Below are 50,621 nucleotides of genomic sequence, written 5' to 3'. Positions count from 1 at the left end.
GACGCTGCGGGTGCTGGTGGACCAGCAGGAGTGCGACGCGCCGTCGAGCGACGGGTTGTACATGTAGCGCAGCGGGGTGCCGTCGCCGTTGATGTCGATCTCTTCGCCGACCTGGTAGTCGCCGGGGTCGGCGGGGCTGTTGGCGTAGAACTCGACCATGTTGCCGAAGATGTCGCTGGTGGCCTCGTTGAGGCCGCCGGACTCACCGGAGTAGGTGAGGCCGCCGGGCACGACGTTCTCGGTGACGCCGTGGCTCATCTCGTGGGCGGCCACGTCGATGGAGACCAACGGGTTGGCGTTGCCGGAGCCGTCGCCGTAGGTCATCCGGGAGCCGTCCCAGAAGGCGTTGACGTAGTTGTTGCCGTAGTGGACCCGGCTGGGCACGCCCCGGCCGTCACCGAAGATGCCGTTGCGGGCGTGGGTGTTCTTGAAGTAGTCGAACGTCTTCGCGGCACCGTAGTGCGCGTCGACGGCGGCGGACTGCCGGTTCGACGGGGCACCGGTGCCCCACGTGTTGTCGGCGTCGGTGAACGTGGTGCACGTGGAGGTGCCGTTGTTCATGTCGCAGGTGGAACCGTTGCCGCGCAGCGGGTCGATCAGCTGGTACGTGCTGCCCGACAGCGTCGTGTCCACCGTGACCGCACCCGAGTACACACTGTTGCCCGTGCCGGCGACGGCCTCGATCTCGTCGTACGAACCGACGACCTTGCCCGTGGTGGCGTCGGTGATGACGTGGAACCGCGACGGGGTCTGCCCGTCCGGGTGCCAGCCGGTGACCACCGTCTCCCACGCCAACCGGCCCTTGCCGGAACTCGCGTCCACGAACAGCTCCGGGGCACCCACACCGGTGAGCGTCCCGGAGAACTCGGCCCGGGCGGCCTTCTTCGCCGCCGCCGCCGACACCTTCGCAGCAGTGCCCAGGGTCAGCGGCGCGTCCAGACCGACCGACGAACCGGCGTAACCACCACTCGGCGTCGTGTGGATGACGAAGTCACCGCCGTACACCCGCAGACCCTGGTAGGTCCGGGTGTAACGGGTGTGCGCCGCGCCGTTCGCGTCCACCTTGGTGCTGTGCACCCGGTAGGACTCGGCGCTGGTGCCCTGGACGGCACCGGGGTTGGCCTGCAGGACGCTCGCCGCCGCGGCGGCGGGTCCGCCCGGGGCGGGGGCGGCGGCGGGTGCCGCGAGCGTCGGGGTGCCGACGCCGGTCAGCAGACCGCCGGCTAGCAGGGCCGCACCGACGGCGGCAAGGGGTTTCTTCACGTGCCCTCCTGGACAGGAATGCGTGACGGGGGTAGTCACGCATGTAGATACAACGATGCGCCGGCCAAAAAGAGAAGGGGTGATCGGATTTCTGTCGAGGACAATGGCCGTTCGGTGGAATCGACGCTGGTGGGAACCAGGTCGCCGCGCCGAGCGTCCGACGAACATGAGATCAGCTTCGATGGCCGGCGCCCGGATCGCGCTGGCGGCGACGCTCCTGGCCGGCTGCCTGACGCTCCTGGCCGGCTGCGCCGCGGCCGGGCCGGATGACCGGGCGACCCCGCCCGGCCCCCGCCACCCGTCGGTCACGCCGACGGCTGCCCCGCCGCCCCCCGAGGCGACGAGCGCCTCGCGCTCCCCCGGGCCGGCCACGACGACCCGGGTCGTGCTGACCCGCTCGGGCGGGATCGCCGGGGTCGGTAACACCGTGACGGTGGAGCACGACGGCCGGTGGACGGTCGTCGGCCGGGCCGGCGCCCAACGCGCCGGCCGGCTCTCCGACGCGGATCTCGACCGGCTGCGCCGGCTCGTCGCCGACCCCGGGCTCACCGTCGAGGCCGGCCGCCCGTCGGCCCCCACCGCCTGCCGCGACGCCTTCAGCTACCGGCTGAGCGTCGGGGCCGTGGAGACCGGCTACGTGGACTGCCCGGCCGACGGTGCCGCGCCGGCCGCGACCCGTGCGCTGGTGGAACTCCTGCTCGGAGCCACGGGCTGAGGACCGGCACCCGCCCCTCGGCCGGAGTCAGAACCGGTAGTCCGCCGGCAGGCCGGTGGCGCGCAACTCCGGCGGCAGATGGGCGACGTCGTTGACCGCGAGCAGGGTCGGCGGCCCGCCCGAGCGGTAACGGATCACCGTCAGGCCGCAGTTGTGCGCGCCGAACCCCAGCCAGCGCCGCTCCGGCGCGTCCAGCGCGTGCCGCACGAACCAGGCGATCAGGAACGTGTGCGTGACGACCAGATCCCGCCGGTCGCCGTCGTCCGGAGGGGTGGCGAACTTCCGCACGGCCGCCGCCGCCAGCCGCGGCCCGTCGGCCCGCTCGGCCGGCGAGAAGCCCGCCAGCAGCCGGGCGTACGCGGGCGGCAGCCCGACCGGATCGGTGTCGTGCGGCAGGTGGTCGCCGGCCTCCTCGGCGGCGTACACGCCGATCCCGGGCAGGCCGCCGCGACCAGCCCGGCGGTCTCGGCGGCACGCCGCAGCGGGCCGTGGTGGACCGCGTCGAAGGGCACACCGCGCAGCCGCTCGCCGAGCAGTGTCGCCTGCCGGCGGCCCCGGCCGGACAGGCCGCTCTCCGGCGGGTCGACGTGCGGCGGGGTCCCCGCCGGCCGGTCCTGCTCGCCGTGCCGGGCCAGGTAGAGCAGGCGGGTCCCCACGTCGTCCCCCCTCGCACGCGATCGGGAGGCGGGCCGCCGACGGCACGCCTCCCGATCATGACAGTCCGCCGCCAGGTCAGCTCCTCGGAAACATCTGGCCGATACGGATCTTGTTGCCGAACGGATCGCGGATGCCGAAGTCGATCCCGTACGGGCGCTCCATCGGCTCGTCGGTGATCTCGACGCCCTTGGCGACCAGGTCCTCGTACGTCTTGTGCGCGTCGTCGGTGGTCATGAAGAGGAACCCGCCCAGCGCCCCCTTGGTGAGCAGCTCGCGGACCTGCTCGGCGGTCGCCGGGTCCAGCGCCGGCGGGCCGGGCCGCTCCAGCAGGATCTCGCGCTCCGGGTCGCCGGGCAGGTTGACCGTCAGCCAGCGCATGAAGCCGAGGTCCTGGTCGGTGTGGACCTCCATGCCGAGCTTGCCGACGTAGAAGTCGAGGGCCTCGTCCTGGTCGAGCACATAGATCTGGGAGCGGCTGATCGCGTTCATCGTCATGCCGGGAACGCTACGGGGCCACCTTGACCTGCTGCTTATCCAAAACTGACATCCGCTACCCGAAGCTGCTGGGGCGGGTCCACGCCTTGGTGAAGCACACCGGCACGGCGGCGGACGGCGCCTTGCGCCTGCGGTACTCCGACGGCGGCTCCCCGACGATCTGCCGGAACGTGCGGCTGAACGTGCCCAGGCTGGAGAAGCCGACCGCGTAGCAGACGTCGGTGACGTCCCGGTCGGTGTGCAGCAGCAGGTACATGGCCCGCTCCACCCGCCGCCGCTGGAGGTAGCGGTGCGGCGTCTCGCCGAAGGTGGCCCGGAAGGTGCGGATGAAGTGCGCCTCGGAGACGTACGCGATCCGCGCCAGGGCGGGAATGTCCAGCGGCTGGTCGTACGCGCGGTCCATCGCGTCCCGGGCGCGCAGCATGGCCCGGTTGGACTCCTCCGTCGCCCTGCTCACGCCGCTGAGCATAGGCACCCGCGCACCGCCCTTTCGCCCCCGCCGGCCAAGATCGCACAACTTCCTGGAAGTAGTGGCCTCTGAGCGATGGGAAGCCACTACTTCCAGGATCGAGCGCGATTCTGCCGATCGGGCATGAGCGCGCGATCTTGGCGAACGGGCACGAGCCCGGAAATCGTTGGACGCCGTCGCCATCCACGACGATCGTTGGTGCGATGAGACAGGAGGACATCTGGGACGTCGACGCGGCCCGGCGCTACGACTCGCCGGGCACCGGTATGTTCGCGCCCGAGGTGCTGGGGCCGACCGTGGACCGCCTCGCCGAGCTGGCGGGCGACGGGCCCGCACTGGAATTCGCCATCGGGACCGGCCGGGTGGCCGTCCCGCTCGCCGAACGAGGTACGCCCGTCACGGGCATCGAGCTGTCCCGCCCGATGATCGACCAACTGAGGACCAAGGTCGACGAGGCGACGATCCCGGTGGTCGTCGGCGACATGGCGACGGCGGCCGCCCCGGGCAGCTACACCCTCGTCTACCTCGTCTACAACACGATCGCCAACCTGCTCACCCAGGCCGAGCAGGTCGCGTGCTTCCGCAACGCCGCCCGCCACCTCACCCCCGGCGGACGGTTCGTGATCGAGCTCTGGGTGCCCTGGCTGCGCAAGCTGCCACCGGGCCAGCAGGCCGTCGTCGGTCACGTCGAGCCCGGCTACATCGGCCTGGACACCTACGACGTCCTGCACCAGCAGGTCGTCTCGCACCACTTCGAGTTCGACGCGGGCGGGCAGGCCCGGCTGTTCCGCACCCCGCACCGCTACATCTGGCCGGCCGAACTCGACCTCATGGCCCAGCTCGCCGGCTTCGAGTTGGAGTCCAGGCACGCGGACTGGACGGGCACCGACTTCACCGCCGACTCGCCTTCCCACGTCTCCGTCTACCGCGTCCCGCCGCACACCACCGGAGGCCCGCCGCCAAGGCGCCAACCTCGCACGTGAAAGTCTTTTTTGTTTTCCGAGCCTTAACAGGTCTGACGTCTATCAATGGCCCAAGGATCACTGCCCACCACTTCCACAAATCCATGCGGGCCTTGCCTCGCACACTCCAGCACCCATATCGTGAGGCGCGGGCGCACTTGGCAAACTGCCGGGGTTTTGCCCCACCGCAGCCCGCGCAATCCGATGAAAGGGTGGATAAGATGCCGACCGAAAGCCTTCGGGTACCACCAAGAAACCGCAGGATGCGGATCGCCGCGCTGCCGCTCGCATTGGCCCTTGCCGGCGCCGCGGCGGCAACCGGCGCCGGTCCCGCGCACGCTGCCAGCCACATCCCGTGGGACGGAGCGCTGTGCCAGGCGATGGAGAACATCCAGTTCTACAACCTCCAATATGAGCCGAGCTACACCGTGCAGCGGGGCGAACTGATTCGCGTGGACGACTTCATGGGATATAACGAGGTCTGGGCCCAGGGGCACGGCGAGGGCCACACCAGCAGATACTTCTACTGGCGGCACTCCAACGGGGAATTCCGGCTCGAGCACTGCCGATAGGCCGCAATTCTGATGCAATGAAAGGCCACTCGTTTTATCGAGGCGTGGCCGCCGGATTTCGACAAGTCCGGTGCGCGAGACCAGCCCAACCAGGGCGCTTCAGCTTGTTGACGCCGCACTTCACGACGTGCGGCTGCCGCTCGACGACGGGGTCGAAGGTCGGTCGCCGACCGGCCTTCGACCCTCCTGCCGCGGCTGGCGGCCTGGTTGGTCTTGATCGGGATCGTGGCCGTGACACCAGGCTGACGCATCCGTCGGGCACGAGGAGCCCTCGGGGCGGGTCGCGGTCGCTGCCGGAGGCGCCCCTGAACCCGCCTGCCGGCAGACGGGGCGCATCGAGCACGGCCGGGCGTACCCGGCCGGGCGCGAAATGCCCGGATTGAAATGGAGCCCCCGGCCGGGATCGAACCGGCGACATCTCGCTTACAAGGCGAGTGCTCTGGCCAGCTGAGCTACAGGGGCGTGTGGTGCCGACGTCAGCATAGCGACTGACGTCCGGATTTCGACCTCGGCAGGCCCCCCGACCACCGGAAACGTCGCCATCCGGTCAACAGACTCCTTCGGCGGGGTTCGATTGATGTCCCCCCGTGCCCGAGTGACCGGAATGTCTATGCCATCCGTCCCATCCCGTGCGCCCCACCTTGGCAGGTGGCGAAATCCCGTTTACCGTGCAGTGACGCGGACGACATCTCGATCATCGAGAAGTCGCCCGTGGGCCGGCACACCTGTCGCCGGCCGCTCCTTCCACTCGGATCGTCCGGCACGTTCCTGCCGGTGAAAGGAAGCACCCCACCATGGCTACGGTCACCTACGCCAAGGCGTCCCGGATCTACCCGGGCACCGAGCGTCCCGCCGTCAACCAGCTCGACCTGGAGATCGGCGACGGCGAGTTCCTCGTCCTGGTCGGCCCCTCCGGTTGCGGCAAGTCCACCAGCCTGCGCATGCTCGCCGGCCTGGAGGACGTCGACCAGGGCTCGATCCACATCGACGACCGGGACGTCACCCACCTGCCGCCGAAGGCCCGCGACATCGCGATGGTCTTCCAGAACTACGCCCTCTACCCGCACATGACGGTGTACGAGAACATGGCGTTCGCGCTCAAGCTGCGCAAGACCTCCAAGGCCGAGATCGACCGGCGGGTCAAGGAAGCGGCGGCGCTGCTCCAGCTGGAGGAATACCTGAGCCGCAAGCCGAAGGCCCTCTCCGGCGGCCAGCGCCAGCGGGTGGCCATGGGCCGGGCGATCGTCCGCGAGCCGCAGGTCTTCCTCATGGACGAGCCGCTGTCGAACCTCGACGCGAAGCTGCGTGTGCAGACCCGTACCCAGATCGCCTCGTTGCAGGCGAAGCTGGGCGTCACCACCGTCTACGTCACCCACGACCAGGTCGAGGCCATGACCATGGGCCACCGGGTGGCGGTCATGCTCGACGGCGTGCTCCAGCAGGTGGACACCCCGCGGGCGCTCTACGACACCCCGGCCAACGTCTTCGTCGCCGGCTTCATGGGCTCCCCCGCCATGAACATCAAGACCGTGCCGCTGGGCGAGCGGGGCGCGACCTTCGCCGACCTGCAGATCCCGCTCACCCGTGAGCAGGTCGAGGCGGCTCGCTCCGACGGCGGCGACGGCAAGGTGACCGTCGGCTTCCGCCCCGAGGACTGCGACCTGGTCAGCCCGACCGAGGGCGGCATGCCCGTCGTCGTCGAGCTGGTCGAGGACCTCGGCTCGGACGCCAACATCTACGGCCACGCCGCGCTGGAGGGCAACAACGAGCGCTTCGTGGTCCGCACCGACCGGCGCAACATGCCGAACATGGGCGACACCGTGTTCGTCAAGCCGCGCGAGGGCCGCAGCCACGTGTTCAACGCGAGCACCGGCAACCGCATCTGACGTACGACGAGAAAGGGGCGGCCCGCCATCGGCGGACCGCCCCTTTCCGTGTCTGCGGATCAGCCCTCGGCGGCCCGGCGGCGGGCCACCTCGGCGAGCGTGACGGCGGCGGCCACGCTGGCGTTGAGCGACTCGACGTCGGAGACCATCGGGATGCTGACCGTGAGGTCGCACGTCTCGCCGACCAGCCGGGAGAGCCCTCGCCCCTCGGAGCCCACGACCACGACCAGCGGGCCGACGGCGGCCTCCAGGTCGTAGAGGTCGGTTTCACCGTCGGCGTCCAGGCCCACCACCAGGAAGCCGGCGTCCTGGCAGGCCTTCAGCGAGCGGGTCAGGTTGGTCACCTGGGCGACCGGCACCCGCGCCGCCGCGCCGGCGCTGGTCCGCCAGGCGGTAGCGGTGATCCCGGCGGCCCGCCGCTCCGGTACGAAGACGCCCTGCGCGCCGAAGGCGGCGGCGGACCGGATCACGGCGCCGAGGTTGCGCGGGTCGGTCACCCCGTCCAGCGCCACCAGCAGCGGGGCGGCCTGCTCCAGCGCCGCCGCGACGAGGTCCTCGAAGGGCTCGTACGCGAACGGCGGCACCTGGAGACCGACGCCCTGGTGCAGCACGCCGCCGGTCATCCGGTCCAGCTCGGCCCGGCTGACCTCCAGGATCGCGATGCCCCGGTCGGCGGCCGTGCGGACGATCTCGTTGACCCGGTCGTCGATCTCGATGCCCTGGGCGACGTAGAGCGCGGTCGCCGGCACCTGGGCGCGCAGCGACTCCAGCACCGGGTTGCGCCCGACCAGCAGCTCCGGGGTGTCCTTCGAGGGGTTGGACTTGCGGCCCGGGGCCACCCGGGGACCGCCGCGACCGGCGGCGGGGCGACCGCCCCGGCCGCCCGTACCGCGCCCGCCGCCCGTGCCACGCGCAGCCGTCGGCGTGCCCCGGCCGCCGCCCCGGCCCCACGTGGTGTCCTTGCTGCCCGGCTGGCCGATCTTGGGGGCGCGCCCCTCCTCGGCCGCCGCCCGGCGCTCCTTCTCCTGCTTCCAGGCGGTGCGCTGGGGCAGCTTCTCGGTGCCCGAGTAGGCCTTGTGCCAGGGCCGCTCGTCGGCCGGCAGGGTCTTGCCGCGCCCGGCGAGGGAGTCCTTGTTCTTGCCGCCGGAGCCCTTGGGGGCTCCCGCCTTCGACGTCAGTCGCCGGCCACGGCGCTGCGAGTTGCCGGCCATCAGTCCTGCTCTCCAATAGTCCAACGGGGGCCCTGGGGGGTGTCCTCGACCACCACGCCGGCCTGCTTGAGCTGGTCACGCACGGCGTCGGCGGCGGCCCAGTCCTTGCGACCGCGGGCCTGGGCGCGCTGTTCCAGGGCCAGCGCGACCAGCGAGTCCACCACGCCGCGCAGGTCGTCCGCGCGGCCGCCACCGGTCCACGCCGGGTCAAGGGGGTCGACCCCGAGGATATCCAGCATGGCGCGGGCCGCGGCGAGCGCCGTGCGGACGGTCACATCGTCGCCGCCGGTGAGCGCGGTGTTGCCGTCGCGGACCACCTCGTGCAGGACGGCGAACGCGGCGGAGGTGTTCAGGTCGTCGTCCATCGCCGCCGCGAACGCGCCCGGCAGCTCGCCGAGCTGGCCGGCGCCGACGCGCTCGACGGCCCGCTGCACGAACCCCTCGATCCGGCGGTACGCGACGGCCGCCTCGCGCAGCGCGTCCTCCGAGTAGTCGATCCGGGAGCGGTAGTGCGCGGCGGCGTAGTAGTAGCGCAGCTCCACCGGGCGCACCCCGAGCGAGTCGACGTACGACAGGTCGAGGGCGTTGCCGAGCGACTTGCCCATCTTGGCGCCGCCGATGCTGAGCAGGCCGTGGTGCACCCAGTAGCGGGCGAACGGCAGCCCGGCGGCCTGCGACTGGGCGATCTCGTTCTCGTGGTGCGGGAAGGTGAGGTCCAGCCCGCCGCCGTGGATGTCGAACTCGGCGCCGAGGTAGCGCCAGCACATCGCCGAGCACTCGATGTGCCAGCCCGGGCGGCCCCGCCCCCACGGCGACGGCCAGTAGGCGTCGGCCGGCTCGTCGGGCTTGGCGCCCTTCCAGAGCGCGAAGTCGCGCGGGTCCCGCTTGCCGCGGTCGGGAGCGTCCCCGGCCGACTGCATCGCGTCCGGCGACTGCCCCGACAGGGAGCCGTACGCAGGCCACGAGCAGACGTCGAAGTAGACGTCGCCCGAGCCGTCGGTGGCCGGGTAGGCATGCCCGTCGGCGATCAGCTTGGCGATCAGCTCGTGCATCTCGGGGACGTGCCCGGTGGCCCGCGGCTCGTAGGTGGGCGGCAGCACGTTGAGCGCCCGGTAGGACTCGGCGAGGACCAGCTCGTTGGCGTACGCGATCGACCAGAACGGCCGACCCCGTTCCACCGCCTTCACGAGGATCTTGTCGTCGATGTCGGTCACGTTGCGGATGAAGGTGACCTCGTAGCCGGCGGCGAGCAGCCAGCGGCGCAGCACGTCGTAGTTGACGCCGGAGCGAAGGTGACCGATGTGCGGTGGAGCCTGGAGGGTGAGACCACACAGGTAGACCCCCACCTTGCCGGCTTCCCGCGGGACGAAGTCCCGCACCGATCGGGTGGCGGTGTCATACAGGCGTAGCGTCACCGTACAAGGGTAGCCGTCCACGCTTTCGGGGGTCGCCCGGAGCCGGGTCGTACGCTGCTGGTCGTGGATACGACGGCGCGGGGTGGGGAGACGGCGCAGACGCTGGACCGGGGGCTGCGACTGTTGCACCTGGTCGCCGACGCGCCGGGCGGGCTGACCGTCACCGAGGCGGCGACCCGGTTGGGCGTCGGCCGGGCCGTGGTCTACCGGCTGGTCGGCGCGCTCGCCGCACACGGCATGCTGCGCCGGGACGGCGACGGCCGGCTGCGCCTGGGTGCCGGGGTGCTACACCTGGCCCGGCGGGCCCAGCCGCTGCTCGCCGAGGGGGCACTGCCCGCACTGCGCCGGCTGGCCGAGCAGGCCGGCGCGACCGCGCACCTGACCGTGGTCGAGGGCGGCGAGGGGGTCGCGCTCGCCGTGGTCGAGCCGAGCTGGACGTCGTTCCACGTCGCGTACCGGACGGGGGCGCGGCACCCGCTGGAGCGCGGCGCGGCCGGGCGGGCCATCCTCGCCGGGCGCGCGGGCGCTGCCGGCCCCGTGAGCACCGCCGGGGAACTTCAGTCCGGGGCGTACGGCGTGGCCGCCCCGGTGCTCGGGGTGCCGGGTCTGGAGGCGAGCGTCGGGGTGGTGGCGCTGGCACCGTTGGACGCCGAGTTGGTCGGCGCGCAGGTCCTGGCCGCCGCCACGGCCGTCGCCACCGCCCTCTCCTGAGCCGCCAACCTCTCCTGAGCCACCGCACGCTCCTGACCGGCGCCGTCTCCTACCACATCCGCCGGTCGCGGGGGCGGTTGTCCACAGTAGGTGTCCCGGGCGGCGGCACCGGTTGTCCACAGGGATGTCGGGACCGCCCGACCGGCGGGCACGCTGCTCCCATGCCATCTCCACCGCACCGGCCCAATCTCCTCGCCTGGCAGGTCTTCCGCGGCTCCGACGCGATCCGGCAGGGCCTGGTCACCGAGCACCAGCTGCGCAGCTCGGCCTGGCAGCGGCTGCGCCACGACGTCTACGCCGATGCCCGGCTGGCCCGCGATCACGCCCTGGCCTGTCGGGCCGCCGCCCTGCGCCTGCCACCCGAGGCGGTCGTCGCCGGCCCCTCGGCGGCCTACCTGCACGGCGTCGGGCACGCCGCCTCCTTCACCGACGACGTGCACGTCATCGTCCCCAGGGCGATGCGGCTCGGCCAGCAGCGTGGCCTGCGCGTCCACTCCACGGGTCCGGCCATGTCGCCGCGGGCGCCCGCCCGGGCCGATCGCGCGAGCGGTGGCCTGTGCGTGGCGACCCGTCCACCCGCGACAGGCCTGAGCGTGGCCGATCTCCGGACCGCCGGCCTGCCGGCCAGCACGGATCCGGCCACGGCGGCGTGGGAGACGGCGGTCTGGTTGGAGCCGCTGCGGGCGGTCGGCATCGTGGACACGATGCTCAGGCAGGGGCTGACCAGCCGCGACGCGCTCGCCGACATCGCCGGCCGAAACGCCGATCGGCCCGGTGGCCGCCGGGCCCGCTGGGTGTTCGGGTTGGCGGATCCGGGTGCCCGCTCCCCGGGCGAGTCCGAGCTGCGGGTGCGGCTGGTGCTGGCCGGGCTGCCCCGCCCGGCGGCCCGGCATCCGATCCGCGTCGCTGCCGGCCTGGTCCTGCACGCCGACCTGGCGTGGCCGGCCTTCCGGGTCGCCGTCGCGCACGACGGGCAGCAGGCCGAGGCCGGCGGCGGGGATCTCGACCGGATCGCCCGCCTGGTCGGTGCCGGCTGGCTCGTGCTGCCCGTGACCGGCCGTCGGCTGCGCCACGACTTTCCGGGTGTCCTGCGCGAGGCCCGCGCCGCGCTCGCCGGCCGTGGCTGGCGACCGTGACCGGGTCGCGCCGGTCCCGGTCCGCCAGGCCGTCCGGCCGTTGCCGGATACGCGAAGGGCCCGGCCGAGAGTGTCGGCCGGGCCCCTGCTGTCCGCCGTTACGGGCGGGCGTTGGCCTTGACCGGAGTCTTCACCGCCGCGTACGCGTCGACGATGCCGTATCCGTAGAAGCCGTTGAAGTTCAGGCCACCCGCGCAGTACGCGTCGTACGAGGCGTCACGGCCCTCGTTGGCGTACGACTGGAGGCGCGGCTCCGGGCAGGCGCGCTCGGCGGCCGTCCGGTAGAGGTGCTGCTCCACCAGCTTCGGCGCCATGCCGAAGCCGCCCTGGCGGTCCTTCTTGCCGTGCTTGCTGACGATCAGCGCGGCGACGCCGGAGGCGTGCGGGGCCGCCATCGAGGTGCCCTGCAGGTAGGTGTAGTAGCCGCACTCACCGTTGGCCTTGCACGCCTTGAAGACCGTCTGCTCGAACCCGGCGACGATGTTGCCGTCCGCGTCGACCGACCCCTCCTCCTGGAGCACCTTCTTCGGGTACGTCGAGAGGATCATGTTGGCGTCGGTGCGGTGGGTGGGCGTGCCGAAACCGTCGCGGAACCAGCCGCCCGGCGCGGCGACGGCGGTCTGCTCGGTGCCGTAGTTCGAGAAGTCCGACTTCTTGCCGGACGGCCCGACCGCCGACACGCTGATCACGTTCGGGCCCTCGGTGGGCAGGTCCCAGCAGCTGTCGTTGTCGATCTCACGCGGGTAGGGCGCGGTGTCGCCGTAGTTCGGGCTCGACACGTCGGTACGCGGGTCGCCCAGGTCCTCGTGGTTGTTGCCCAGCGCGCCGACCAGGGTGACGCCCCGGCTGTGGGCGAAGTTCAGCGCCCGCTTCATGGCCTCGATGGTCGCCCGCTGCTCGGCCTGGTGCTCCGGGGAGTCGGCCGGGTTGGCGGTGCAGTTGTAGAGCCACGGGTCGACGTAGAAGGACATGTTCACCACGTCCAGGCCGACCCTGCCGGCGTGCAGCAGGCTGTTGACCACCGGCTCCAGGAAGAAGTAGCCGGCGTCCTGGCCGCCCTTGAGCTCGACCAGGGAGATGTTCGGGGCGACGCCGGACAGGCCGAAGCCGTTGGCGGCGGCGCCGATGGTGCCGGCCACGTGGGTGCCGTGCCCGCCGTCGTCGGTGCCGACCGGGTCGAGGCAGCTCGCCACCTCGCACTCGCCGTCGATCTCCGCGATGTCGGGGGCGAAGTTGCGGGACAGCGCCCAGTTGAAGTTCGGCGCGATGTCCGGGTTGCTGGCGTCGACGCCGGTGTCCAGGACGCCGACGGTGACCCGGCGGTCGCCCGGCTCGACCTTGCGGGCCTGGTCCGCCCGGATCATCTCCAGGCCCCAGAGCTTGTCGTCCAGCGGGTCCAGCTTCTTGCCGCGCTGGGCGCCCGCGCCCTTGGCCGCGGCGGCAGCCAGCAGGTGTTCCTGCTCGACCCGGTCCAGCTTGGGCTTACGCCCGATCACCTTCTGCTCGGTCGCGCCGATCAGCGCCGAGGCGGCGTTCGCCTTCGTGGCGAAGTCCGCCCGGTCGCTGGTCACCCGGAACATGCCGACCTCGTCGGACCGGGAGACCACCGTGCCGCCGGCCGACCGGATCGCGGCGATGGCCGCGTCCGCGGAGACGCCGGCCTCGGCGACGACGGTGAAGGTACGGGCACTGCTCGGCTCGGCACTGGCCGGCACGCTCAGGCCCGTCACCGCGAGTGCCAGCACGGTCGCGGTCGCGACAGCACCGGCGGTGAAGCGCTTGCTCACCACATCGGATCCTCTCGTTGTGGGACGTGGCAGCCATCAGACAGCACCGGAGCGCTTTCCGCCAGAGCAGCGTCGGCAATGACGCGAATCTGATTTTCATCCGCAATGGATCACGCCTCAGTGCGGGCCGTTCGGGTCGTCACGGCAGGGCCGGCTCGGTGGGGCGCGGCTCCGGGCGGTCCTCGGCGCGGGGAGCACGCAGCTCGTCGATGCGTACCAGCGCGACCCCGGAGACGATCAGGGCACCGCCGAGCAGTTGCACCACGGCGGGCAACTCGCCCAGCACCAGCCACGCGATCAGGACGGCGAACATCACCTCGGTCAGCCCGACGAACGACGCCAGCCGGGCGCCGAGGATCCGGGCGCCCGCGATCCCGGCGAGATACGCGACGACGGCGGCGACCAGCGACAGGCCGGCGATCGGCACCAGCCAGCTGGTGTGCTGCCCGGCGAACGTGACCTCACCGAAGGTGGCCCGCAGCGGCAGCACCCCGACCACGCCGAAGAGCAGCAGGACGGCGGCGCCCACGGCCATGCCGCCGCTGGCCATGGCCACCGACGGCAGTCCCTCGTCGACCCGCCCCGCGAGCACGAAGTAGCCGGCGAGGCCGACCGCCGCCCCGAGCCCCCAGAGCACGCCCACCGGATCGAGCCGACCGGCGCCGTTCAGGTCCAGGACGAAGACCAGCCCGGCGAGGGCCGCCACCGAGCCGGCCACGGTCAGCCGGCGGGGACGCTGCCCGTGGACCAGCCACATCCAGACCACCACCAGGATGATGCCGAGATACTCCAGCAGCAGCGCGACGCCGACCGGCAGGTAACGGACCGCGTTGAAGAAGCAGACCTGGGCGGTCGCGACCCCGAGCAGTCCGAAGACGCCGATCGCGGCCAGGTTGCGGCGCAGCACGTGCCACCTGCCCCGCAGGGACAGCGCGGCCGGGATCGCCAGCACCAGCGCGGCGATGCCGACCCGGGCGATCACGGCCGACTCGGCCGACCAGCCCGCGTCGATGAGGGAGCGGGCGAACGTACCCGACGTGGCGAAGGTGACGGCGGAGAGCAGAGCGAGGCCGAGACCGAGCCCGGCGGATGGTTGACGCATCGATCCACTCCCAGTGTCATGAGCTAAATGCCGCTATGCTGATGACGCTAGGCCGGCATGTCGACAGGAGTCAAGTTGCTTTTCACCCATGACACGGAATGCTCCCTGACCGCCGCCGCCGCGCTGGTCAACACCGATGCCCGCGAGGGTGAGGCCCTGCCCGACGTCGCCGCCCTGGACGCGTTCTACATCGCCCACGCCTACACCGGCCGGCACGAGCACACCGCCGACGAACTGCGGGCGGTACGCCGGCTGCGGCCCCGGCTGCGGCGGATCTGGCACGCCGGCACCGACGAGATCGTCGCCATCGTCAACGGCCTGCTCCGCGAGTACGACGCCCTGCCGCAGCTCATCACCCACGGCGACGAGCCGTACCACTTCCACGCGGTGCCGCGCGACGCGCCGCTGGCGGCCCGGATGGCCGTCGAGGCGGCGATGGCGATGGCGGACCTGGTACGCACCGGGGAGCTGGGCAGGCTGCGGATCTGCGACCACCCGGGTTGCGAGAACGTACTGGTGGACCTCTCCAAGAACCGGTCCCGCCGGTTCTGCGACGCGGGCTGCGGCAACCGCGCCGCCGTCTCCGCCTACCGCGCCCGCAGGGCCGCCAGCCGGAGCTGAGCCGACGGCGCGCGCCCGTCCGGGCCGGGACGGCGGCTTCGACACGGAAACGGTGAGGTGCCGCCCGGGCAGACCGACCGCTGCCGCGTCAGGATTCGGTTGCGCGCGGGGTGGTGGCCAGCGCGGACCGGAGCCATTCCCTGTCGAGCTGCCCCATCTGTGCGACCGCAGGCCGGACGCCGGCGGGCACATCGTCGACACGGCAGGCACCGTCAGCACCTGGGAGGTCTCCGAGCGACCCCACCGACCGTCGACGTCTCCGAGTGCTCACCGTCGGCGTCTCCGAGCGGCCCCACCGAACGTCGGCCCAGCGCGAGCTCACCACGAGTCGGGAGTCGTAGCGCTCTGGTCCTGTGCACGGGGCAGCTCGACAGGCGCACCACAGCATCTCGCCCAGCCGGATGGGCGCCCTGACCCGCCCGCCGCAGATCCCGCGGCTCAGGGGTGGGTCATCCGGAGCAGGTCGAGCGCCTCGTCGAGCTGGGTCTCGGTCAGCTTGCCCGAGTCGACATGCCCCCGGGAGATGACCACCTCGCGGATCGAGACCTGCTTGGCCAGTGCCTCCTTGGCGATCGAGGCCGCCTCGTCGTACCCGAGGTAACGGTTGAGCGGGGTGACGATCGACGGTGAGCCCTCCGCGTACGCCAGGCAGACCTCGGCGTCCGCGACCAGGCCGACCACCAGGCGGTCGGCGAAGAGCCGGCTCGACGCGGCGAGCAGGCGCACCGACTCCAGCAGGTTGCGGCCCATCACCGGGAGCATGACGTTCAGCTCGAAGTCGCCCTGGGAGCCGGCGAACCCGACGGCGGCGTCGTTGCCGATCACCTGGGCGCAGACCTGCCGCATCGCCTCGGCGACCACCGGGTTGACCTTGCCGGGCATGATCGACGAGCCGGGCTGGAGGTCGGGGATGCGCAGCTCGCGCAGCCCGGCGCGGGGGCCGGAGCCCATCCACCGGATATCGTTGGCGATCTTGTAAAGGCCGACGGCGATCGTGCGCAACTGGCCCGAGGTCTCCACGAGGGCGTCCCGGGCGCCCTGCGCCTCGAAGTGGTTGCGCGCCTCGGTGAGCGGCAGCCCGGTCGACTCGCGCAGCTTGCCGATCACGGCGGCGGCGAAGCCGAACGGGGTGTTGATCCCGGTGCCCACCGCGGTGCCGCCGAGCGGCAGCTCGGCCAGCCGGGGCAGCGCCCCCTCCAACCGCTCGATGCCGTAGCGGACCTGGGCGGCGTACCCGCCGAACTCCTGCCCGAGGGTCACCGGGGTGGCGTCCATGAGGTGGGTCCGGCCGGCCTTGACCACGGTCTCGAACTCTTCCGCCTTGCCCTCCAGCGCCTCCGCGAGGTGGGCGAGCGCGGGCAGCAGGTCCCGCGCGACGGCCTCGGTGGCCGCCAGGTGGATCGAGGACGGGAAGACGTCGTTACTGGACTGCGAGGCGTTCACGTCGTCGTTCGGGTGCACGTCCCGGCCCAGTTCCCGGCCGGCCAGCGTGGCGATGACCTCGTTCGTGTTCATGTTCGACGAGGTGCCGGAACCGGTCTGGAACACGTCGATCGGGAACTGGTCGTCGTAGCCGCCGTCAGCCACGTGCGCCGCCGCGGCGGCGATGGCCGCGGCCACGTTCGCGTCGATCACGCCCAGCTCGCCGTTGACCTCGGCCGCCGCGCCCTTGATCTGCGCCAGCGCCCGGATCTGGGCCGGCTCGATGCCCCGGCCCGAGATCGGGAAGTTCTGCACCGCGCGCTGGGTCTGCGCCCGCCACAGCGCCTCGGCGGGCACCTCCACCTCGCCCATCGAGTCGCGTTCGATCCGGTAGCCCGTCGCCTCTGGAGTCGTCACGCCCACCATCCTGCCGCGCCGCGCGCCGACGTGCAGATGATCGCACCGAGCACGGGAAAAGGGACCGGGCCGGGCGGCACCCAGAAGTTACGATCATCGAACTCTGACACCAGCGGAAAGGTCCACCTTGCCGAACATCCACGGGGGCTCCACCGGGCGCCGGCGCGCCCGCCGGAACGCCCTCGCCACGACCCTCACCACCCTCGTCACCACCGCGGCCCTCGCCGGAGCCGGCCACCCCGCCGTCGCCGACGCCAACACGCCGCCCGACGTGCCCAGCCAGCTCACCGTTGATTGGAAGCCCTGTGCCGACGGCTTCACCGTGGGCAACACGACGCCGGTACTCACGGCCGAGCTGACCGACTCGGACGCGGTACCGCCATACGTGGCACAGGTCCGCGCGACCTTCGCCTGGTGGCCGGTGAACCAACCGACGCAGCGGACCGAATCGACGACGTTGCACGCGAAGGCTGCCCCGGCCGTGTTCCAGTACCAGGTTCAGGCCGGCGCGTTCGTCGACGGCGGCACGTACGCGTTCCAGGTGCGGGCGACGGACAGCACCGGCGCGATCTCGGCGTGGTCCGCGGAATGCCGATTCACTGTCGACGTGACCGCCCCCGCCCACCCGACGGTGGGCTCGACGGACTACCCGGACGACGGCGGGTGGCACGGCGGGCCCGGCCTCCCCGGGCAATTCACCCTCACGGCGAACGACACCACCGACACGATCGGATTCTGGTACGGCCTGTCGAGTGGGCCCGCGACGTACGTAGCCCTCGACCAGCCCGGCGGCTCGACGACCGTGACCGTCACCCCGACCGAATCCGGGCCGAAAGCTCTCGTCGTCACAGCGGTGGACCGGGCGGGCAACCGCTCGTCCGCCACGACCCACGAATTCCGGGTCACGGACACCAGCCCGACGGTCACCGACGGCAGCCCGACCGCCGGGTACGGCCAGCCGCGCACCCTGACCTTCGCCCCACAGATGGCGGGCGTGGTGGAGTACACGTACCGGCTCAACGACGAGCCGGAGCAGACCGTCGCCGCGACCGCTGACGGCACGTCCACGGTCACCATCACCCCCACCAAGCCGGGCTACAACGACGTCTACGTCCGCAGCCGGACCGCCGACGACGTGCCCTCCGGTGAGCGCCGGTACCGCTTCTACCTGGCCACCAAGCCGACGGTCACCTCCGTCGAGTACCCGCTCGGGCGGACGGGGGCGCCAGCCGGAACGCCCGGCACGTTCGTCTTCCGGCCAGGAATGACCGGGGTCGTGGAGTACGTCTACTCGTTCGACAGCCAGCCCGCCCAGACGATCGCGGCGGGTGCCGACGGGTCGGCGTCGGTGACCTGGACGCCGACGACGGCCGGGCCGCACCGGATCACCGTCCACACGGTCACCGCCGCCGGAATCCAGTCGGAGGCCCTCATCGGCGCCTTCGCCGTCGCCAGGAGGACCTGACCGCCGGCCGATCACGTACGGCTATCCGGCCGGCCGGGGGGTCTCCACCCCGGCCGGCCGGGCGGACCGGTCGGGTCAGCGGCGGCCCACGGTCAACACCGGCTTGGGGGCCGGCTGGTCGTGCAGGCTGGCTGCCGTGCTAGCCCACTCGCGGGCCAGGATGGCGAAGACGAGTTGGTCAGCCCACTCTCCTCTGAACAGATAGCTCTCGACATGGCGAGCTCCACCGTTCCGATGACCTCGGCGTCGGTGGCCACGGCCAGAGTCAAGCAGTCGCCCTCAGCGCGTAGCGCGTCCTCACCCGCCATGGCGAGCACCGACGATCGCGACTCCTGGCGAGTACGCGGCTCGGCGAGCGTCCAGCGGAAGACGTCCGGTCGGCGCTGCCACGAGCACACGTCATCGAGATCATCCAGCGTGATCGGACGCAAGGTGAGTCGCGCGGTACGAATCGGCTACGTCGGTCGGAACATGCAGCGATATCAGGCAGTCTGCGTGGTGGGCTGGCCCGTCAGCGGCGGCCGACCGTCAGCACCGGCTTGGTGACCTCGGCGAAGAAGTCGTTGCCCTTGTCGTCGACCACGATGAAGGCCGGGAAGTCCTCCACCTGGATCTTCCAGACCGCCTCCATGCCCAGCTCCGGGTATTCCAGGACCTCGACGTGCTTGATGCAGTCCTGCGCGAGCCGGGCGGCCGGGCCGCCGATCGAGCCGAGGTAGAAGCCGCCGTGCTGCTGGCAGGAGCGGGTGACCTGGGCGGACCGGTTGCCCTTGGCGAGCATCACCTGGGAGCCGCCCGCGGCCTGGAACTTCTCCACGTACGCGTCCATCCGGCCGGCGGTGGTCGGGCCGAACGAGCCGGACGCGTAGCCCTCCGGCGTCTTGGCCGGGCCGGCGTAGTAGACCGCGTGGTCGCGCAGGTACTGCGGCATCGGCTCACCGGCGTCCAGCCGCTCCGCGATCTTGGCATGCGCGATGTCGCGCGCCACCACGAGCGGGCCGGTCAGCGAGAGCCGGGTCTTCACCGGGTACTTCGACAGCTCGGCGCGGATCTCGTCCATCGGCCGGTTGAGGTCGACCCGGACCACCTCGGACGCGTCGAGCGTCTCGTCGGTGACGTCGGGCAGGTAACGCGCCGGGTCGGTCTCGAGTCGCTCCAGCCACACGCCCGACGGGGTGATCTTGGCGACCGCCTGCCGGTCGGCCGAGCAGGAGACGGCGATCGCCACGGGGCAGGACGCGCCGTGCCGGGGCAGCCGGACCACCCGTACGTCGTGGCAGAAGTAGCGCCCGCCGAACTGCGCGCCGATGCCGAAGTTGCGGGTCAGCTCCAGCACCTCCGCCTCCAGCTCCAGGTCACGGAAGCCGTGCGCGGTCATCGAGCCGGAGGTGGGCAGCGCGTCGAGGTACTTGGCGCTGGCGTACTTGGCGGTCTTCAACGCGTACTCGCCGGAGGTGCCGCCGATGACGATGGCGAGGTGGTAGGGCGGGCAGGCCGACGTGCCGATCAGCCGCAGCTTCTCCTCCAGGAACTGCATCATCCGCGTCGGGTTCAGCAGTGCCTTGGTCTCCTGGTAGAGGTACGACTTGTTGGCCGAACCGCCGCCCTTGGCCATGAAGAGGAACTTGTACGCGTCCGGGTGCCCGTCCGGGTCCTCCGCGTAGATCTCGACCTGGGCCGGCAGGTTGCTGCCGGTGTTGCGCTCCTCCCACATGGTGAGCGGGGCGAGCTGCGAGTAGCGCAGGTTGAGCCGGGTGTACGCCTGGTAGACGCCGCGCGAGACGGCCTCGGCGTCACTGCCGTCGGTGAGCACGTGCCGGCCCCGCTTGCCCATCACGATCGCGGTGCCGGTGTCCTGACACATCGGCAGGACGCCGCCGGCCGCGATGTTGGCGTTACGCAGCAGGTCGAGCGCGACGAACCGGTCGTTGGGCGAGGCCGCCGGGTCGTCGATGATCGACCGCAGCTGGGCCAGGTGCGCGGGGCGCAGGAAGTGCGCGATGTCGTGCATCGCCTCGGCGGTCAGCGCGGTGAGCGCGGCCGGCTCCACGGTGAGGAACCGGCGGCCCCCCGGACCGTTGACGACGTCGACGCCCTCGTCGGTGACCAGGCGGTATTCCGTCTGGTCCGGACCGGTCGGCAGCAGGGGAGCATACGAGAACGCGGCGGCACTGCTCATGAGCGGAAAGCCTAGGGCAGAAGGTTCGATCAGTCCCACCCGCCGGGTGGGTCCTGGGACGACGCTCTCACCCGTCGCAGAGTTCCCGCTTCGGGCCGCAGCTGTCCTCCGGTTCGGGAACCCCTGCCGTGCCACCGGGGCCGGGCACGCCACCGTCGCCCGTCCGGCCGGGGGCGACGGGCGCGCCGCCGAAGCGGACGTACCCGATCTCCCGCCCCTCACCGATGACCATGCCCTGCGGGCCGACGGCGAGGGCGTTCGCGGAGGTACGCAGGCTCGCCAGCTCCCGCCCGGTACGCGGGTCCACCGCCACCAGCCGGGACGGCTTCTCGTCGGCGAGCACGGCCGCGTACGGGGTGAGCGCGGCGCCCGCCTTCGCCCCGGCCGGCCGGGTCCACCGGACCCGGCCGGTGCCCAGCTCACGGCTGGCGACCGCGCTCTTGTCGGCGGTGCGGACCAGGGCGTACCGGTCGTCGACCGCGAGCAGCTTCTCCCCGGGGGCGGCGGTGAGCAGCAGCCGCCCGTCGTAGCCGTCGAGGACCGCCTCGCGGGCGTCCGGGGCCACCCCGATCAGCACGCTCCGCGCGCCGTACGGATCCTCCCGCTGTACGCAGCCGGCGCTGTCGGCGGTCCGCAGGTTGACCCCCGTCCGCTGCCACGCCTCCCGCCCGGTCGCGGGGTCGCGGCCGGAGATGGCGAAGTAGCAGGCGCCGTCCTGGGATCGGGCGGTGATCCGCAGCAGCCGGCCGCCGACCACCGACAGTCGCTCGTCCCGCCCGGGCTCGACGTCCTGGAGCACCCGCCCGGTGGCGGTGTCGAGCACGTGCACCCGGCCGTCGATGGGGAAGCCGAGCAGCGGCGGCACGGGCTCCGGGCCCGCCACCTTCTCGTCGATCCGGACGGCGTCGAGCCGGCGGGTGCCGAGCAGGCCCGGGTTGTCGCCGAGCAGGCCGCTGCGCACCCCGGGCACGAAGGCCGTCCACAGCGGGGCGGTGCCGCGTGCGTCCCAGGCGCTGATCGTGCAGTCGGTGGCGGCGACGCAGCGGGCGTCGAGCAGCATGTTGCGGTACGTCCAGACGGCCACCGCGTCGTCGTCGCGTCGCCGCGTGGCGCCGGTCGCCGGGTCCAGCACCTCGTACCCCTTGACGAGCAGCTTGCCCACGACGACGACGGCGTCCCGGTCGCCGCCGGCCGCAGCGGCCCAGTCGGCCTTGCGTTCCCACAGTTGGGTGCCGGTGGCGAGGCTGCGCGCCTCCACCCGGGTGCGCTGCTCGACCACCACGACGTCGCCGGCGATGGTCACGCTGCGCGGGGTGCCGCCGACGCGCTGCTGCCAGACCACGTCCGGCTCCGAGATCGGCTCACTCCGGTCGACCCAGTCCCACATCCCGGGGAACGGATTCCACACTCCGGTCGCGGCGAGCGCGACGACCACGATCAGCGCGAGCAGGAACCCGCCACGCCATCCCCGGAGGCCGCCCGCCTTCGCCACACGCACACGGTAGCGACGACCGCCGAACTCCCGCGCTCCCCCACCCCGTGTCGCCGCCCTTTTCTCTCCGCCCCAGGTGTAAGGAAGGGCCCCCTGTTATCGCTTTCTGTAGAGGAAGGGTCCCTTCCTTACAGCTCGGCGGCGGAGCGGACCAGGGGGAGGGTGCGGTAGGGGATCTGTTCGGCCAGGGCGATGATCGTCGAGGCGCGGCGGATGCCCTCGTACGAGACGATCTGGTCGATCACCCGCTGGAGGTCGGTGTTCGAGCGGGTCACGATCCGGCAGAGCAGGTCGCTGGAGCCGGTGATGGTGTGCGCCTCCAGCACCTCGGGGATCGCGGCCAGGTGCGCGGCGACCGGGTCGTGCCCGTGCCGCTGACTGATCTCCAGGGTGACGAAGCTGGTCACCCCGAACCCGATCGCCGCCGGGGAGATCTCGGGCCCGAACCCGCCGACGACCCCCCGCTCGACGAGCTTGTCCAGCCGGGCCTGCACGGTGCCCCGGGCGACCCCGAGGCGCCGGGAGCACTCCAGCACCCCGATCCGCGGCTCCTCGGCGAGCAGTTCGATCAGCCGCGCGTCGAGGGCGTCGAGCTGTGCAACCTGACCAGCGTTCATGCCGGTACACCCTACTGAATGCGCAACCTGACCAGGGTTTCATCCGACAGTTGCCCAGTACGGCGCCGCACCGCGATCCTCACGGCAGAGGCAACGAAGCACAGGAGCCGACCAACGGCGGCGGCCGGACCGGCCGACCGGTACTTGAGGGAGACCGCGATGACCCAGGCGATCGACCGACCCCACGCGACCGACGACGTCGACCTCGACGTGCTCGTCGGCGCCGTCGACCACGACATCAGCCGCGACCCGTTCCCGGTCAGGGGCCTCGACCACGTGCACTTCCTGGTGGGCAACGCCAAGCAGGCCGCGCACTACTACTCCACCGCGTTCGGCATGACCTGTGTGGCGTACCGGGGGCCGGAGCAGGGCTACCGCGACCACGCCGAGTACGTGCTGACCAGCGGCTCGGCCCGGTTCGTGCTGACCGGCGCGGTCCGTCCCGGCGCCGACGGCTCCGAACACGTCGCGAAGCACAGCGACGGGGTCAGCGACATCGCGTTGGAGGTGCCCGACGTCGACGCCGCGTACGCGCACGCCACCGCGCAGGGCGCCACCGGCCTGGTCGAGCCGCACGACGTCAGCGACGAGCACGGCACCGTCCGGCTGGCCGCCGTCGCGACGTACGGCGACACCCGGCACACCCTGGTCGACCGGTCCCGTTACACCGGCCCGTTCCTGCCCGGCTTCGTGGCCCGCGGGCCGATCGTGGACCGGCAGCCGATGATCGACGCCGGCATCCAGCCGAAGCGCTTCTTCCAGGCGGTCGACCACGTGGTCGGCAACGTCGAGCTCGGCCGGATGGACGAGTGGGTCGAGTTCTACAAGCGGGTCATGGGCTTCTCCAACATGGCCGAGTTCATCGGCGACGACATCGCCACCGACTACTCGGCGCTGATGAGCAAGGTCGTCGCCAACGGCACCCGCAAGGTGAAGTTCCCGCTCAACGAGCCGGCGATGGCCCGCAAGAAGTCGCAGATCGACGAGTACCTGGAGTTCTACCAGGGCCCGGGCGCCCAGCACATCGCCGTCGCCACCAACGACATCCTGGCCAGCGTCGACGCGATGCGCGCGGCCGGCGTCGACTTCCTGGACACCCCCGACTCGTACTACGACGACCCGGAGCTGCGCGCCCGGATCGGCCAGGTGCGGGTGCCGATCGAGGAGCTGAAGGCCCGCAAGATCCTGGTGGACCGGGACGAGGACGGCTACCTGCTCCAGATCTTCACCAAGCCGGTGCAGGACCGCCCGACGGTCTTCTTCGAGCTGATCGAGCGGCACGGCTCGCTCGGCTTCGGCAAGGGCAACTTCAAGGCGCTCTTCGAGGCCATCGAGCGTGAGCAGGAGAAGCGCGGCAACCTGTAACACTGACGGCGTGACGCAGCCACCGACGTACCCGACGCCGCCGGCTGGTGGGCCCTCGCCCGCCGCCGGCGGCTTCGCGCCGCCTTCCGGTCCCGCCAACCAGGCGTACGCGGTGCCGCCGCAGTACGCCCCACCCGGTCAACTCCCGCCGCCCGGCTGGACTCCGCCCCCGGGTTCGGTTCCGCCGCCCGGCTGGGCCGGGCCGCCCCGCCCGACGGTCGCCCCGAACGGCCAGCCCTTGGCCAGCTTCGGCGACCGGCTGCTCGCCGCGCTGATCGACGGCGCGCTGAGCGCGCTGGTGGCGATGCTCCTCTTCCTGCCACCCTTCCTGATCCTGTGGTGGGACATGATGACCGAGCTCACCCGGACCAACCCGGACGGCACCCTCGCCGAGACCGACCCCTCGTCGTTCCTGACGGACTTCATGCTGCCGATCCTGCTGCTCGAACTGGGCCTGATGGTGGTGATGATCGGGCTCTACTGGCTCTACCACGTGGAGTACATGAAGCGCACCGGGCAGACGTTCGGCAAGCGGGTGATGAAGCTGCGGATCGTGCCGCTCGACCCGGCCGCCACGCTGGACCGCCGGATGGCCGGCAAGCGGTACGCCGTGCAGTACGTCGCCGCCATGCTCCTGCCCGGCCTCAGCTACCTCGACGGGCTCTGGCAACTGTGGGACAAGCCCTGGCAGCAGTGCCTCCACGACAAGTTCGCCGGCACCGTCGTCGTTAAGGTGTCTGCGTGAACGAGCGCAGCGAGGCCAGGCCATGAGCATCGGACCGGGCTGGTACGTCGACCCGGCCGATCCGGACACCCGGCGCTACTGGGACGGTGAGGGCTGGATCGGCGCGCCGATCCCCGTCGACGCCACCCCGCCCGAGGGTCCGCCGCCACCCGAGCCGCCGCCCACACCCGCCCCGGAGTCGCCGGCGGCCCCGGTCTCCGCACCGGGCGCCCCCGCGGGCCAGCCGATACCGGGTCAGCCCACACCGGGCCAGCCCATGCCCGGGCAGCCGTACCCCTGGCAACCGTCGCAGGGGCACGGCCAGCCGCAGGGCCCGCCGCCCGGCTGGCCGGCCGAGGGTTGGCCCGGGCGTCCGCCGGAGCCCCGCCCGCACGGGCTCCCACTCGCCGGCTTCGGCGCCCGGCTGGTCGCCCGGCTGATCGACTTCGCCATCGTCTTCGCGCTGAACGCGGTGGTGAACGGCTGGTTCGTCTGGCGGCTGATCGAGGAGGTCACGCCGTACTGGCGGGAGGTGTTCCGGCGGGCGATGGCCGGGGACACCTCCACCGAGGGGCTCCCCCAGCCCAGCGAGCAGGCCGGCGGCCTCCAGATCGTCATCCTGCTGATCGCCACCGCGCTCTGGCTCGCGTACGAGGTGCCGCCGATGGCCTCGGGCGGGCAGACCTTCGGCAAGCGGCTGGTGGGCGTCAAGGTGGTGCCGATGAGCGCGGACCAGCCGCTCGGTTTCAGCCGGGCGCTGCGTCGGTGGAACACCCTCGGCCTGCCCACCCTGCTGTGGTACTGCTGCGGCCTGGGCCTGCTGCTCCAACTCGTCGACGCCCTGTCCCCGCTCTTCGACCACCCGCTGCGTCAGGCGTTGCACGACAAGCGGGCACAGACCGTGGTGGTCCAGCTTCCCCGCACCGCCCGGCCCGGGAACACCGCCCCGAAAGACCGGAGCACCGGTAACGACCGGGCCACAGGGCACGACCGGACCGCAGGCAACGACCGGAGCAGCCCCGACGACCGCACCGACCCCCCGGGAGGCACCCCATGACCGATCCCGCACGTCAGCAGCCGGAGCTGCGGCTGACCCGCGCCGACCTGGACACGCTGCCCAACTACGTGCCCGGCCGCAGCCCGGCCGACCTCGCCCGCGAGCTGGGGCTCCCCGAGGCGATCAAGCTGGCCAGCAACGAGGTGCCGTACGGGCCGCTGCCCGGCGTGGTGGAGGCCGTGGCCGAGGCCGTCGCGGGGGTGCACCGATACCCGGACATGGGCGTGGTCGCGCTGCGTGAGGCGCTGGCCGAGCGGTACGGCGTGGACGCCGACCGGATCGCCACCGGCTGCGGGTCGGTGGCGCTGGCCGAGCACCTCGTCCGGGCCACCTGCCTGCCCGGTGACGAGTTCCTCTACGCCTGGCGCTCCTTCGAGGCGTACCCGATCATCGCGGCGACCAGCGGCGCGACCAGCGTGCGGGTGCCCAACGACGCCGGGCACGGGCACGACCTGGCGGCGATGGCGGCGGCGGTGACGGACCGGACCCGGCTCGTGGTGGTCTGCAACCCCAACAACCCCACCGGCACCTCGCTGCGCCGGGCGGAGCTGGACCGGTTCCTCGACACGATCGGCGAGGACGTGCTGGTCGTGATCGACGAGGCGTACCGCGAGTTCGTGACCGACCCGGAGGTGCCGGACGGCCTCAGCTACCTCGACCGGCCCAACGTCGTGGTGCTGCGGACGCTCTCCAAGGCCTGGGGCCTGGCCGGCCTGCGGATCGGCTTCCTGGTCGCCCAGCCGGCGGTGGCGGCGGCCGTACGCAAGGTCGTCACGCCGTTCTCCAGCAACATGGCCGCCCAGGCGGGCGCGCTCGCCGCGCTGGCCCAGGAGGACGAGGTGCGGCGGCGGTGCGCGCTCGTGGTGGCCGAACGCGACCGGGTGACCGAGGCGCTGCGCAAGCTCGTCCCGGAGGTGCCGGACAGCCAGGCCAACTTCGTCTGGCTGCCGCTGGGCGACCGGGCGGTGGACTTCGGCAAGGCGTGTGAGGCGCGGGGCGTGATCGTCCGGCCGTTCGCGGGCGACGGGGTGCGGGTGACCATCGGCACGCCGGCCGAGAACGACGCCTTCCTGGCCGCGGCGGAGTCCGCGCTGGCCTGAGCCCGGGCCGTCCGGTCCGGTCCGCCATCCCCTCGCGGACCGGACCGGACGGCTCAGGCGGCCGTCGCCGACTGCCGGAGCCGGGTCCGGCGGCGGTACGCGTAGACCGCGAACAGCACCAGGACCAGCCCCGAGGTGGCCAGCCCTCCGGTGAGCACCTGGTCGGAGCGGTCGACGGCGCTGGCGGCGACCGGGACGGGCCCGAAGGTGACCGGGCCGGCGGCGGAGCGCTTCGTCCAGCCGCTGGCCAGGTCGAGCTTCGCGGCCCACGGCCCGTCCGGCAGCCGACGGTCCAGGGCCACCCGGACGGTCGTGCTGCCGTTCAGCGCGAGGGTGCCCGCCTCCACCTTCACCGGCCCGACCGCGAGCCCGCCCGGGCCCTCGGCGAGCCGCAGCTCGCCGGCCAGGTCGAGGGCCCGCTTGCCGGTGTTGCGCACCTGCGCGGTCAGGACGGGGGTTCCGTCCTTCTCCCGCCCACCGGCGAGCGGGCCGATCTCGAAGCCGGAGGGCGGCTCCCCGCCCGGCCCGACGGAGAGGTAGACCCGGATCCCGGCCCGGCCGACGTTGCGCACGTTCCGTCCGTCCACGCCGGCGACCTCGGCCCAGATCACCGCGTACCGCTCGCCGGCCTCGGCCCTGCGCGGCACGGCGATGGTGACCAGGGCCTCGACCTCCTCGCCGGGGGCCAGCGTCTCCTCCGCCGGCTCGACGTCGATCCAACTGCTCAGCTCGTTCTCGGTGCGGTCCGGGGCGAGGACGAACCCTTTCTCCGTCACGTCGGCGGCGGCGGCGTAGAGGGCGGCTGTCCGGCGGACCTCCGAATCGTTCTGCACCACGATCCGCCGCTTGATCGTCGTGCCGGGCCGGACGTGGTCCACGACGTACTTGTGCGCCCGGGTGTCGTCACGCCGGTCGACCGGGGCGTCGAGCAGCCGTATCCCGACCGTCGTCGCGGGTCCGCTCGGACCGGGCTGCGCCGAGGGACGGGGTGAGCCGTCCCGCCCGATCGGCTCGACGGCCGGCACGTCCGCCTCGGGGACCTCCGGCTCGGCGAGCACCGGCGGCTGGCTGGCGTACGCCGACACGGGCCGCGCGGCCGACGCCGGCACCCCGGCCGTGACCAGGACGGTCACGACCAGGGCAAGGGCGCGGGCGCGGTCATGCCACCGAATGGGTGATCACTCCCGTGTAGGTGCCGCCGACGGCGGTCGCCGGTACGGCGATCCGGACGTCCGGGGCCCAGGCGACGGAGTTGTTGCCGCTGCCCGACGTCTTCGAGAAGGCGGTGCGGGGCGCGCTCAGGCTCACCGCGTCCGTCTGGGTGGGCTGCCCGGGCACGACGGTGCCGGTGCCGGTGACGGCGGTCGCCTGCCCGGACCAGTACTCGACGAGGGCCGGCGAGATGGTCTCCTCGGCCGTCCCGCTGCCGGTGGTGAAGGCGCTGGACGACACGGTGGTCACCCAGGTGGCGGCGAGCGCGGCCCGGCTGTCGGTGACCTTGACGGTGCCGAGTTCGCCGGTGAGGACGCCGCCGGAGAAGACGGAGCCGAGGTTCACCGCCGGGGGAACGCTGATGTTCAGGTCGGCGGTCGCCACGGTGAAGGTGACGACGGTGTCGCCGGTCGGCGCGGCCACGGCGGGCGTCGCCAGGGCCACCACGGCGGCCGCGGCGGCTGCGGCGACAGGCAGGGCAAGAAGTGGCTTCTTCATGCGGTCACGCTATTACCTACAGACGGCACACTAAGGCCCTTTCCAGACAAACCACCCATCAAGCGACAGAGTGGGTGATGGTGCCCCGATAGGTTCCGCCGACGACCTCGACGGGGATGGCGATCCGGACAGTCGGCACCCAGGCCACGGTGTTGTTGCCGTTTCCGCCGGTCTTGCGGAACGCCTCGCGAGCGGCACCCAGGGTCACCGCCTGTACGGCGGTGAGCTGCCCGGGCACCAGCACCCCGCCACCGGTGCTGCGCACTGCCGGGCCGGACCAGTACGAGACCTGACCGTTGGCGATGGTCCGCTGCGGGCCACCCGCGCCGGTGACGAAGACGGTGGCGGAGACCGTGGCGACCCACGCGTTGGGGTTGACCGGCCCGCGCGAGTCGCGCACCTCGACCGTGCCCAACTGACCGGCCAGGATGCCGCCGGCGAGGCCGCTGCCGAGGCCGACCGAGGCGGGCACGGTGATGTCCACCCCCACCGTTCGGGCGAGCCGGACGGTTCGAGCGGCCGGCGCGGCGTCGGCGGGCGACGCGGTGACAAGGATCAGGATCGCGCCCAACAGGGCGGCCAGGAGACGCACAGGTGGGACTATAGGTAACTTATGCCCGTTTTGTCGAGAACCCTGCCCGGTCCGGCGTTTCACGTCGCCGCGAAGATCACCGGCTCGGAGGTGAGGTAGTAGCGCTGGTCGTCCCCGGTCGGGTCGACCGGCTTACGGAGCCGTTCCACGGCCACGAACCCGTCGGCCGCGTACGCCGCCCCGGGCGCCCAGCCGATGCCGTCCGAGCCGGCGTTCAGCGCGAACCAGGACCGCTGCGCCCCCGTCGCGGGATCCAGCGTCACCAGGTCGTTCGTCCCGGTCAGCAGGTGCACCCGATCGGCCTGCACGGCGACCAGCCGCGCCTGCGACAGGCCGGAACGGCGCCACAGCTCCGCGCCCGTACGGGGCGCACGGCCCACCGCCGCCCCGTCGACGACCGTCACAGCCGTACCGCCGACGAGTTCGGCGTCCGGCCGGTCCAGGGCCGGGGCGGCGACCGGCTCGCCGGCACCGAGCAGCCAGCCCCGACCCGTGTCGTCGCCCGGCGCGGCCGTCCGCAGCCCGGTGCAGCCGGTCCGGCCGGTCCCGCACCCCACCGGGGTCGCCACCAGCTCGTCGCCGGCACCGGGTGGCCGCCAGCGGAGGCCCACCGCGCCGGTCACGGCGTCGCGGAACTCCACCACGGCCGGCCCCGCGCAGGAGTCGACGGTGATCAGGTGCCCGGACGCGCTCGTGCCCGCGACATCCCGGCAACCGGTCGCGTCCTCGCCGGGCGGCACCGTGACCGTGGTGTGGGACCGCCACAGCTCACGGCCGTCAGCCAGGTCGACGGCACGCACGTGCGCCGCCCCGGCCACCACCACGGTCTGCCGGCCGTCGGGTGCCCGGGCCACGAAGACGCCCCGGGGATCCCAGACCATCGCCGCCCCTGTGCGCCGGACCGCCCGGTCCCCGACTGGCGCCGGCCCGTCCGCCCGCCAGGCGACCTGGCCGGTCCGCGCGTCCAGGGCCACCAGCCGCCCGTCCGACCAGCGGGTGACCACCGTCGTTCCGCTCGCCACCACCCCGTCCAACGCCGCCGGCCAGCGGCGGTACGACCAGTACGGGGTCGTCCGGTGCCGCCCGTCGACCGGCCGGTCCGCGTAGACCTGGCGGTGGGCCGCGTAGACGCGCAGCCGGCCGTCCACGACCAGCGGGGCGACGGGCAGCCGGCCGACCACACCGGGACTCGGGGTAACGGCCGGCGGATACCCGGCCCGGGCGGGCGTGCTGACTTCGGCGGGGGCGAGTACCCGGTACACCGTCGCCGCGACGGCGGCCGTGGCGAGCAGCGCCGCGACCGCCACCGCGATCCGCCGCCGGCCCTTCGGGAACCCCATGCCGCACCTCCGCCCGGCACCCTACCCAGCGGTGCCTGCCGGAGCCCTGTCAGGCCGCCTCGGTCGCGCCGGACGCCGCGGCGGCGGCCAGATCAGCGAGGTCCCGCCGCAGCGCGCGCTCGACCGCCCGGGCCGCCAGCCCACCGAGCAGCAGCGCGACCACCCGGCCGTACGGGGCCGTCGGAACCGACTCCTGCTCGACGGTGACGGCCGTGCGGCCCCGAGGCCGCCGATCGACCGGGCGTAGCGTCCAGGTGATGCGGTAGTCGACCCCGGCGCCCCGGGAGCCGAGCACCAGCCGCCGGGGCGGCTCGGCACCGAGGACGACGAACTCCTCGACCAGCGCCGTGCCGTCGGGTTGGGAACGGGTCTCCCGCCAGGTCGTGCCGGGGCCGAACGGGCCGGGGGTGAGGACCTGCACCGGGCCGGTGAAGCGTCGGGTGCGGACGGTCAGGTCGGTCAGCAGCCGCCAGAGGTCGACGTCGTGCGCCTCCACCAACTCCGTGACCGCCACCGTCGACATGCCACCTCCCGTGGCGTCGACGGTACGCCGAGTGAGCACGGATCGGGGCCCCGGAACGGAATTTCCAGCACCGGGGCCCGATCCGCGGGAACGAACGCCGGTCAGCGACCGAACTGGCCGGCCCGGATCGCGCCGACGAAGGCCGTCCACCCGGGCGGGCTGACCGCCAGCGTGGGGCCGGCCTGGTCCTTCGAGTCGCGTACCCCCACCACGCCCAGGACGTCGACCAGGTTGTCCGCCACCTCCACACAGAGGCCCTGGTCGTTGGAGCGGCTGCTGGTGCGCCAGACCGCGCCCGGGAAATCGTTCATCGTCGTTCACCTTCTGTCGTCGGTACGCCAACCGGCGGCCGGGCCGACCGGAAGGGGCGACCGGCCGGCCCGGCGCGGCATGGCGACGGCATCCGAGACGATCAACGAAGTCGCCGGCCCCCGGATCGCACCATCTGTGCGACCGGGGGCCGGTGATCGAAAAAGTGGGTCAGCGGGCGGCGAGAATCTTCCCGCTCACCTCGCCCAGGGCGATGGTGGTGCCGTCCGGGCCGGGCGCGGTGGCGGTGATGGTCACCGTGTCGCCGTCCTCCAGGAACGTGCGGGTCTCGCCGCCGGCGAACTTCACCGGCTCGGCCCCGCCCCAGGTGAGTTCCAGGAAGGAGCCGACCTGCCCCCGCTCCGGCCCGGAGACGGTGCCCGAGGCGAAGAGGTCGCCGGTGCGCAGCGAGGCGCCGTTGACGGTGAGGTGCGCCAACTGCTGCGCCGGCGTCCAGTACATCGTGGCGAACGGCGGCTCGCTGATCCGCTCGCCGTTCCACTCGATCGACAGCCGCAGGTCGAGCCCGAGGTGCGGCACGTCGCGCAGGTAGTCGGCGACCGGCGGGTCCTGGTCCGGGGCGGGGACGAAGGCGTCGCCCAGCGCGTCCAGCGGGGTCACCCAGGCCGACACCGAGGTGGCGAAGGACTTGCCGAGGAACGGGCCGAGCGGCTGGTACTCCCAGGCCTGGATGTCGCGGGCCGACCAGTCGTTGACGAGCACCACCCCGAAGACGTGGTCGGCGAAGTCGCCGACCGGGACCCGGTCGCCCAGCGCGCTGGGCACGCCGACCACGAAGCCGACCTCGGCCTCGATGTCGAGGCGTACGGACGGGCCGGTGACCGGGCCCTGCGGGGTGGCCCGCTGCCCGCTCGGCCGGACCACCGGGGTGCCGGAGACGACCACCGTGCCGGCGCGGCCGTGGTAGCCGATCGGCAGGTGCTTCCAGTTGGGCAGCAACGGCGGCTGGCCGGGGCGGAAGATCTGGCCCACGTTCGACGCGTGGTGCTCGGACGAGTAGAAGTCGACGTAGTCGGCGACCTCGAACGGCAACACCATCCGGGCCTCGGCCAGCGGCACCAGCAGCGGCTCCACCGCCGGTCGGTGGACGGCGTCGGTGAGCAGCTCGGTCACCCGCTGCCGGACCGACGTCCACTGCGGACGCCCGAGGGCCATGAAGTCGTTCAGGCCGGGCCGGCGCAGCGCCCCGGCGGCCAGCACCAGGCCGGCCTCCTCAGCACCCGCCAGGTCCAGCACGAAGTCACCGATCCGTACGCCGACGCGGGGCTCGCAGTCCCCGTGCCGGAACACCCCGTACGGCAGGTTCGTCACCCCGTACGGCGAACCCTCGGCACCCGTCACCCAGGTCATGCGTCGAAGCCCCCGTTCACCAGCCCCAGCCGGATCAGATCGGTAAGTGGTTCCAGGATGCTGCACGAGCCGAAGCCGATCCACAGCGGGCGCGGGGCGCCCAGCCGGGGCTCGACGGGCTGCACCAGCGGGCGCGGGTCGGTCGCGGTGAGCAGCTCGGCGACCCGGGCCACCCCGGCGCCCCCGGCGGCGGCGAGGGTCGCGGCGAGCACGTTGACGAAGCCGTGGTGGGTGAACCCGGTCTCCGGGTCGAGGTGCCGGACGGCCTGGTGCAGCCCGGCGGTCAGCTTGAACGGCAGGCCCCGGTCCCGGCAGGCGCAGATCACGGCGGCGAGCTCCGCCGGGGTGGGGAACAGCTCGGCGGCCAGCCCACCGGTGCGGAACTTCGCCGCGACCGGCGCCCCGTCGGCCCGCGCGGCGGCCAGCGCGTCCAGCGCCCCCATCAGCCCGAACGTGAGTGGCACCTCGGCGTAGACGGTGTCGAGGGCGGCCGGTCCGGCACCGGCACGGCGGGCCAGTGCCACAAGCGTGGCCAGGCCGGGCAGCGGGTCCTCGCCGCGCTTGGCGACCGCCGCCTCGATCTGGCGCACCCGGATGCGCGGGTCGGCCTCGGCGCGTACCCCGTCGAGCCGGTCGAGCGGCACGTCGCCGATCACGCCGACCGCGATCCGCTCGTCGGCGCCGAGCAGGCCCGCCAGCTCCGGCAGCCGCGTGGCCGGGACCAGGAGCGGGCCGACCAGGTCGGCGTACCAGGAGGTGCGGTGCCGCCGGTGCGCGGCCACGGCGTCGGGCAGCGGCGCGCTGCCGGGCGGGAAGACGGCGGCGTCGTCCACGAGGCCGTCGAGGAACGCGGGCACCTGCGTTGACACGAGACAAGAATGTACGGGACGCTACGAGGAACGGACAACAGTGTCCGATTATCGGACACTGTTGGGCCTTCATCGAACACTGCTGGATCGGTGGACAGGACGAACCGGGAGGCGAGATGCCGTACTACCGCAGCGTCGGCGAGGTGCCGCGCAAGCGCCACACCCAGTTCCGCCAGCCCGACGGCAGCCTCTACGCCGAGGAGCTGATGGGCCAGGAGGGCTTCTCCTCCGACTCGTCCCTGCTCTACCACCGGCACGCGCCGACCGCGATCGTGGCGGCCGAGGAGTTCACCCCGCCGGCGTTCACCCGGGTGCCCAACCTGCCGCTCAAGCCCCGGCACCTGCGCACCCACAAGCTCGACGGCACCGGCGCAGACCCGGTGCTCGGCCGGCGTTACCTGCTCGCCAACGACGACGTGCGGATCGCGTACGTGCTGGCGGACCGCCCGTCCCCGCTGTTCCGGGACGCCACCGGCGACCACTGCCTCTACGTCGAGTCGGGCACCCTGCGGGTCGAGTCGACGTTCGGCGTGCTCGACGCGGGGCCCGGCGACTACGTCGTCATCCCCACCTCGACCATCCACCGGCTGGTGCCCACCGGCGACGCGCCGGTCCGGCTGCTCGCCGTCGAGGCGGCCGGTCACATCGGGCCGCCCAAGCGCTACCTCTCGGTGCGCGGGCAGTTCCTGGAGCACTCCCCGTACTGCGAGCGCGACGTCCGGGGGCCGGACGCGCCCCTGCTCGTCGACGGCGAGGACGTCGAGGTGCTGGTCCGGCACCGGTCCCGGGCGGCACGCCCGGACGGCAGCGGCACGGCCTGGACACGTCACACCTACGCCAACCACCCGTTCGACGTGGTCGGCTGGGACGGCCACCAGTACCCGTGGGCCTTCTCCATCCACGACTTCGAGCCGATCACCGGGCGGATCCACCAGCCGCCGCCCGTGCATCAGACCTTCCAGGGCCCGAACTTCGTGATCTGCTCGTTCGTGCCCCGCAAGGTCGACTACCACCCCGACGCGATCCCGGTGCCGTACAACCACCACAACGTCGACTCCGACGAGATGCTCTTCTACACCGGCGGCAACTACGAGGCCCGGCGCGGCTCCGGCATCGAGCAGGGCTCGATCTCGCTGCACCCGTCCGGCTTCACCCACGGCCCGCAGCCCGGGGCCGCCGAGCGGTCCATCGGCGCCGACTTCTTCGACGAGCTGGCCGTCATGGTGGACACGTTCCGCCCCCTGGACCTCTGCGACGCCGCGGCCGACTGCGAGGACGACGGCTACGCCTGGACCTGGGCGCGCCGCCCCTAGACCGTCGTACGGGACAGCACGGCGATTTCGGCGGCGGCCGCCGTGACGATCGCGAGCACCAGCGGCCACGGCGTGCCGACCAGGGCGTAGAGCAGGATCAGCGCCGGGGCGGCCGCCGCCGCGTAGACGGCCAGCGCCAGGACGCGGTCGGAGCGGAGCAGGCCCGGCAGGATGGTCCGGGACAGGCCCGGCAGCCGGGCGGCGAAGCGCCAGACCACCAGGGCCCCGCCGAGCGCCGCGAACGCCGCCGCGACCCGGGACACCCCGGGGCTGCCCGGGGCCATGCAGGCGATCAGCACCGCCGTGATCATCGTCCAGCCCGCGCCGTAGACCACGAGCTGCCGCAGGCCGAGCGAGATCGTCCGGCCGGAGTCCACCCGGCCGGGGCTCATCGCCGCGGCCTCGGCGAGATGCTCCAGCGCCTCGCTCCAGCGCCGCTGCTCCAGCCTCAGCACCCCGATGTCGTGCCGGGCCTCGGCGAGCTGCGGGTCCAGCCGCAGCGCCTCCCGGTAGGCCCGCTCGGCCAGGTCGAACATCTGCATGTTGGCCGCCACCAGCCCGAGCACCAGGTGTGCCTGCGGGTTCTCGGGGGCCAGCTCCACCCCGCGCCAGGCCGCGTTCAGCGCCGGCTGCCCGTTGCGCGAGCCGGCCAGGATCGCCGCGGCGCTGCTCTGGGCGTACGCGTCGTCGGGCCCCAGCGCCAGGATGCGGTCGGCGGTACGGGCCGACTCGGCGTACTCCTCCAGGTCGGCCAGCGCGAGGGCACGGGCGACCAGCGCCGGCACGCTCTCCGGGGCGGCGGCGACAGCGGCGTCGGCGGCGGTCAGCGCCTCCCTGGGCCGGTCGGCCGCGAGGTGGACCCGGGACAGCATGGTCAGGGCCTCGGCGTTCGCCGGGTCCAGGGCGACGGCGTAGGAGACCTCGGCGGCGGCCTCGTCGTAACGGCCCAACTCGGCGAGGAGCTGGGCGCGCTGGAGGTAGCCGTCGGCGGCGGAGCGGTCGGAGGTGGCGTCGCTGGACATCGCGGCGAGCCTAGGCGGCCGGAGCCTCGTACACCAGGGCCACCGCGATGCCGGTGAGGCCCTCGCCGCGCCCGGGGAAGCCGAGGCCGTCGGTGGTGGCCGCGGAGACCGTGACGGGCGCGCCGACCGCCTCGGAGAGCACCCGCTGGGCCTCCTCGCGGCGTGGCCCGATCTTGGGCCGGTTGCCGACCACCTGCACGGAGACGTTGCCGATCGCGAAGCCGGCGGCCCGTACCCGGCGGGCGCTCTCGGTGAGCAGCGCGACGCCCGACGCGCCGGCCCACTCGGGCTGCCCCACCCCGAAGTTGGCGCCCAGGTCCCCGAGGCCGGCCGCCGAGAGCAGCGCGTTGCAGGCGGCGTGCGCGACCACGTCGGCGTCGGAGTGCCCGGCCAGGCCGTCCTGGTCGGGCCAGTGCAGGCCCGCCACCCAGCACGGCCGGCCCGCCTCGAAGGCGTGCACGTCGGTGCCGATGGCCACCCGGGGAACGATCATGAGAAGAGGGTACGCGTCAGGCGCCCAGAGCCAGCAGGTGCTCCGCCAGCGCCAGGTCGAAGGGGCGGGTGACCTTCAGCGCGTACTCCGAGCCGGGGACGCAGGCCACCGGGACGCCCAGCTTCTCGACCAGGCCGGCGTCGTCGGTGAGCGGGTCACCGGCCGCGGCGTGCGCGGCGGTCAGCACCGCCCGGCGGAAGCCCTGCGGGGTCTGCACCGCCCGCAGGGCCGAGCGGTCGACGGTGCCGAGGACGACCTCGTCGGCGCCGACCTCCTTGATCGTGTCGACCACGGGGAGCACCGGGATCACCGCGTCGTTACCGGCGCGGACGGCCGCCGCGACGGATTCCACCAGGTCGGCCGGGGTCAGCGCCCGGGCGGCGTCGTGCACCAGGACGATCTCCGGGCCGGGCGGCACCGCGGCGAGTGCGGCGGCCACCGACGCCTGCCGCTCGGCGCCGCCGGGCACCACGGTCACGGGAGCGACCGGGGCGAGCAGATCGCGCACCGCCGCCATCTCGGCGGCCGGGGCGGCCACGACGATGGTGTGCACCGATGGTGCCGCGGCAAGCCGGCGGACCGCGTGCACCAGCAGGGGCTCCCCGGCGAGCAGCCGGAGCGCCTTGGGTCGGCCGGGGCCGAGACGTACGCCGGCACCGGCCGCAGGCACGAGGACCGCGACGTCACCGCACGGATTGAGCTGCGCGGTCACGTCGCGGTCCTCGGTGGTTTGTTCGCTACGAATCGGGTACGACGATGCTGTGGGGACTAGGCCTCGGTGAGGACCTTGTCGAGCAGCGTCTCCGCCTCGTCCTTGGTGCTCTTCTCCGCCAGCGCGACCTCGCCGACGAGAATGTCGCGGGCCTTGGCGAGCATGCGCTTCTCACCCGCGGAGAGACCCCGCTCCCGCTCCCGGCGCCACAGGTCGCGGACGACCTCGGCGACCTTCAGCGGGTTACCGGAGGCCAGCTTCTCCAGATTCGCCTTGTAACGCCGCGACCAGTTGGTCGGCTCCTCGGTGTGCGGTGCACGGAGCACGTCGAAGACCTTGCCGAGGCCCTCTTCGCCGACCACCTCGCGCACACCCACGATCTCGGCGTTCTCGGCGGGCACCCGGACCGTCAGGTCACCCTGCGCGACCCTCAGGACGAGGTATTGCTTGGGCTCGCCCTTGATGACCCGAGTCTCGATTGCCTCGATGAGTGCGGCCCCGTGGTGGGGGTAAACAACGGTCTCGCCGACACTGAAAACCATAGGTTCGAAACCCCTTTCGCTGTGTCTAGGGTAACACGCTCAGGCACCGATGTCTCACCGCTGTCCTGACCGTTGGCGCAGCTCAGGGGCCCTGTGAGAGGTATTTCTTCAGCTTGACAGGCCGCCAAACCGATGGTTTGACCACGCTCTGTAACGAGCGGATGACGTCCCGGTACGGGTGACGCGAACGTCGAGATCAAGGGCTATGCGCTCCTCCCATGGTATCCCGTTGGCCGGGTACGCGCCCAGGTGTAGCGGCAGCCGGCCCCCGTGCGGGACGCTGGAAGTCGAGCCGCTGTCCGCTCACCGAGACGTCCTGGGGGTCCGATGGGCAAGCCCGACGCAGACGGCCCCGGGCTCCCCGGCCTGCCGCCGGAGTGGGGCCGGGTGATCGTGCCGGACGACGCCTCCGCCCTGGCGGCCGAGGCCGAGCAACTCCGCCGCGAGTTGCGCGACGTGGTCCGTCCGGCCCGCCCGGCCGGGCGGGGGCGGTCGCCGTTCGCCCTGCCCCTGCTGGTCCTGCTGGTGGCGGTGCTGACCACGGTCGCCGGCCTGGTGGCGGTCACCTGGCCCCGCTCCGGCCGGCCCGAGGCGGAGCCCACCCACACCCCGTACGCGCCACCGGCCGGAGCGAGCGGCCGACCGCTGCCGGCCCTGGACCTGGTCGACGCGGAGCAGTCACCCGTGCCGCTGCGGGGGCTCGTGCCAGCGATGATCATCCTGGTGGACGGCTGTGCCTGCCCGGACGCCGTGGCCTCCGCAGCCGCCCTGGCACCGACCGGCGTGACAGTGGTCACCGTCGCGGGCGCCAGGGCCGTGCCCCTCTCCCCACCGCCCGGCGGCGCGGCGACCGTACGGGCGCTCGCCGACCCGGCCGGCGGGCTGCGCGCGTTCCTGCGCCTGCCGGCCCGGCCGGGCGTCGCCACGGCGCTGCTGGTGGACCGCGCCGGCGTCCTCGTCAGGGTGGTGCCCGAGATCCGCTCCGCCGACGACTACCGCCCCGACCTGTCCCGCCTCGCCGCCTGAAAGGAAGGGCACCTTCCTAACGCATCTCGTTGTAGCGGGGGCCCTTCCTAACACCCGGGCCGGGAGGGAGGTGGGTGCGGGAGGGGCGGCGCCCGCGCGTCAGGGCAGGGCGACCAGCTGCGCCGAGACCCGGATCAGGTCCGCGTTGGCGCTCGCCATCGTGACCTGGAACGGCCCGCCTCTGGCGGTGATCTCCGCCGAGCGGACCGAACCGTCGCAGGCGCTCTTGATCGGCACCGGGGTCCGTACCCCGTCGAACACGATCAGCAGCTCACCGGAGCCGACGCAGCGGTACTGGAACAGGTGGCGGGCGCCCCACCCGGCGGAGGCCTGCTCAACGAGTTTCTCCGTCGAGCCGAGTGCGCCCCGGCTGGTCCAGATGGTGTTGGGGAAACTCGCCAGCTGGCCGCGCCGCGCGTTCGCGTCCAGCCGTTCGTCCACGAGCCGGCGGGCGTCGGCGGGCCCGACGTCGACCCGGCTCGCGTCGCCGCCGCTCGGGTCGGTCCGGATGGTGCCGCCACCCGGGAGGGCCCAGTAGGTGTTGCCGTTGCCCGGGGCGGTCCCGATCACGGACCCGGTCGCCGGGTCGACGACCCACACGCTGGTCGTCCCGTCGGGCTTCGTCGACATCACGACCCGGGCCTCCGGCAAGGCACCGGGCCGGGCCCCGGCCTCCGGCCTCGGGCTCGGCGCGAACTGTGTGACATACGTCGGACCCGACCGCGCCACGGGACCGGTGCTCGGTGCCTCGGCCTGCCACCACCAGCCGCCGCCGAGCAGCACCCCCAGCACCGCCACGGCCAGTACGACGGTGCGCGGCCGGCCGTCGGTGCCGACGCGAATTCCGTGCTCACCGGCCGCCCGCCCGGTCTCCGGCAAGCCTGTCGCCTCGGCGTCCATCGTTCGAGCCTAACCGCACCGGCCGAGTCGATCACGCCTGTCGTTCGAGCAGCGCCGCGTAGAGGGTCAGCCCCGGGCCGAACGCCAGCATCACCACCCGTCGCGGCGGCGACGCGGCCCGGCGCAACCGGTCGAGGATCAACAGCACCGTCGGCGACGAGCAGTTGCCGTGCTCGTCAAGGGTCGCCCGCGACGCCGCCAGCCCCTCCGCCGGCAGGGCCAGCTCCCGTTCGGTCACGTTGAGGATGCGCGGGCCGCCCGGGTGCACCGCCCAGCCGTCCACTTCGGGCAGGGTCGCGCCGTGCCGGGCCAGGAGGCCGTCGACCAGGCCCCGGACGTGGGTGGAGAGCACCTGTGGCACCTTCGGCGACAGTCCCATCCGGAAGCCGGTGTCGGTGACGTCCCAGGTCATGTGGTCGGCCGTCGAGGTGTCCGTGACGGAGGCGACCTCGCGCAGCGCGTACCCCCGGCCACCGGGCACGACCACGGCGGCGACCGCGGCGTCCGAGAAGAGCGCGTGGGAGACGATCTGCTGGGTGTCCACCCGGGCGCTGGAGGGCTGGATGTGCAGGCTGGTCAGCTCCGCGCAGAGCAGCAGCGCGGGCCGGCCCCGGGCGGTGACGAAGTCCCCCGCCGCGCCCAGCCCCGGCAGTGCGGCGTAGCAGCCCATGTGCCCGACGAACATCCGCTGCGTGTCCGGGGCCATGCCCAGGTCCCGGGCGAGCAGGATGTCCAGCCCCGGGGTCGCGTACCCCGTGCACGAGCAGACGACGAAGAGCCCGACGTCCCCGGCGGTCAGGCCGGCGGCGGTCAGCGCCCGGCCCACCGCCTCCTTGCCCAGCGGCAGCGCCTCGACCAGGTAGCGGCGCATCCGTCGCTCGGTCGGCCAGTCGGAGACGTCCTCCAGCAGCGGGTTCACGGCGGCCTGGCGGTAGGTGACCCCCGAGTGGGCGAAGATCCGCTGCGCCAGCGCCCGCGTGCTGCCGGTGAAGTGCTTCGAGAAGAAGCCCTCCCACAACTCGTCCTGCGCGGCCGACGGCGGATGTGCCGTCCCCAGCCCCGCGATCACCGGTACGGCCACCATGCCCACCTCTCGTCCGGCCCTGCGCAGCGGGCGGTCGACACCGCCCCTGGACGGATCCCCCACCCCGCGAGCCCGGCCGGCCGCCACCCCGGCGAACTCCTCACGCTCACCAACGAGGGACCGTTGCGTCGCGGTCCGGGTCGCCGCCCAGCGCGGCGACGCCGAGCCAGTCCGCGCAGACGTCCGACGTCGCCGGGTGCAGCGATCCGCAGCGGGCGTCCCGGTAGAGCCGCTCCAGCGGATGCCCCCGCCGGGTGGCGGACGTGCCGGCCGCCTCCAGCACGGACGCCGCCACGTCGGCGGCGGTGGTGCCGGCGAGGAGCTTGGCCCGCCAGACCCAGCGGTTGGTCTCCGCGTCCCCCGGTGCCTCGTCCACCCGGCGGGCCGCCTCCGCGACGACCAGGTGGGCCGCCGCCACCGCCGCGTCGGCCCGGCCGAGGCGGGACCGGGCCGCCGGCAGGCCGGCGAGGTTGCGGGCGTTCAGGTGCTCGGCCGCCGCGTCGAGGGCCGCCCGGGCCACCCCGACGTAGACGGCGGCGTAGCTGGCCACCAGCCAGTGCGGCATGAGCTGGGCGACGACCAGGGCCAGCCCCTCCACGCCGCCGAGCAGCCGGTCGGCCGGCACGGTCACGTCCAGGTGCAGGTCGTGCGAGGAGGTGGCACGCATGCCGAGCGAGTCCCAGGTCGGCTCGACGGTGAGCCCGTCGCCCGCCGGCACCAGGAACTGGGAGACCACGGACTGGTCGGCGGCGCTGCGGGCGGCCACGAGGTAGCCGTCCGCGTGCCCGGCCCCGGAGCAGAACGTCTTGCTGCCCTTGAGGTGCCAGCCCTCGTCGACCGGCTCGTAGCTGGTGCTGAGCTGGGACAGCCGGGCGCCGGCGCCGCGCTCGCTCATGGCCACGGCGTACCAGGAGCCCTGGGCGGCGGCGGAGAGCAGCCGGTCCCGGGCGGCCAGCGCCTCGGCCGGCACCCCGAGCGCCTCGGCCAGTTCCTCGGTGACCGCGCCGAGCGCGCCGGTGACCGAGGCGTGCATGTTGAAGACCAGGGCGGTCGCGCCGTTGCCCCGGGCCAGCTCGGTGGCGACCGCCGCGTACTCGGCGAAGGTGGCGCCCATCCCGCCGAGCGCGGTGGGGACCATCAGGCCGAAGAGGCCGGCCTCGCGCAGGTCCTGGAAGTCCTCGGCCGGGAACGAGCCGTCGCGGTCGTGCGCCGCCGCCCGGGCGGCCAGCCTCGGTGCCAGACGGCGAGCCGCCTCCAGCGCGTGCAGCGTCATAGAGCCCCCTCTCGGCCCCTCCCCTACCCGGGGACGGGCACCGCTATCCGCTCCGCGTACCACGCCCCTGGTAGAGCACGGCGGTCGACCAGGTCGGCACGATCCGAGGCGCCGGGCCGGCGACCGTCGCCTCCGGACGGTCGGCACCGCGCATCCGCCGGGCCAGCCATCCGAGCAGGCCGGGCACGCCCGGCCGGATGCCGCGCAGCCGCAGCCCGACGCCGTGCCGGGCGCACTCGGCGACCAGCGCCCGGGCGTCCACGAACAACCGTGGATCGTGGATGCCCTTCGGCACGGTGGGCAGCCGCTCGGCGATCCGGACGGCGAGCAGCCGGCTCAGCGCCGTGTCGTTCAACGTGTCCAGGACGAGCAGGCCACCGGGCCGGAGCAGGCGACACGCCTCGGCCACCGCCCGCCGCCAGTCCGGCACGTGCTCCAGCAGCTCACCCGCCGCCACCACGTCGGCACACCCGTCGGCCAGCGGGACCGCGGTGGCGTCGCCGTTGACGGCGGCCACCCCGTGGGCGGCGGCCTGCGCCAGGGCCGACCGGGTGAGGTCGACGCCGACGTGCCGGTAGCCCTTGCCGGCCAGGTGCGGCGCGAGCAGCCCGGCGCCGCAGCCGAGGTCGACCAGGAGGGCGTCGGGGCGGGACGCGGGCGGCACCAGCGCCGCGCGGGCCTCGGCGAGCCAGTGCAGCATCGCGAACGCACCGTCCGGCCGCCACCACTCGCCGGCCAGGTCGTCGTACTGGCGCGGATCGTTGCGCGGCAGGGTGCGGCCCGCGTCTGGCATGGACCGAGCGTGGCACGACTGCCCGGTAACGACCAGACTTTCCCTATGTCGCCAACGGTGCTAGGGCTGGTCAGGGCGAGCCACCCGGAGCCGGCCGCCGCGGTCACCACGGTGGCCGGGCTGCTGGCGTGGGGCGTCGGGCACCGGCCGGCCGGGGTCCTCGCCGTGGTGCTCACCGTGGCGGCCAGTCAGCTCGCCGTCGGCTGGGCCAACGACGCGCTCGACGCCGACCGGGACGCCACGGTGGGGCGTACCGACAAACCGGTCGCCGCCGGCACGGTCGGCCGGCGCGCCACCGCCGTGGCCGCGACGGTGGCCGCGCTCGGCACCCCGGCGCTGGCGCTGACCACCGGCCCGGCCGCCGCGCTCTGCGCCACCCTCGGGCTGGTCTCCGCGCTGCTCTACGACTGGCCGCTGAAGTCGACACCGGTCTCGGTGCTGCCCTACGCCGCCTCCTTCGGTGCGCTGCCCGCCTTCGTCGTGCTGGCGCTGCCCGGTCCGGTGCTCCCGCCGGTCTGGCTGGTCGCCGCCGCGGCCTGCCTGGGCGCCGGGGCGCACTTCGCCAACGTCCTGCCCGACCTCGCCGACGACGCCCGGACGGGGGTGCGCGGGCTGCCGCACCGGCTCGGTCCGGCCGGCAGCCGCGCCGCCGCCGCGCTGCTGCTGCTCGCGGCGACCGCCACGCTGGTCCTCGGGCCGCCCGGGCCGCCGTCGGGCGTCGGCGTCGCGGCGGTGGCGACCGCCGTCGTGGTGCCGCCGCTGAGCTGGTACGGCGAGCGCGCCGCCGACCGGCCCGGAAGGCGACCCGTGGCCGCCTTCCGGGCCGTGCTGCTGATCGCCCTCATCGACGTCGCCCTACTGGTCACCAGCGGTCGGCTGGTCTGAGTCGCGCCCTCGGGGAGTGGCATCTCCGGGTCGGCGTGCGGGGGTGGATCAGGCCCAACTACCCTGGAGCGCGGTCTGCGCGGGCATGGCCACCACACCTGGCGTGAGCACCGGGTGCGATCGTGACGAGGAGGACCGACGTGACGCGCTCGATCAGGGGTTCCCGGCGGGCGGCCCTGCTGCTGACCGGGATGGCCGCGGCGACCGGGCTGCTGCTGTCCGGCTGCGGCGCCGGCCAGGTCTCCGAGACCGCCAGCAAGGAGCCGTCGGTCCAGGGCGTCAACCTGAACGTCACCCTGCCGGCCGGCGAAGGTTCCTACGCGGTCCGCGGCCTGCTGGTCGAGTTCCCCGGCCCCGAGGGCTACAAGGCGGGTGCCGACGCCGTCCTGAACGCCGTGATCTACAACGACTCGCGGAAGTCGGTCACCGTGACCGTGACCACCGACAGCGCCCGCGAGGTGGTGATCACCGGTACCGGCGCCTCGGCCAGCCCGTCCGCGTCCCCGAGCGAGTCCCCGTCCGGGTCGCCGTCGCCCGAGCCGTCCGGGTCGCCGTCCGCCGAGTCGCCTTCGCCCGATTCGTCCGAGTCGCCGTCGGTCAGCCCGGGTGCCCCCGAGAGCCCGGCGGCCCCCGAGAGCCCGGCGCCCGCTGGCGAGCCGGCCCGGATCGAGATCCCGCCGCTGAGCTACGTGCGGCTCAACGCCCAGTCGGACCGGGTCCTCAAGCTCATCGGCCTGAACGAGGCGCTGCGCTCCGGCCAGAACGTCTTCCTGACCTTCGACTTCGGCAACGGCGAGACGGTCACCGGCCCGGCGCCGGTCGCCGTGCCGCTCACCCCGGCCGCGCCCCCGTCGCAGATCGTGGAGCGCCTGGGCGGCTACGACGAGAACGAGGGCGGCGGCCACTGACCTCCGCCCCGCTGTTTTCCGACGACACCGTCGGCGTGGTGACCGCCACGCCGACGGTGTCTTCGTCGTACCTGGGGACTAACGTCCCAATGTGACCACCTCCCGATCGACCTCCTCCCGCGTCGGCGCGGCCGGCGGGCGCGGCCGCTCGTCCGCACGCGAGCCCCGGCCGGCCTACGAGTGCGACGCCTGCGGGCACCAGCCGCCGAAGTGGGTCGGGCGCTGCCCGGAGTGCGGCGAGTGGGGTTCGGTGGTCGAGTGCACGGTCACCGGCCCGACGGTCTCGGGAAAGGTGGTCAGCTCCCGGATGCCGGCCGAGCCGGCCCGGCCGATCGCCACCATCAGCGCCGCTCCGGCCCGGGCCCGGCCCACCGGGGTCAGCGAGCTCGACCGGGTCCTCGGCGGCGGCCTGGTCCCCGGGGCGGTGGTGCTGCTCGCCGGTGAGCCGGGCGTCGGCAAGTCCACCCTCCTGCTCGACGTGGCCCAGCAGTGGGCCGCCGGTGCCGGCAGCCCCTCGCTGGTGGTCAGCGGCGAGGAGTCGGTCAGCCAGGTCCGGCTGCGCGCGGAGCGGATGGGCGCCCTGCACGACCAGCTCTACCTCGCGGCCGAGAGCGACCTGGCCGCGGTGCTCGGTCACCTCGACGCGGTCAAGCCGGGCCTGCTGGTGCTCGACTCGGTGCAGACCATCTCCACCAGCAACGCCGAGGGGGTGTCGGGCGGGGTGACCCAGGTGCGGGCCGTCACCGCCGCCCTCGTCTCGGTGGCCAAGGAGCGCGGCATCGCCACCGTGCTGGTCGGCCACGTCACCAAGGACGGCCAGGTCGCCGGCCCCCGGGTGCTGGAGCACCTGGTCGACGTGGTGCTCCATTTCGAGGGCGACAAGCACTCCTCGCTGCGCATGGTGCGGGGCGTGAAGAACCGGTTCGGCGCGGCCGACGAGGTGGGCTGCTTCGAGATGCACGAGGGCGGCATCAGCAGTCTGGCCGACCCGTCCGGGCTCTTCCTGACCCGCTACTCGGAGCCGGTGCCCGGCACCTGCGTCACGGTGGCGATGGAGGGCCGCCGGGCCCTGGTCACCGAGGTGCAGGCGCTGATCGGCGCGACGGTGGCCGGTTCGCCCCGACGGACGGTCTCGGGGCTCGACTCGGCCCGCCTCGCGATGGTGCTGGCCGTGCTCCAGCGACGCACCGAGCGGCTGACCCTGCACGACCGGGAGGTCTTCGCGGCCACCGTCGGCGGCATCCGGGTGGTGGAGCCCGCAGCCGACCTCGCCGTCGCCCTCGCTGTCGCCTCCGGCGGCCTCAACCTGGCCATCGCGCCGCACCTGGTGGCGATCGGCGAGGTCGGCCTCACCGGCGAGGTGCGCCGCGTCGGCGCGGTGCCGCGCCGGCTGGCCGAGGCGGCCCGGCTCGGCTTCCGGCTCGCGCTGGTGCCGACGGGCTGCGGCCCCGACAACACCGGCGTCACCCCGGAGCACATGCGGGTGATCGAGGTGACCGACGTGCGGTCGGCACTCCAGGCCGTCGCCCGGGCATCGGCGGAGTGACCGTCAGTGACGGCCGACCGGACGTCCTGCCCGATACCGGACAGGCCGGACGCCGGCCCACGCTCCGGGCGAGGCGGGGCATCGTGACACATCACAGTAACCACGACAGCACCCACCGCAGGGCAGTCCGTAGACTGTGCCCGTGCCGATCGACCGCGACACCACCAAGCCTGCCGGCGCGACGCCCCACGCCCGCACCGGTGCCGTGGGCTCGCCCGCCCGCCCGATCAGCGTGAGCGTGACCGGCGGCGCCGGGGGCGCCGGCGACCCGTTGCGGGCGAACCTCGCCCTGATGGCCCCGGGCACCGCGCTGCGCGACGGTCTCGAGCGCATCCTGCGCGGGCGCACGGGCGCCCTGATCGTCCTCGGCTACGACAAGGTCGTCGAGGGTCTCTGCACCGGCGGGTTCCCGCTCGACGTCGAGTTCTCCGCCACCCGGGTCCGCGAGCTGTGCAAGATGGACGGCGCGGTCGTGCTCTCCAGCGACGGCACCCGCATCGTGCGGGCCGCCGTGCACCTGATGCCCGACCCCACCATCCCGACGGAGGAGTCCGGCACCCGGCACCGCACCGCGGAGCGGGTCGCCCGGCAGACGGGTTACCCGGTCATCTCGGTCAGCCAGTCGATGCGGATCATCAGCCTCTACGTCAACGGCCAGCGCCACGTGCTGGACGACTCGGCAGCCATCCTGTCCCGCGCCAACCAGGCGCTCGCCACGCTGGAGCGCTACAAGCTCCGCCTCGACGAGGTCTCCGGCACCCTCTCCGCCCTGGAGATCGAGGATCTCGTCACCGTGCGGGACGCGGTCGCTGTGGTGCAGCGGCTGGAGATGGTCCGCCGGATCGCCGACGAGATCGCCGGCTACGTGGTGGAGCTGGGCACCGACGGTCGCCTGCTGGCCCTCCAGCTCGACGAGCTGATGGCCGGCGTCGACGCCGACCGCACCCTGGTGATCCGGGACTACCTGCCGGCGGGCCGGAAGTCCCGCACCCTCGACGAGGCGCTGGTCGAGCTGGATCTGCTCGGCGCGACCGAGCTGATCGACCTGGTCTCGGTGGCCAAGGCGATCGGCTACCCGGCCGCGTCCGACGCGCTCGACGCCGCGGTCAGCCCGCGCGGCTTCCGGCTGCTGGCCAAGGTGCCTCGGCTGCCGGTGACCGTGGTCGACCGCCTCGTCGTGCACTTCGGCAGTCTCCAGCGCCTGCTCGGCGCCACGGTAGAGGACCTGCAGGCCGTCGAGGGGGTCGGCGACGCCCGGGCCCGCAGCGTACGCGAGGGGCTGTCCCGGCTCGCCGAGGCGTCCATTCTCGAACGCTACGTCTGACCCGCCGGAAGGCTGCCCGGCGAGCCGGCCCGTGGTCGCCCGTGGTCGCTCAGCCGCCGGTGACGGTGAGCTTGACCGGCTCGCTGTGCTTGGTGCCGACCCGGGCGAAGAGCTGGTAGGTCCCGGCCGGCGGGTGCGGACCCGCCGCCACCCCGTTGGCGCACCTGCTGCTGTCGCGGCCGTTCCAGCCCACCTGGTAGGAGCGTTCGAAGCCCGGCGTGAAGGACTGCGGGTCGGAGCCCTTGCCGGTGCCACAGGTGTCGGACGACCAGACCTTCTCGGCCCCCGACTTGATGTACAGCTCCTGCTCGTCGGCGCCGACGTCCCTGCTGCACGTCCGCTCGGACCGATTCTTGATCTTGAGATGGAGATCCACCACGGCACCCCGGACCACCGAGGCGGGCTGGGCCACCGGCGTGACCGTGATCTCGGCGTCGGCGCAGGTGCCGTCGTCGCCGGCCGGCACGACGGGCGCCGGCGGCGCGTCGGTGGTGGCGCCGCCCGACGGGTCGGTGGTAGCGCCGCCCGACGGGTCGGTAACACCCGGCCCGCCGGCCGCACCCGGCGAGGGCCCTCCCGTCCCAGGGGTGAGCACCGAACCGGTGGGCTCCGGCGTGGCATCGGACGACGTCGCGCCCGGCGTGGGCTGGGCACTGCCGCCCCTGCCGCCGGTCCGGTCCGACCCGGTGCACGAATAGAGCAGGACAATCAGGAAGAGAAGACCCGCTCCGAGTACGACGGCGCGACGCCGCCAGTACACGGCGGGTGGCAGGGGGCCGACCGTCAGACGCATGATGCCCCCACCGTAGCGGCGCCGGGCACGGCAGACCGACACGACGCGCCGAGCCGCCGGCAGCTCGCCGCCGAGTCCCTCCACATGCGACGACCACATCCGCCGACCGTGCCCCGGCGGCGACGCTGGGTGGCCGCCCAGCCCCCGTTCAGAGGTACACCTTGCGCTGGTAGATGGCGTGGGCGCCGGCCACCCGGTCCAGGAAGAGCAGGCCGGCGCAGTGGTCGATCTCGTGCTGGAGGGCCCGCGCCTCGAACCCGTCCGTCACCAGCCGTACGGGCGTGCCGGTGCCGGGCAACAGGCCCTCCACCACGACCCGGCTCGCCCGCTTGACGTCCCCGGTCAGGTCCGGCACCGACATGCACCCCTCGCGGGCGACCTTCCACCGGCTCGCCTCGACGACCCGCGCGTTGCAGAGCGCGAAGACGCCGTGCACGGTGACCGCCTTCGGGTGGCCCGTCACGTCCACCGCGAAGACCCGTGCGGCCACGCCGATCTGCGGGGCGGCCAGCCCGACGCAGCCCGGCGACACCCGCATCGTGGCGATCAGGTCGGCGGCCAGCCGTACGGTCTCCTCGGCGGTCGGGTCCACCTCGCCGCCGACGTAGGTGAGCACCTGCTCCGGGGCGGACACCACCGGCCGCACCTCGCCCGGCACCCCCAGGGACTCCGGGGTCCAGGCGCCGAGGCCCGCGTACGCCTCGGTCTCCGGGTCGCGGCCGTCGGCTGTCACAGCACGTCCGGATCCGCCGGCCGGAGGTTCACTCCGACGCCCAGCTCCGACGCCGTCGCCGCCAGCCGCTCGGCCAGCCCGTCGGCCACCCCGGGCGGCAGCTCCACCTCGGCCACGACGACGTAGAGCGAACCGGCCAGCCGGGTGCTCAGGTCGGTGACGTTACCGCCGGCGTCGGCCAGCACCCGGGTCACGGCCGCCACGATGCCCATCCGGTCCGCACCGTGCACCGCCAACACGTACGGCTCGCCGGCGGGAGCCGTCTCGCCGTCCGGGGTGACCGCGCGTACGGTGGCCAGTAGCTGGCCGTCGGCGGAGAGCGGCGCCAGCGCGGCCTCGACATCGGCGGCGGACGGCCCCACACAGATCAGGGTCATCGCGAAGTGCCCCCGCAGCCTCGTCATCGTGCTGTCGGTGAGGTTCGCGCCGAGCCGGGCGAGCAGCTCGGCGACGTCGGCCACGATGCCCGGCCGGTCCCGGCCGATGACGGTGATCGCGAGCTCGTTCATCCGGGCATTCTGCCCGATCCGTCCGCCGCCGCCGCGACGCCCCACCGGAGCCGCCCAGCCAGCGGGACGGCACGGCGGCACGCGGGCGCGGCACCGGACGCCCGCGCCGCCGGGACACCCGGCGCGTGGCATCATCGGCGACGCGATGTCTGAGCACACTTTCGCCACCCGGGTCAGCCGGTGGTACGAGGAGAACGCCCGCGACCTGCCCTGGCGCGACCCCGACGTGAGCCCGTGGGCGATCCTGGTCAGCGAGGTCATGCTCCAGCAGACACCGGTCGTGCGGGTGCTGCCCGCGTGGGAGGCGTGGCTGGAGCGCTGGCCGGATCCCGCGGCGCTGGCGGCGGACAGCCCGGCCGAGGCCATCCGGATGTGGGGACGGCTCGGCTATCCGCGTCGGGCGGTACGGCTGCGGGACTGCGCGGTGGCGATCGTCGAGCGGCACGGCGGCCAGGTCCCGGACCGCCTGGACCAGTTGCTGGCGCTGCCGGGCGTCGGCACGTACACGGCGCGGGCGGTGGCCGCGTTCGCGTACGGCCAGCGTCATCCGGTGGTCGACACCAACGTGCGGCGGGTGGTCTGCCGGGCCATCGCCGGCGAGCCGGACGCCGGCCCGGCGACCCGCCCGGCCGACCTGGTCGCCACCGAGGAACTGTTGCCCGTCGAGCCGGCCGCCGCCGCCCTGGCCAGCGCGGCCTTCATGGAGCTGGGCGCGGTGATCTGCACCGCCCGGTCGCCCCGCTGCGGGGACTGCCCCGTCGAGTCGGTCTGCGCCTGGCGCGCGTCCGGCCGGGAGGCCCCCGCCGGTCCCACGCGCCGCCCCCAGCGGTACGCCGGCACCGACCGCCAGGTACGCGGGCTGCTGCTCGGTGTGCTGCGGGAAACGGCCGGCCCGGTGCCGCACCAACGCCTCGACCAGGTGTGGGCCGACGACGTCCAGCGGACCCGGGCCCTCGCCGGGCTGGTGCGGGACGGTCTCGTGGAGCCGGTCGGCCACTCCTCGTTCCGCCTCGTCGGCGACGGCCCGCCGGTCCCCGTGGGTTGACACCTGCCCACAGCGAAAGGAAGGGCCCCTTGCCAACGCTATGCGTTGGCAAGGGGCCCTTCCTTCTGTTCGGTCAGGAGGTGTAGCCGCGGGTGGCGATCCAGTCGGCGAGGTTGTCGACGCTCATCCGGTAGGAGGCCTGGTTCGGGTCCGCGGAGTCGGCGAT

Annotated in this window: 51 protein-coding genes, 1 tRNA gene and 2 pseudogenes; 19 read left to right on the top strand and 35 right to left on the bottom strand. The window is 73.4% G+C overall.

The features are described 5' to 3' along the window. Positions 1 to 1,263 (bottom strand): M4 family metallopeptidase (locus tag ABZ809_RS30345; protein ID WP_357566048.1); only part of this gene is annotated, 1,263 nt, incomplete at its 3' end. Between the two features lie 166 nt (positions 1,264 to 1,429). Here ABZ809_RS30345 and ABZ809_RS30340 point away from each other — a divergent pair. Next, positions 1,430 to 1,978 carry a hypothetical protein gene (locus tag ABZ809_RS30340; RefSeq protein ID WP_357566046.1) on the top strand — a complete coding sequence of 183 codons (549 nt, stop codon included), beginning with the start codon at positions 1,430 to 1,432 and terminating at the stop codon, positions 1,976 to 1,978. A 27-nt stretch (positions 1,979 to 2,005) separates the two neighbouring features. Here the strand turns inward: ABZ809_RS30340 and ABZ809_RS30335 are convergent, their stop codons facing one another. From ABZ809_RS30335 to ABZ809_RS30320, 4 genes and pseudogenes are all read right to left on the bottom strand, one after another. Next, the gene (locus ABZ809_RS30335) at positions 2,006 to 2,404 is read right to left on the bottom strand and encodes a histidine phosphatase family protein (RefSeq protein WP_357566045.1); all 399 of its coding nucleotides are present in this window, start codon (positions 2,402 to 2,404) and stop codon (positions 2,006 to 2,008) included. Positions 2,405 to 2,475: 71 nt separating this feature from the next. Continuing rightward, positions 2,476 to 2,634: pseudogene (locus ABZ809_RS30330) on the bottom strand (histidine phosphatase family protein); the annotation flags it as partial. A gap of 76 nt (positions 2,635 to 2,710) precedes the next feature. Further along, positions 2,711 to 3,130 (bottom strand): VOC family protein, encoded by a 420-nt coding sequence (locus ABZ809_RS30325; RefSeq protein WP_357566043.1) that lies wholly within the window; start codon positions 3,128 to 3,130, stop codon positions 2,711 to 2,713. A 55-nt stretch (positions 3,131 to 3,185) separates the two neighbouring features. Next, the gene (locus ABZ809_RS30320) at positions 3,186 to 3,587 is read right to left on the bottom strand and encodes an AraC family transcriptional regulator (protein ID WP_357566041.1); all 402 of its coding nucleotides are present in this window, start codon (positions 3,585 to 3,587) and stop codon (positions 3,186 to 3,188) included. Between the two features lie 215 nt (positions 3,588 to 3,802). Between ABZ809_RS30320 and ABZ809_RS30315 the strand changes: the two genes are divergently transcribed. Beyond that, positions 3,803 to 4,582 (top strand): class I SAM-dependent methyltransferase, encoded by a 780-nt coding sequence (locus ABZ809_RS30315; RefSeq protein WP_357566040.1) that lies wholly within the window; start codon positions 3,803 to 3,805, stop codon positions 4,580 to 4,582. Between the two features lie 242 nt (positions 4,583 to 4,824). After that, a complete protein-coding gene (locus ABZ809_RS30310) occupies positions 4,825 to 5,133 on the top strand; it encodes a hypothetical protein (protein ID WP_357566038.1) in 309 nt (102 codons plus the stop codon). 385 nt (positions 5,134 to 5,518) lie between these two features. Here the strand turns inward: ABZ809_RS30310 and ABZ809_RS30305 are convergent. Next, positions 5,519 to 5,595: transfer RNA gene (locus ABZ809_RS30305), tRNA-Thr, on the bottom strand. 332 nt (positions 5,596 to 5,927) lie between these two features. Here ABZ809_RS30305 and ugpC point away from each other — a divergent pair. Next, entirely contained in the window at positions 5,928 to 7,019 is a 1,092-nt protein-coding gene (gene ugpC, locus ABZ809_RS30300) for a sn-glycerol-3-phosphate ABC transporter ATP-binding protein UgpC (RefSeq protein ID WP_357566037.1), read from the top strand. A 59-nt stretch (positions 7,020 to 7,078) separates the two neighbouring features. Here the strand turns inward: ugpC and rlmB are convergent, their stop codons facing one another. Further along, the gene (gene rlmB / locus ABZ809_RS30295) at positions 7,079 to 8,230 is read right to left on the bottom strand and encodes a 23S rRNA (guanosine(2251)-2'-O)-methyltransferase RlmB (protein WP_357566036.1); all 1,152 of its coding nucleotides are present in this window, start codon (positions 8,228 to 8,230) and stop codon (positions 7,079 to 7,081) included. Then, positions 8,230 to 9,645 carry a cysteine--tRNA ligase gene (cysS, locus tag ABZ809_RS30290; protein WP_357566035.1) on the bottom strand — a complete coding sequence of 472 codons (1,416 nt, stop codon included), beginning with the start codon at positions 9,643 to 9,645 and terminating at the stop codon, positions 8,230 to 8,232. Before cysS ends, rlmB begins: the two co-directional genes overlap by 1 nt. A gap of 63 nt (positions 9,646 to 9,708) precedes the next feature. Between cysS and ABZ809_RS30285 the strand changes: the two genes are divergently transcribed. Together ABZ809_RS30285 and ABZ809_RS30280 are read left to right on the top strand one after the other, a co-directional pair. Then, on the top strand, positions 9,709 to 10,356 hold the full coding sequence (locus ABZ809_RS30285) for a helix-turn-helix domain-containing protein (RefSeq protein WP_357566034.1): 648 nt from the start codon (positions 9,709 to 9,711) through the stop codon (positions 10,354 to 10,356). 161 nt (positions 10,357 to 10,517) lie between these two features. Then, positions 10,518 to 11,492 (top strand): hypothetical protein, encoded by a 975-nt coding sequence (locus tag ABZ809_RS30280; RefSeq protein WP_357566033.1) that lies wholly within the window; start codon positions 10,518 to 10,520, stop codon positions 11,490 to 11,492. Positions 11,493 to 11,590: 98 nt separating this feature from the next. Here ABZ809_RS30280 and ABZ809_RS30275 read toward each other — a convergent pair whose 3' ends face one another. Beyond that, positions 11,591 to 13,279, bottom strand: coding sequence for a S8 family serine peptidase (locus ABZ809_RS30275; RefSeq protein WP_357566031.1), 1,689 nt, complete (start codon positions 13,277 to 13,279; stop codon positions 11,591 to 11,593). Between the two features lie 139 nt (positions 13,280 to 13,418). Beyond that, entirely contained in the window at positions 13,419 to 14,381 is a 963-nt protein-coding gene (locus tag ABZ809_RS30270) for an EamA family transporter (RefSeq protein WP_357566030.1), read from the bottom strand. A 75-nt stretch (positions 14,382 to 14,456) separates the two neighbouring features. Between ABZ809_RS30270 and ABZ809_RS30265 the strand changes: the two genes are divergently transcribed. Then, positions 14,457 to 15,002 carry a CGNR zinc finger domain-containing protein gene (locus tag ABZ809_RS30265; protein WP_357566029.1) on the top strand — a complete coding sequence of 182 codons (546 nt, stop codon included), beginning with the start codon at positions 14,457 to 14,459 and terminating at the stop codon, positions 15,000 to 15,002. A gap of 438 nt (positions 15,003 to 15,440) precedes the next feature. Here the strand turns inward: ABZ809_RS30265 and ABZ809_RS30260 are convergent, their stop codons facing one another. Next, the gene (locus ABZ809_RS30260; protein ID WP_357566028.1) at positions 15,441 to 16,850 is read right to left on the bottom strand and encodes a class II fumarate hydratase; all 1,410 of its coding nucleotides are present in this window, start codon (positions 16,848 to 16,850) and stop codon (positions 15,441 to 15,443) included. Between the two features lie 118 nt (positions 16,851 to 16,968). On the opposite strand from ABZ809_RS30260, the gene ABZ809_RS30255 reads away from it, so the two are divergent. Continuing rightward, the gene (locus ABZ809_RS30255; RefSeq protein WP_357566027.1) at positions 16,969 to 18,306 is read left to right on the top strand and encodes a hypothetical protein; all 1,338 of its coding nucleotides are present in this window, start codon (positions 16,969 to 16,971) and stop codon (positions 18,304 to 18,306) included. Between the two features lie 92 nt (positions 18,307 to 18,398). Here the strand turns inward: ABZ809_RS30255 and ABZ809_RS30250 are convergent, their stop codons facing one another. The 4 genes from ABZ809_RS30250 to ABZ809_RS30235 all read right to left on the bottom strand — a co-directional run bounded on the left by ABZ809_RS30250 (position 18,399) and on the right by ABZ809_RS30235 (position 22,594). After that, a complete protein-coding gene (locus tag ABZ809_RS30250) occupies positions 18,399 to 18,704 on the bottom strand; it encodes a hypothetical protein (protein ID WP_357566051.1) in 306 nt (101 codons plus the stop codon). A gap of 113 nt (positions 18,705 to 18,817) precedes the next feature. After that, positions 18,818 to 20,485 carry a fumarate hydratase gene (locus tag ABZ809_RS30245; RefSeq protein WP_357566025.1) on the bottom strand — a complete coding sequence of 556 codons (1,668 nt, stop codon included), beginning with the start codon at positions 20,483 to 20,485 and terminating at the stop codon, positions 18,818 to 18,820. 67 nt (positions 20,486 to 20,552) lie between these two features. Continuing rightward, entirely contained in the window at positions 20,553 to 21,923 is a 1,371-nt protein-coding gene (locus ABZ809_RS30240; protein WP_357566050.1) for a PQQ-binding-like beta-propeller repeat protein, read from the bottom strand. Positions 21,924 to 22,105: 182 nt separating this feature from the next. Next, positions 22,106 to 22,594: an Lrp/AsnC family transcriptional regulator gene (locus tag ABZ809_RS30235; RefSeq protein ID WP_357566024.1), complete on the bottom strand. Its 489-nt coding sequence runs from the start codon at positions 22,592 to 22,594 to the stop codon at positions 22,106 to 22,108. A 159-nt stretch (positions 22,595 to 22,753) separates the two neighbouring features. Here ABZ809_RS30235 and hppD point away from each other — a divergent pair, with 159 nt between their 5' ends. From hppD to hisC, 4 genes are read left to right on the top strand one after another with little or no spacing between them, the layout of a single operon-like run. After that, complete coding sequence (gene hppD, locus ABZ809_RS30230; protein ID WP_357566023.1) at positions 22,754 to 23,959, top strand: 4-hydroxyphenylpyruvate dioxygenase; 1,206 nt, start codon at positions 22,754 to 22,756, stop codon at positions 23,957 to 23,959. A gap of 10 nt (positions 23,960 to 23,969) precedes the next feature. After that, positions 23,970 to 24,704, top strand: a complete 735-nt coding sequence (locus ABZ809_RS30225) for an RDD family protein (RefSeq protein WP_357566022.1) — start codon at positions 23,970 to 23,972, stop codon at positions 24,702 to 24,704. A 22-nt stretch (positions 24,705 to 24,726) separates the two neighbouring features. Further along, complete coding sequence (locus ABZ809_RS30220) at positions 24,727 to 25,740, top strand: RDD family protein (protein WP_357566021.1); 1,014 nt, start codon at positions 24,727 to 24,729, stop codon at positions 25,738 to 25,740. After that, a complete protein-coding gene (hisC, locus tag ABZ809_RS30215) occupies positions 25,737 to 26,840 on the top strand; it encodes a histidinol-phosphate transaminase (protein ID WP_357566020.1) in 1,104 nt (367 codons plus the stop codon). Before ABZ809_RS30220 ends, hisC begins: the two co-directional genes overlap by 4 nt. A gap of 53 nt (positions 26,841 to 26,893) precedes the next feature. On the opposite strand, the gene ABZ809_RS30210 is transcribed toward hisC, so the two are convergent. The 8 genes from ABZ809_RS30210 to ABZ809_RS30175 all read right to left on the bottom strand — a co-directional run bounded on the left by ABZ809_RS30210 (position 26,894) and on the right by ABZ809_RS30175 (position 33,554). Next, a complete protein-coding gene (locus tag ABZ809_RS30210; protein ID WP_357566019.1) occupies positions 26,894 to 27,973 on the bottom strand; it encodes a hypothetical protein in 1,080 nt (359 codons plus the stop codon). A 25-nt stretch (positions 27,974 to 27,998) separates the two neighbouring features. After that, positions 27,999 to 28,550, bottom strand: coding sequence for a hypothetical protein (locus ABZ809_RS30205; protein ID WP_357566018.1), 552 nt, complete (start codon positions 28,548 to 28,550; stop codon positions 27,999 to 28,001). Positions 28,551 to 28,608: 58 nt separating this feature from the next. Then, positions 28,609 to 29,142 (bottom strand): hypothetical protein, encoded by a 534-nt coding sequence (locus ABZ809_RS30200; RefSeq protein WP_357566017.1) that lies wholly within the window; start codon positions 29,140 to 29,142, stop codon positions 28,609 to 28,611. Between the two features lie 59 nt (positions 29,143 to 29,201). After that, positions 29,202 to 30,482 (bottom strand): PQQ-binding-like beta-propeller repeat protein, encoded by a 1,281-nt coding sequence (locus ABZ809_RS30195; RefSeq protein ID WP_357566016.1) that lies wholly within the window; start codon positions 30,480 to 30,482, stop codon positions 29,202 to 29,204. 49 nt (positions 30,483 to 30,531) lie between these two features. After that, positions 30,532 to 31,005: an SRPBCC family protein gene (locus ABZ809_RS30190; protein ID WP_357566015.1), complete on the bottom strand. Its 474-nt coding sequence runs from the start codon at positions 31,003 to 31,005 to the stop codon at positions 30,532 to 30,534. A gap of 101 nt (positions 31,006 to 31,106) precedes the next feature. Beyond that, entirely contained in the window at positions 31,107 to 31,316 is a 210-nt protein-coding gene (locus ABZ809_RS30185; protein WP_357566014.1) for a DUF397 domain-containing protein, read from the bottom strand. A 169-nt stretch (positions 31,317 to 31,485) separates the two neighbouring features. Continuing rightward, the gene (gene fahA, locus ABZ809_RS30180; protein ID WP_357566013.1) at positions 31,486 to 32,685 is read right to left on the bottom strand and encodes a fumarylacetoacetase; all 1,200 of its coding nucleotides are present in this window, start codon (positions 32,683 to 32,685) and stop codon (positions 31,486 to 31,488) included. Continuing rightward, on the bottom strand, positions 32,682 to 33,554 hold the full coding sequence (locus ABZ809_RS30175) for a hypothetical protein (protein WP_357566012.1): 873 nt from the start codon (positions 33,552 to 33,554) through the stop codon (positions 32,682 to 32,684). Before ABZ809_RS30175 ends, fahA begins: the two co-directional genes overlap by 4 nt. A 116-nt stretch (positions 33,555 to 33,670) precedes the next feature. On the opposite strand from ABZ809_RS30175, the gene ABZ809_RS30170 reads away from it, so the two are divergent. Further along, positions 33,671 to 34,867: a cupin domain-containing protein gene (locus ABZ809_RS30170; protein WP_357566011.1), complete on the top strand. Its 1,197-nt coding sequence runs from the start codon at positions 33,671 to 33,673 to the stop codon at positions 34,865 to 34,867. Here ABZ809_RS30170 and ABZ809_RS30165 read toward each other — a convergent pair. Genes ABZ809_RS30165 through ABZ809_RS30150 form a run of 4 tightly spaced genes read right to left on the bottom strand, consistent with a single transcriptional unit; the run spans position 34,864 to position 37,636 of the window. Beyond that, the gene (locus tag ABZ809_RS30165) at positions 34,864 to 35,889 is read right to left on the bottom strand and encodes a tetratricopeptide repeat protein (RefSeq protein ID WP_357566010.1); all 1,026 of its coding nucleotides are present in this window, start codon (positions 35,887 to 35,889) and stop codon (positions 34,864 to 34,866) included. The two genes, ABZ809_RS30170 and ABZ809_RS30165, sit on opposite strands and share 4 nt — an antisense overlap. Before the next feature lie 10 nt (positions 35,890 to 35,899). Then, complete coding sequence (gene ispF, locus ABZ809_RS30160; protein ID WP_357566009.1) at positions 35,900 to 36,382, bottom strand: 2-C-methyl-D-erythritol 2,4-cyclodiphosphate synthase; 483 nt, start codon at positions 36,380 to 36,382, stop codon at positions 35,900 to 35,902. A 16-nt stretch (positions 36,383 to 36,398) separates the two neighbouring features. Further along, positions 36,399 to 37,094, bottom strand: coding sequence for a 2-C-methyl-D-erythritol 4-phosphate cytidylyltransferase (ispD, locus tag ABZ809_RS30155; protein ID WP_357566008.1), 696 nt, complete (start codon positions 37,092 to 37,094; stop codon positions 36,399 to 36,401). Positions 37,095 to 37,150: 56 nt separating this feature from the next. Beyond that, on the bottom strand, positions 37,151 to 37,636 hold the full coding sequence (locus ABZ809_RS30150; protein ID WP_007073334.1) for a CarD family transcriptional regulator: 486 nt from the start codon (positions 37,634 to 37,636) through the stop codon (positions 37,151 to 37,153). Positions 37,637 to 37,963: 327 nt separating this feature from the next. Between ABZ809_RS30150 and ABZ809_RS30145 the strand changes: the two genes are divergently transcribed. After that, the gene (locus ABZ809_RS30145) at positions 37,964 to 38,662 is read left to right on the top strand and encodes a hypothetical protein (protein ID WP_357566007.1); all 699 of its coding nucleotides are present in this window, start codon (positions 37,964 to 37,966) and stop codon (positions 38,660 to 38,662) included. A 99-nt stretch (positions 38,663 to 38,761) separates the two neighbouring features. Here ABZ809_RS30145 and ABZ809_RS30140 read toward each other — a convergent pair whose 3' ends face one another. The 4 genes from ABZ809_RS30140 to ABZ809_RS30125 form a co-directional block, all read right to left on the bottom strand. After that, positions 38,762 to 39,562, bottom strand: a complete 801-nt coding sequence (locus ABZ809_RS30140; protein WP_357566006.1) for a hypothetical protein — start codon at positions 39,560 to 39,562, stop codon at positions 38,762 to 38,764. 31 nt (positions 39,563 to 39,593) lie between these two features. Next, a complete protein-coding gene (locus ABZ809_RS30135; RefSeq protein ID WP_357566049.1) occupies positions 39,594 to 40,652 on the bottom strand; it encodes a type III polyketide synthase in 1,059 nt (352 codons plus the stop codon). Positions 40,653 to 40,752: 100 nt separating this feature from the next. Continuing rightward, on the bottom strand, positions 40,753 to 41,919 hold the full coding sequence (locus ABZ809_RS30130) for an acyl-CoA dehydrogenase family protein (RefSeq protein WP_357566004.1): 1,167 nt from the start codon (positions 41,917 to 41,919) through the stop codon (positions 40,753 to 40,755). A gap of 43 nt (positions 41,920 to 41,962) precedes the next feature. After that, complete coding sequence (locus tag ABZ809_RS30125; RefSeq protein ID WP_357566003.1) at positions 41,963 to 42,712, bottom strand: methyltransferase domain-containing protein; 750 nt, start codon at positions 42,710 to 42,712, stop codon at positions 41,963 to 41,965. A 45-nt stretch (positions 42,713 to 42,757) separates the two neighbouring features. On the opposite strand from ABZ809_RS30125, the gene ABZ809_RS30120 reads away from it, so the two are divergent. From ABZ809_RS30120 to disA, 4 genes are all read left to right on the top strand, one after another. Continuing rightward, the gene (locus ABZ809_RS30120) at positions 42,758 to 43,597 is read left to right on the top strand and encodes a UbiA family prenyltransferase (protein WP_357566001.1); all 840 of its coding nucleotides are present in this window, start codon (positions 42,758 to 42,760) and stop codon (positions 43,595 to 43,597) included. 140 nt (positions 43,598 to 43,737) lie between these two features. Then, positions 43,738 to 44,505, top strand: a complete 768-nt coding sequence (locus tag ABZ809_RS30115; RefSeq protein ID WP_357566000.1) for a hypothetical protein — start codon at positions 43,738 to 43,740, stop codon at positions 44,503 to 44,505. Positions 44,506 to 44,596: 91 nt separating this feature from the next. After that, on the top strand, positions 44,597 to 46,051 hold the full coding sequence (gene radA, locus ABZ809_RS30110; RefSeq protein WP_357565999.1) for a DNA repair protein RadA: 1,455 nt from the start codon (positions 44,597 to 44,599) through the stop codon (positions 46,049 to 46,051). Positions 46,052 to 46,193: 142 nt separating this feature from the next. After that, the gene (gene disA, locus ABZ809_RS30105) at positions 46,194 to 47,375 is read left to right on the top strand and encodes a DNA integrity scanning diadenylate cyclase DisA (RefSeq protein WP_357565998.1); all 1,182 of its coding nucleotides are present in this window, start codon (positions 46,194 to 46,196) and stop codon (positions 47,373 to 47,375) included. Positions 47,376 to 47,424: 49 nt separating this feature from the next. On the opposite strand, the gene ABZ809_RS30100 is transcribed toward disA, so the two are convergent. The 3 genes from ABZ809_RS30100 to ABZ809_RS30090 all read right to left on the bottom strand — a co-directional run bounded on the left by ABZ809_RS30100 (position 47,425) and on the right by ABZ809_RS30090 (position 49,410). Continuing rightward, the gene (locus tag ABZ809_RS30100; RefSeq protein WP_357565997.1) at positions 47,425 to 48,168 is read right to left on the bottom strand and encodes a hypothetical protein; all 744 of its coding nucleotides are present in this window, start codon (positions 48,166 to 48,168) and stop codon (positions 47,425 to 47,427) included. Between the two features lie 148 nt (positions 48,169 to 48,316). Next, a complete protein-coding gene (locus tag ABZ809_RS30095) occupies positions 48,317 to 48,901 on the bottom strand; it encodes a peptide deformylase (protein ID WP_357565996.1) in 585 nt (194 codons plus the stop codon). Next, positions 48,898 to 49,410 (bottom strand): ACT domain-containing protein, encoded by a 513-nt coding sequence (locus ABZ809_RS30090; RefSeq protein WP_357565995.1) that lies wholly within the window; start codon positions 49,408 to 49,410, stop codon positions 48,898 to 48,900. Before ABZ809_RS30090 ends, ABZ809_RS30095 begins: the two co-directional genes overlap by 4 nt. 145 nt (positions 49,411 to 49,555) lie before the next feature. Here ABZ809_RS30090 and ABZ809_RS30085 point away from each other — a divergent pair, with 145 nt between their 5' ends. Next, positions 49,556 to 50,455, top strand: a complete 900-nt coding sequence (locus ABZ809_RS30085) for an A/G-specific adenine glycosylase (RefSeq protein ID WP_357565994.1) — start codon at positions 49,556 to 49,558, stop codon at positions 50,453 to 50,455. A 73-nt stretch (positions 50,456 to 50,528) separates the two neighbouring features. On the opposite strand, the pseudogene ABZ809_RS30080 reads toward ABZ809_RS30085, so the two are convergent. Next, positions 50,529 to 50,621: pseudogene (locus tag ABZ809_RS30080) on the bottom strand (phytochelatin synthase); the annotation flags it as partial.

This window comes from Micromonospora sp. NPDC047074, assembly GCF_040643815.1.
Taxonomy (GTDB): Bacteria; Actinomycetota; Actinomycetes; order Mycobacteriales; family Micromonosporaceae; genus Micromonospora.
The sequence above is the reverse complement of the archived record's forward strand: the minus strand, read 5'-3'. Positions and strand labels throughout refer to the sequence as shown.

What these genes read in the sequence shown, in the direction of transcription:
- rlmB (WP_357566036.1), bottom strand. Translation starts at nt 8,230, where the DNA reads ATGGCCGGCAACTCGCAGCGCCGTGGCCGGCGACTGACGTCGAAGGCG.
- ABZ809_RS30205 (WP_357566018.1), bottom strand. Translation starts at nt 28,550, where the DNA reads ATGAAGAAGCCACTTCTTGCCCTGCCTGTCGCCGCAGCCGCCGCGGCC.
- hppD (WP_357566023.1), top strand. Translation starts at nt 22,754, where the DNA reads ATGACCCAGGCGATCGACCGACCCCACGCGACCGACGACGTCGACCTC.
- ABZ809_RS30325 (WP_357566043.1), bottom strand. Translation starts at nt 3,130, where the DNA reads ATGACGATGAACGCGATCAGCCGCTCCCAGATCTATGTGCTCGACCAG.
- ABZ809_RS30100 (WP_357565997.1), bottom strand. Translation starts at nt 48,168, where the DNA reads ATGCGTCTGACGGTCGGCCCCCTGCCACCCGCCGTGTACTGGCGGCGT.
- ABZ809_RS30315 (WP_357566040.1), top strand. Translation starts at nt 3,803, where the DNA reads ATGAGACAGGAGGACATCTGGGACGTCGACGCGGCCCGGCGCTACGAC.
- ABZ809_RS30170 (WP_357566011.1), top strand. Translation starts at nt 33,671, where the DNA reads ATGCCGTACTACCGCAGCGTCGGCGAGGTGCCGCGCAAGCGCCACACC.
- ABZ809_RS30260 (WP_357566028.1), bottom strand. Translation starts at nt 16,850, where the DNA reads ATGGTGGGCGTGACGACTCCAGAGGCGACGGGCTACCGGATCGAACGC.
- ABZ809_RS30165 (WP_357566010.1), bottom strand. Translation starts at nt 35,889, where the DNA reads ATGTCCAGCGACGCCACCTCCGACCGCTCCGCCGCCGACGGCTACCTC.
- ABZ809_RS30310 (WP_357566038.1), top strand. Translation starts at nt 4,825, where the DNA reads ATGCGGATCGCCGCGCTGCCGCTCGCATTGGCCCTTGCCGGCGCCGCG.
- ABZ809_RS30185 (WP_357566014.1), bottom strand. Translation starts at nt 31,316, where the DNA reads ATGAACGATTTCCCGGGCGCGGTCTGGCGCACCAGCAGCCGCTCCAAC.
- ABZ809_RS30140 (WP_357566006.1), bottom strand. Translation starts at nt 39,562, where the DNA reads ATGGACGCCGAGGCGACAGGCTTGCCGGAGACCGGGCGGGCGGCCGGT.
- ABZ809_RS30340 (WP_357566046.1), top strand. Translation starts at nt 1,430, where the DNA reads ATGAGATCAGCTTCGATGGCCGGCGCCCGGATCGCGCTGGCGGCGACG.
- ABZ809_RS30245 (WP_357566025.1), bottom strand. Translation starts at nt 20,485, where the DNA reads ATGAGCAGTGCCGCCGCGTTCTCGTATGCTCCCCTGCTGCCGACCGGT.
- ispF (WP_357566009.1), bottom strand. Translation starts at nt 36,382, where the DNA reads ATGATCGTTCCCCGGGTGGCCATCGGCACCGACGTGCACGCCTTCGAG.
- ABZ809_RS30130 (WP_357566004.1), bottom strand. Translation starts at nt 41,919, where the DNA reads ATGACGCTGCACGCGCTGGAGGCGGCTCGCCGTCTGGCACCGAGGCTG.
- ABZ809_RS30190 (WP_357566015.1), bottom strand. Translation starts at nt 31,005, where the DNA reads ATGTCGACGGTGGCGGTCACGGAGTTGGTGGAGGCGCACGACGTCGAC.
- ABZ809_RS30125 (WP_357566003.1), bottom strand. Translation starts at nt 42,712, where the DNA reads ATGCCAGACGCGGGCCGCACCCTGCCGCGCAACGATCCGCGCCAGTAC.
- ABZ809_RS30120 (WP_357566001.1), top strand. Translation starts at nt 42,758, where the DNA reads ATGTCGCCAACGGTGCTAGGGCTGGTCAGGGCGAGCCACCCGGAGCCG.
- ABZ809_RS30270 (WP_357566030.1), bottom strand. Translation starts at nt 14,381, where the DNA reads ATGCGTCAACCATCCGCCGGGCTCGGTCTCGGCCTCGCTCTGCTCTCC.
- fahA (WP_357566013.1), bottom strand. Translation starts at nt 32,685, where the DNA reads ATGACCTGGGTGACGGGTGCCGAGGGTTCGCCGTACGGGGTGACGAAC.
- ABZ809_RS30235 (WP_357566024.1), bottom strand. Translation starts at nt 22,594, where the DNA reads ATGAACGCTGGTCAGGTTGCACAGCTCGACGCCCTCGACGCGCGGCTG.
- ABZ809_RS30280 (WP_357566033.1), top strand. Translation starts at nt 10,518, where the DNA reads ATGCCATCTCCACCGCACCGGCCCAATCTCCTCGCCTGGCAGGTCTTC.
- ABZ809_RS30150 (WP_007073334.1), bottom strand. Translation starts at nt 37,636, where the DNA reads ATGGTTTTCAGTGTCGGCGAGACCGTTGTTTACCCCCACCACGGGGCC.
- ABZ809_RS30085 (WP_357565994.1), top strand. Translation starts at nt 49,556, where the DNA reads ATGTCTGAGCACACTTTCGCCACCCGGGTCAGCCGGTGGTACGAGGAG.
- ABZ809_RS30195 (WP_357566016.1), bottom strand. Translation starts at nt 30,482, where the DNA reads ATGGGGTTCCCGAAGGGCCGGCGGCGGATCGCGGTGGCGGTCGCGGCG.
- ABZ809_RS30090 (WP_357565995.1), bottom strand. Translation starts at nt 49,410, where the DNA reads ATGAACGAGCTCGCGATCACCGTCATCGGCCGGGACCGGCCGGGCATC.
- hisC (WP_357566020.1), top strand. Translation starts at nt 25,737, where the DNA reads ATGACCGATCCCGCACGTCAGCAGCCGGAGCTGCGGCTGACCCGCGCC.
- ugpC (WP_357566037.1), top strand. Translation starts at nt 5,928, where the DNA reads ATGGCTACGGTCACCTACGCCAAGGCGTCCCGGATCTACCCGGGCACC.
- ABZ809_RS30145 (WP_357566007.1), top strand. Translation starts at nt 37,964, where the DNA reads ATGGGCAAGCCCGACGCAGACGGCCCCGGGCTCCCCGGCCTGCCGCCG.
- ABZ809_RS30220 (WP_357566021.1), top strand. Translation starts at nt 24,727, where the DNA reads ATGAGCATCGGACCGGGCTGGTACGTCGACCCGGCCGATCCGGACACC.